Source organism: Microvirga arabica (assembly GCF_016811235.1).
GTDB lineage: Bacteria > Pseudomonadota > Alphaproteobacteria > Rhizobiales > Beijerinckiaceae > Microvirga > Microvirga arabica.
Genome location: NZ_JAFBID010000045.1, coordinates 1 through 48,331, shown reverse-complemented (window position 1 = coordinate 48,331; position 48,331 = coordinate 1). Strand labels below are relative to the sequence as shown.

Here is a 48,331-nt window from a genome sequence, read left to right as displayed (position 1 = left end):
GATCCGCTGGCGGAGCTCATCCTCTCCGGTGAGATCAAGGACGGCGAGACCGTGCCGGTGCATGCGGGCCCCATGGGCCTGATGATCGGCGACGTGACGGTGAGCGGCACGGAGCGCCCGCCGCAGGGCGTGCGGTTGAATTAAGACACGAGCGCAATAGCGATAAAGGCCGGGAGTTCGCCCGGCCTTTTTGTTTCAGCACACAGTGTCATTCCCGGCCAGAGCGCAGCGGAGGGGAAGGGAATCCATAGTTCCGCGCTTGATCGTGGATCCCCTTCCCTCGCTCCGCTCGCCGGGGATGACACCTGCACCGTCATGGCCGCACTTGTTGCGGCCATCCACGTCTTCAACGGCGGTAAAAGACGTGGATCCCCGGGCCAAGCCTGGGGATGACATCGAGCATGATGTTGTCTCAGATTACTCCGCAGCGACGCGGAAATCGTCTTCGTCGCTTATCGGCAGGCCGGCATCGTCGATGTCGCGGTCCGGAGCGGGGGATCGGGCGCCTTCGCGCAGGAGCCTATCCTTGTCGGTGCGCTCGCCCTTGTCCTCGCGCAGTTCGCGCTTCATGCGGCGGAGCTGCTTGGCGGTCTTCTGCAGGGCGGCCCGGAAGGCGGTGTAGAGATCCTTGTCCTTGGCCTCGCCGCTCATCATCTTGAGGGCGCCCATCTGCATGTTGACCGTGCAGCGATAGGTGATGCCCTCGCGGGTGACGTGCACGGACGCCGTGCTCAACCGCCCGAAATATTTTCCGGCGACCTGACGGATGTTCGTTTTGGCATATTCGGGGAAGTTTTCGCCCAGATCGACAGTCGAGCTTTGCACCAGGATGTTGTTGTCGGCGCCTTCGAGATCCATTCGCTCCTCCTTGGGTGAAGGTTCGATGGCTAACGGCGCGGCTGCAAGAAGGTTTCGCCTTCCATGAAACAAAACCTGTCCTGCCAAGGTTGTACGTCGTTCAGGGTCTGCGCGACCGTGGCCCCTGCTGCTCCACATCGATGACAGTGACCTCGATGGTCTCGGACCGGTTGTTGCGCACGATCTGAAGCCTGACCGTGTTGCCCACGCCGACCCGTTCGAGCCTGTCCGTCAGGTCCGACAGCCGGCGCACCGGCTCATCCTCGATGCCCACGATCACATCGCCGACGACGCCGGCGCGCGGATCCACGCCGCGAAGCCCAGCCCGGTCGGCCGGCGAGCCCGGCACCACGTCCGCCACGACCACGCCGGTCACGCCAAGCTGAGCGGCAAGCGTCTCGTCGCCGGCGAGGATGCCGATCCCCGGCGTCGGCACGCGGCCGGTGCGGATGAGTTCCGGCACCACACGGTTCACCACGTCGACGGGAATGGCGAAGCCGATGCCCGCGCTGGTGCCGGAGGGCGAATAGATGGCCGTGTTCACGCCGATCAGCCGCCCGGCGGAATCGAGCAGTGGGCCGCCGGAATTGCCCGGGTTGATCGCCGCATCCGTCTGGATCACGTCGGCGACTTCGCGCCCGCCGCTGGTGGGCAGGCGGCGCTTGAGCGCGCTGACGACGCCTGTGGTGAGCGACTGGTCGAGGCCGAACGGATTGCCGATGGCATAAGCCGTCTGCCCCACCTTCAGGTCGGCGGAGCTTCCCACGTTGAGGGGCGCCGGCAGGGCGCCCTGACGCTGGAGACGCAGGACCGCGAGGTCATAGTTCGGCGCGCGGCCGACCACCTCGGCCGGCCGCACCTCGCCGGAAGCCAGACGCACGGCGAAGGACGATCCGCTCTCCACCACGTGGTCGTTCGTCACGATATGACCGGCTGCATCCCAAACGAAGCCGGTTCCCGAGCCTGACTGCTCAGCCTCGGTCGTGCGTCCCTGCCCTGCCCGGCGCCCGGACAGGCTCACCACCTGCACCACGGAGGGCGCTACGGTCTCGAACACCCGGATCGTCGTGCGTTCGAACTCCGCCAGATCGCCTCGTGCCGCGACGGGTCGCGGCTCCCGGGCGGACGTGAAGTAGGTGTTCACGTAAGGTTGCAGCACCAGGATCGCGAGCAGCACCGCCACGACCAGCATGATGATTCGCGTCGTCCGGTCCTGCATTGTGCCTCCTGTGCCTGTTCAATCCCTCTCACAACGGACACGCTTGAACGAAGTTCATCTCACATCGCTGCGACCCGTCGGAGGAACCCCGCGAGCGCGATCCGCTTGTCCCTGCTGAGGTTGAGCTTGTCTGATGATAAGGCAAGCACTCAACCCATCTGCTTGGACCGGGAGGAATGCTGCCTTGCATGATCCGTCACCGTCAGGGAGCCGCCCGGCTGTTCATGCTGGCATCTTCCCCACCTTCTTCCTGTCGGGGTTCGAGTGCTCCACCTTCATCTGGAAGGATCAAGGCCGCCGGGACCTCGTGGCCGAGACCCAGCATCGCGAGCATGTGGACGAGGATTACGCTTTCCTGCGTTCGCTCGGCATCGCGGTGGCGCGCCAGGGCATTCCGTGGCCCTTCGTCGATAAAGGCGGCACTTACGACTTCTCGGAGCTCGATCCGTTCATCGCAGCCATGAACCGCCACCAGATCCTGCCGATCTGGGACCTGTGCCATTACGGCTATCCCGACGATGCCGATCCTTTTGCGTCTGACTTCACCGAGCGTTTCGCAGCTTATGCCAAGGCAGCGGCGGAATACGTGACGCCGCGCATCCGCGGCCCGCATTTCTTCACACCGATCAACGAGATCACCTTCTTCGCCTTTATGGGTGGGGAATGGGGCTGGACCGCGCCGTTCCGCAAGTCCGACGAGGACCGCCAGCGCCTGCGCCTCGCCCTGTGCCGGGCTGATATCGCGGCCGTGAAGGCGATCCGCGAAGTCGACCCCGAGGCGCGCATGGTCCACATCGATCCGCTCATTCTCGTGGTCGCGCCGCGCGACCGGCCCGACCTCAAGGACGAGGCGGAGCACGAAACCTTTACGGACACGTTTTACGCCTGGGACGTGATCGCCGGACGGCGCCACCCGGAGCTTGGCGGCTCGCCGGAGGTGCTCGATATCGTCGGAGTGAACGCCTACTCGTTTGGCCAGATGGAATACCGCGAGAACGGCCCGCACGCTTCGCTGGAGCCGCATGACGAGCGCATCCGCCCACTTGGCGATCTGCTCACCTTCGCGTGGGAGCGCTACCGCCGCCCGATGATTGTGGGCGAGACCAGCGGCCTGCGCGAAGGCCGGCCCGACTGGCTGCGCGACATCGTCGAGGAATCGCTGGCTGCCGTGCGCAAGGGCATCGACCTGCACGGGGTGTGCCTGTTTCCCGCCGTCGACATGCCCGACTGGCACACCGGGGAGTGGCTGCACAACGGCCTCTGCGATCTGGTGGAGGAGAACGGGCGCCTCAAGCGCGTGCCGTACGGGCCCTATATCGACGAGTTGCGGCGCTGGCAGAAGCGGCTGAACCGGGTGACGGAGCTCGACGACGATCCGTTCAGCGACCCCGTCAATCTGGACGACATCAAGCACGCGGCCGACGCAATGCAGATGAGTTCGGACAAGGACTGGCACTGACGCCACTCCCTACAGACCTGAACCAAACTTTCACGCAAACGTTCGCTTCCACAGTCCCTTTGCAGGAGAGTTCTTGATGTCACGCCGTCTCGTGATCGCCGGCCTCATGGCCGCCATTGCCATTCCCGCCTTCGCCCAGCAGCAGAACCAGGCCATTCCCCAGGCGACCACGCCCCAGCCTGCGGAGACGCAGACCAATCCGGCCCTCGGGCAGAATGCGCAGCAGCGCCAGCAGCGCACACAACAGGGCGGCGCGCCGCAGGATACGCAGACCCCTGCCCGCCAGGGTCAGGCCAACAGCGCGCCGGCCGCTATGGGCCAGGAGCAGTCGCAGGCCGACCGGCAGTACATTCAGCAGGCGCTGGCGCTGAGCACCGTATCGCTGCAGCAATCGAACTTCGCCCTCACCAAGGCGCAGAATCCGCGCGTGAAGCAGTTCGCGGAATTCGAGGTGGGCGAGCAGAACCTGCTCACCGAGATCATGCATTCCTTCGCCGATCCGAACGCCACCGCGTCCACCACCCGCGGCGCCCAGGCTGCGGCCTCGACCGCGCCCGAGCTGCCCCCGAAGGACGCGCAGGCGATGGAGCGCCTGTCGAAAGCCGCGGGAGGTGCTGCCTTCGACAAGGATTATGTGGCCCTGCAGATCCAGGGGCACCAGGAATTGCTGAAGCTGCAGGATGACTACCTCAAGCAGGGCTCCGGCAACCGCGAGACCACGAACGTGGCCAAGCTCGCCCGCGGCCAGATTCAGGAGCATCTGACCATGCTGCAGGACATCCAGAAGGAGCTTGGACAATAGCGGCGCCAGCATTGTCCGGCCCTGCCGTTTCACTGTCGCAGGGCCGGAACAGCCGTCATGAACAGGACGTTGGCTCTGCGAGACTTCTAGCCTGCTGAAACCCAAGAAGAGGAATAATCCATGGCGCAAGACAAACGAGGCCGCCCTCCCGAGCCGCCCGTCGATGAGGTGCTCAACGAGGTCACGCAGGAAGAGGCCGGCGACGACTTCGTCGCAGGCCCGACCCAGCGCAACGACGTCGGCAACACCAAGCGCGCGGCCGCCAAGGCCACCGGCGTGATGGGCGCCTCGAAGAAGCTCGACCCCGACCTCGACATCGGCCACGTGGACGACAACCGCGTGAAGAGCGGCTCCAAGGCTGGCCTCCATTCCTTCAAGGAGGTGCCGGAGGAAGAAGACGACGAGGCCGGCTTCCAGATGTCGAACGAGGAGATCGCCGAGGGCGTCAACACCACCGCGACCAAGAGCCCGGCGCCCCGCGCCGCTCAGACCGAAGGCCCAATGGGCCCCACGGGCATGAGCGGCGGCGCGGCCTCCCGGGCTCGCGTGCCGGCGCCCGGCAACGCGGTGGACGTGCCCAAGGGTACCCTGGTGCGCGGCCATCCCACGGCCAGCCAGTCCGGCGGCAAGTCGACCTCCTCCACCGGCGACGAGAAGCCCCCGAAGCGCTCCGGCCGCGCCGCCGAAGGTCAGGTGGACCGCCCGCTCTCTAAGGGCGGCAGCGAGGAGCGGTAAGCCCAAACCTGCCTATGGCTCATCCCGGGCGGCGAAAGCCGATCCGGGATCGCCTGAACTTAGCCTAGCACTGTCATCCCGGGGCCGCTTAGCGGAGCCCGGGATCTATAAACGCTGACGGTGCAGAATTCCTGCAGTGGGATCGGCTGCGCCTTTTCCTCCGACTGTCGTGGTTATGGATCCCCACCTTCGCGGGGATGACAGGGTTGAAGGTCCGGCGCCCCAATGACCCCACTGCATAGCTGTCTCTACGGAAGATGGAGTGACAGCCCCGTGCCTCCCGCTTTATGGATTGTTCAGCCGAACCGGCAGTGACGACATAAAACGGTTGAGGAAACGCTCATGGACAGAAGAAAAGTTCTCAAAGGCGCAGGCCTGGCAGCCGCCGCAGGCGCGGTTGCGTCCCCGGCCATCGCGCAGGCGCAGCCGGAGGTCCGCTGGCGCATGGCGTCCGCCTATCCGAAGAGCCTCGACACCCTGTTCGGCGCCGGCGAGATGATCTCCAAGCGCGTGGCCGCCGCCACGGACAACAAGTTCCAGATCCAGCCCTTCGCCGCGGGCGAGATCGTCGGCGCGCTCCAGACCCTCGACGCTACCCAGAACGGCACGGTGGAATGCTCCTATACCCTGTCGAGCTTCTTCATCGGCAAGGACCCGACCTTCATGTTCGAGACGTCTGTGCCATGGGGCATGAACGTGCGCCAGCACAATGCCTGGATGCATTACGGCGGCGGCCTCGACCTCGTGCGCGAGTTCATGAAGGACTACAACGTCTATCCGATTCCGGCCGGTCAGACCGGCGCTCAGATGGGCGGCTGGTTCCGCAAGGAGATCAAGTCCATCCAGGATCTCCAAGGTCTGAAGATGCGCATCGCCGGCATGGGCGGCCAGATCATGCAGAAGCTCGGCGTGGTGCCCCAGGTGCTTGCCGCCGGCGACATCTATCCGGCGCTGGAGCGCGGCACCCTCGACGCGGTGGAGTTCTCCGGCCCGCATGACGACGAGAAGCTCGGCTTCGTGAAGGTGGCCCAGTACTACTACTACCCGGGCTTCTGGGAAGGCGGCGCGCAGCCCTCGCTCTACGTGAACATGAACAAGTGGAACGAGCTGCCCGCCAACTACAAGGCGATCCTTGAAGCGGCCTGTGCCGAAGCCAACGCCATGTGCGTGGCCAAATATGACGCGCAGAACGCCGACGCGATCCGCCGCCTCGTCGGCCAGGGCGTGCAGCTGCGTCCCTTCCCGCGCGACGTGATGGAGCAGAGCTACAAGGAAGCCTACAAGCTCTATGGCGAGATCGCCGCTTCCAACGCCAAGTTCAAGAAGGTGTTCGATTCCTGGAGCGCCTTCCGCGAGAAGGAGCTCACCTGGTTCCGCATCGCAGAGCTGCCCTTCGACTACTTCGTCAACCAGCAGCAGGGCCAGCCGCGCTGAGCCTCCTGCACTTCAGAAACGGCGCCGAAAGGCGCCGTTTTCAATTGACGGTCAAAGCGGATCGAAGCTTGGCGCCTTGCGTTGTCCCCCTGACAAGACGAGCAATCCCGCAAAGGAGGCAGGCCATGACGGACAAGAACCGCCCTGACGAGACATCTCAGGACAAGAACAACGCTCAGGACGACAAGCAGTCCGAGAACACCAAGAAGCATCAGGAGGAGCTTCTCGACGAGGGCGTGGAAGAGACCTTTCCCGCCAGCGATCCGGTTTCCGTGAAGATCACGAAGTAATCCGATTTCACGGACCGTTTTTCCAACCTCTCACCTGATCCTGAGGAGCAGACGCAGTCTGCGTCTCGAAGGAGCTTCCAGAGAGCACTGGACCATCCTTCGAGACGGTCGCTCACGCGACCTCCTCAGGATGAGGTTTTCTTCGTGAGTTCCGGCGCTTTCGTCCGTTTCAGTTCCGGCTTGCCACCGCGACGCCCAACGCCGCGAGGGCCATGCCGGCGAGCTGGATCAGGCTCAGGGTCTCGCCGAAGAGCGCGAAGGCCATGAGGGCCGCAACCGGCGGCACGAGATAAAGCAGCGTCGCGACGCCCACCACGGCGCCCTGACGAATCAGGAACAGCAGCAGGCCGATGGCCCCGATGGAGAGGCCGAACACCGCCCAGGCGAGCGCGCCGAGGAGTGGAAGCGTGAGTTCCATGTGCCCCTCTTCCAGCAGCAGCATCAGCGGCAGGGTGACGATGGCGGCCCCGATATACTGGATAGTGGCGTTGACCCGCAGGTCGAGATTGCTGCTGGTGCGTTTCTGCCAGATCGTCCCGAAGGTGATGGAGAGCATGCCGAGCACACAGATGAAGAGCGCCAGCGGCGGCACGCCGCCGTCGCCGAGCTTCGGCGCCACCACGAGGGCGGCGCCCATGAAGCCGATGCCGATCCCGGCCCAGCGGCGCGGCGACACCCGCTCGCCCAGGAGCGGCCCGGCGAGAAGGCCCGTGGCCAGCGGCTGGAGACCGGCCACAAGGGCGGAGATGCCAGCGGGGAGCCCGTGCTTGACCGACCAGAACACGCCGCCGAGATAGAGCCCGTGCAGGAGCACCCCGGCGATCATGCTGTTGCGCCAGTCGCTCCACCGGCGCGGCCATGAGACCCGCGCCACCACGACGATCCCGGCCAGCACCAGGGTGGCGAGCACGTAGCGCACGAACAGGAACGTCAGCGGCTCGGCATAGGGCGCCACGAGGCGCGCCACGACGAAGCCGGTCGCCCAGATGAGCACGAACAGCGGCGGCGCGAGGCGGGCGAAGAGGGTTGGGCTCATGACAGGACGGGAACGGAAATCACAAGAGGAATGGCCTTGTAGGCCCGAGTGTCAGTGTTTGTCGATGCGCGGAGCGTCATCCCGATGTCGATCTCTGAGCCGGTTTCATAAGCTGCTGATCGTTGATGAGGAATGACGCCCGTATCCCCTCCCTCCTTGTGGGGAGGGTGGCCGCGGCAGCGGCCGGAAGGGGGCTGGCGTCATCGGAGCATCTGATCGACCCGTGGCGACCCCCCTCTCCAACTCTCCCCCACAAGGGGGAGAGGGCTGGTTGCGAGTCACCCCTTTTCCACTGCCCGCAGCAAAACTCGACTCTTCCCCCAATCGTTGTTTCCTTGCCCTCACCCCCCTGCCGCACCATCTCCAGCCTCCTGGAGACCCCGCTGTTGAACCGCCTTCGCCTCTGGCTTGAACTCGTCGCCATCGCGTCCACGCGCTTCGTCCTGCACGACGCCTGGGCGATTGCGAGCCATATCGCCCTGTCGGTGCTGACCTCGATGTTCCCGTTCCTCATCCTGGTCACGGCGCTGGCGAGCCTGTTCGGCACCGGGACCCTGGCCGACGAGGTGGCGGACATCATCCTGGAGGCCTGGCCGCGGGAGATCGCCGGCCCCATTGCCGGCGAGGTGCACACCATCCTCTCGGTCAAGCGCAGCGACGTGGTGACCCTAGGCCTCGTGCTCGCCCTCTATTTCGCCTCGAGCGGCGTGGAGAGCCTGCGGGTCGGGCTCAACCGCGCCTATGGGGTGCGCGAGACCCGCGCCTGGTGGCTGACGCGGCTCGAATCCATCGCCTTCGTGATCGCCGGTGCCCTCATGCTGCTGGCGCTGGCCCTGCTCGTGGTGCTCGGTCCGTTCCTCTGGCGGTTCGTGCTCGCCTGGGTGCCGGCGCTGCAGCCCTTCGACGGGCTCATCGCGTTCCTGCGGATCGGCGTGGCGACGGTGGTCATCGTGGCGGGCCTGCTGCTGGCCTACAAGCTCGTCCCATCGGGACGGCGCAGCTTCCGCGCGGTGCTGCCGGGCGTGGGCGTGACGCTGGCGCTGTGGCTTCTCGGCGGCTTCGCCTTCAGCTGGTATCTGGAGTTCTATCCGGGGGCCTATGCCTCCACCTATGGGGGGCTGGCCACCGCCATGGTGGCGCTGATCTTCCTCTATACGCTCTCAGCCATCTTCCTGTTCGGCGGGGAACTCAACGGCACCATCATCCTGGCCAAGCGCCGACGCCTCGGCAAGGAGCCGAAGCCGCAGCACATGAACGACCTGATCGCGCTGCCGTGACCGGGCAACCCGGTGAAGCCTTCAGGGTGTCAGGATCGCCATCAGGACGAGCCCGAACAGGCCGATGGCGGCAATGCCGATGAGGCTGAGCCAGGGATATCGGCTGTCGCGGTCCGGATCCAAGAGCAGGGTTCCCTTCAGCTACCGAGGGTGCCTATCCAGAGGCAGAGTCCGAGACCGACCACCACGGCGAGCCAGTTCAGAGAGCGGTCGAACACCAGGTTCCAGGAGGCCGGAACGGTCTGGGCAAGCTTCTTCTGCGGTGGGAGATCGACGGGCATGGCTCATGCTCCAAAGCCTGGACAGCTTCGGGACGCATCATGCGCCCAAAAAGGGCAGCGACCGACTAAGGAATCGCTGATGAGCGGACCGTACAGGGCCAATGCGTCATTTGTAAGTGTGGTCCAAACCCATGATCTTTGCGACGGCATCAAGGTCAGATGATCGTCGAGCCGTCCGTTCTCACGCTCTCATCCCAGATCTGGCGCACGAGCTTGTCGGCCGCTTCGGCGCTGACATGGATGCGCACCAGGGTCCACTCCTTCTCCGATTTCCACATGCGGAACGAGAGCATGAAGCCGTCGCCGTCCTTCTGCGCATCGGCATGGGTGGCATCGGGCAGATCATAGGGCCCGAGTCCATCGAAGGTGATCTGTCCCACGGGGCTCTCCGGTCATGAGGATCGAGAACCCAACGGTTGAAAGCGTGACAGGTTCAGGGCCTCTCGCGGTCGTGAGCCGTCGCGCGTTCCCGTCAGAGATTGGGCGTGATCCTCAGCTCCAGCCGCGCCGAAGCCACGGGCTGCGTGCGCGGGGCAAGGCCGTAGCCGAGCGACACGTTGAGCACGGATTTGTAGCGATCCGAGGGAGCGCTGAGCAGCGCCTGGCTCGTCACCTCCGACAACAGGCCGGTGCTGAAATCCCCGTTTGCCGCATCGACGCTGATGCTTGGCGCAAACCGCAGCTGCGAGTTCCAGGACTGGAGCGGCAAATCGAGAGGGATTCCCATGGTGCCGCTGACGGATTGCGCATAGCCGTGGCTCGTCACGTCCACGAGGCCGGCCGTCGACAATCCGAAGGTGACGCCGCCCAGGCTCTCCCAGTCGCGCGTCACGAAGGCCTCCCATGTGGCTTTCGAGTGCAGCGGCCCCCGATACCCGCCGCCGCGGATCAGCTCGGTTCCGACGAGGAAGTTGTAGTCGTGCAGAGGCTGCAGCTTGGCCCCGAGCGAGTGGCCGGTCGCGCCGGGCCGGAAGCTTTGCGCAGGGCTCCTGGTCATGCCGTTCGCCCACACCTGGGTACGGTTCAGATCATAGGAGGCTTGCGATTGTCGGCCGAGGCGTGCCGCGGCGACATTGCCGTCCAGCCATGCCGGCGTCAGATCCCTGTTCCAGATTTCGTCATCTTCGGCCCACGTCGCAGCAGAGCCCAGCATAAGAAAGGCCAGAACGGCCCCAAGCCGGCAAAGAAGAACCATTGAAATAAACCAGAATAAAATCTTGATGGAGGATGCAATCTCGCCTCCATTCGAAGAGCTCCTGGTTAATTCTTGGTTAACGATCTGCAAAGCCGAGCGGGCAGCTATGGCTGTAGCCAGGACGAGCAGCTGGAATGCCTGTCATTTCACTCAGCAAATCAGAGACATGACGCGGCATGGCACCGATCTTCTCGCGGATGACTGAAATGACGCACGGTCTTGATTCAGGGTTCTCCTCGCCTGGGCATCTCAACGAAAACGGCCGGGCATGAGCCCGGCCGCATCTTCTCGCCATGCCGTGAGGGTCAGCTCACGATCTTGTACTTCACGAAGCCTTCCGGCGCGTCGCCCATCTTCTCGACCTTGATGCCGGCCGGCTGGTAGTTGGCGGCGTTCGGGCCGGTGATGAAGGTCATGGTGACGCCGGCAGGAACCGCGAGCGACCAGGAGCCGTCCGCCTTCGGAGCCACTTCCTTCTTCTCGATGATGAAGCGCATGATGGCGTCGCGGGTGAGGTCCGGAGCCTCGAACACGATGGTGCTGCCGTCGGCGCCCGGGAAGTTGCCGCCGCCGCCCGCGCGGTAGTTATTCGTCACCACGAGGAACTGCTGGTCGTCCGCGACGGGCTTGCCGTTATGGGTCAGGTCCTTGATGCGGCGGGCATTGGCGTTCGCGACCTTGCCGTTGTCGTCGTAGCGCGAGGGCTGCGTCGGGTCGATCTTGTACTGCACGCCGGCGATGACGTCGAAGTTGTAGGCCGGGAACTTCGGGTTGACGAGTTCCTGCTCGCCGCCCTTGGCCGGATCAATCTGGTTGTAGATGCCGGCCGAGCGCTCGAGCCACTCGCGCACCTGCGCGCCGGTGATCTTCACCACACGGATCGTGTTCGGGTAGATGTAGATATCCGCCATGTCCTTGATGGCGAGCGGGCCGGGTTTGATCTCGGTGAAGTAGTTCGGGCCGCCGCGTCCGCCGGCCTTGAAGGGGGCGCCTGCGGAGAGGATCGGCAGGTCCTTGAAGGCAGACGCTTTCAGCTGATCGGCCACGTACCAGGCCTGCGCCTCGGTCACGAGCTTCACGGAGGCGTCGTCCGACACCAGCGAGAAGTAGGAGTGAATCGGCACCGCCGTGGTGCCGACGGGCTCGCGCACGTATTTCAGCGTTGCCTCATGGCCTTCCTTGGCGGCTGCCATCACGGCCGCATCGGATTCCACCTTTGCCACCACTTTACGGTCGACGCGGTCGTAGATCGGGCGCGCCTCGGTGCGGAAGTTCGCGACCTTCCAGGCATTGCCTTCCTTGGTCAGCTCGAGATCGACGAGGCCGAGATGGCTGCCCCAGAAGCCGGCCATGACAGCGGGCTTGCCGTGCAGCGTGCCCTTCTGCGCATCGACGCCGGGGATGTTGTTGAACTCCTTGCCGCCCGGGAACGTGAAGTGCTGGTGGCCGGTGAGGATCACGTCGATGCCGTCGACCTTGGCGAGGTGCAGGGCCGCATTCTCCTCGCCCCCTTTCCGCTCGCCGCCGGCGATGCCGGAATGGCAGAGCGCCACGACGATGTCGGCGCCGGCCTTCTTGAGATCCGGCACATGCTTGTTGGCCGCGTCCACGATGTCGATCGTCGTGGCCTTGCCGTCGAGGTGCGACTTGTCCCATTGCACGATCTGCGGCGGCACGAAGCCGATCACGCCGACCTTGATCTTTTGCTTGGCACCGGCCTCATCGGTGAACTCGCGGTCCAGCACGATCCAGGGCTTCTGCAGGGTCTCGCCGTTGGCCTTCAGCACGTTGGCGCAGACAAGCGGGAATTTGGCCGTGCCCACGGCGTTCTGCAGGAACTCGAGGCCGTAGTTGAACTCGTGGTTGCCCAGCGTGCCGGCATCGTAGTTCAGCTCGTTCATGGCGGCGACCATGGGATGCACGTCGCCCTTCTTCATGCCGCGGCGATAGGCGATGAAGTCGCCGAGCGGCGAGCCCTGGATCAGGTCGCCGTTGTCGAACAGCATGGTGTTCTTGGCTTCCGCGCGGGCACCCTTCACCAGGGTGGCGGTGCGGGCGAGACCCACCGTGTCGTCGGCGGCGTCGCGGTAGTAATCGTAAGGGAAGACGTTCACGTGAAGGTCGGTGGTCTCCAGGATGCGGAGCTTCACGACCGGGCCGGCAGCCCAGCTGACCGGGGACATCCCGGTGAGAGCGGCAGCGGCCACGCCGGTCTGCAGGACGCGGCGGCGGGTGATGGATTGGGTCATGGTCTTCCCTTGGTCTTGTTGTGGAGTGAAACTAAATTCGCCTCTACACGACAGAAGCACAGGTTTTGTGACAGAATCAATATAGCTGGCAAAGGAGAGGCCAAAATTCACTGGCCGTTACCGAGCCGTCATGGCCGGGCTCGTCCCGGCCATCCACGTTTTTAGCGCTGTAAAGACGTGGATACCCGCAACAAGTGCGGGCATGACGACCAATGTTACCCCCGCAAAGCCTCATCGAGATCGCGGTAGAGATCCTCGACATCCTCAATGCCGGTCGACAGGCGCAGGAGGTCCGGCGGGCATGGGGTGCCCGGCCCTTCGATGGAAGCGCGGTGCTCGATCAGGCTCTCGACGCCGCCCAGCGACGTGGCTCGCTTCCACAGACCGACCCGGGCGGCCGTGCGGATTGCCGCGGCCTCGCCTTCGCTCACCTGGATCGACAGCATGTAGCCGAAGCCGTTCTCCATCTGCCGGGCGGCGATGTCGTGGCCGGGATGCTGCGGCAGGCCGGGATAGAGCACGCGGGCCACCTTCGGATGATTAGAGAAGCGCTGCGCGAGGTCGAGGGCGCTTTTCGCCTGCGCAGCTGTCCGCACATGGAGCGTGCGCATGCCCCGCATGAGGAGATAGGCCTCGAACGGCCCGAGGATTGCGCCCTGCATCTTGCGGATATTGACGACACGCGCCCAGAACGCATCCGCCTTGGCGCCGGCGAGCGCACCCGCCACCACGTCGGAATGGCCATTCAACACTTTGGTTGCCGCATGCATGACGATATCGGCGCCGAGGTTGAGCGGACGGGTGTGGATCGGCGAGGCGGTGGTGGAATCGACCGCAAGGCGCGCACCGGCCGCGTGCGCAATCTCGGCGGCGCCGGTGATGTCCGTGATCGTCCAGAGCGGGTTCGAGGGCGTCTCGATCCAGACCAGCTTGGTTGCGCCAGGCTTCACCGCCTCGCGCAGGGCATCGAGGTTGTCGGTCTCGACGAAATCGACCTTGAGGCCCCAGCGGACGGCTTCCGTCATCAGCCAGTTGCGCAGGGCCCAGTACATGACCTTGGAGGCAACGATGTGATCGCCCGGATCGAGGGCCTGGAACACGGCCGTGGCGGCGGCCATGCCGGAGGAGAACAGCAGCGCGCCGGCCTCGGCCTCCTCCAGCATCGCCAGCACTTCTTCCGCCTCGCGGATGGTGGCATTGTCCGGCCGGCCATAGACGAAGCCGGAGGAATAGGCATTGTCCTCATCGCGGATATAGGTGGTCGCCACATGGATCGGCGGCACGACCGCTTTGGTGATCGGATCCACATGGCCCATGGCCTGAGCAGTCAGGCTGCGCTTCGACCATGGGGAACGCGATGACGACATGGGGAACCTCCGGAGAGCGTGACAGGTTGCGTCACTGGAAACAGACACGCTGTCTTTAAAGGGATTTGGGGAATGCATACAGACCAAACTGTGCCGGGCAGCCATGCAATGCCGCCGCTTTTGCGCTTTCTCGTGGCCGTGTTGCCGGTGGTCGCGGTGGCGGTGTCGGCAAGCCTCGTCACGCAGCCGAACATCCCGACCTGGTATGCGGGCCTCCAGAAGCCGGCGTTCACCCTGCCGAACTGGGCCTTCCCGGTCGCCTGGACGATTCTTTACGCGATGATGGCTTATGCGCTCTGGCGCATTCTCTCCTTGCCCGAGAACCGGCCCGGCCGCAGGGCTGCGATCATCACGTTCTTCGTGCAGCTCACCTTGAACGGAGCGTGGTCCTTCGCCTTCTTCGGCGGCCGGAGCCCGCTCGCCGGCCTCGTGGTCATCGCGGCCCTGATCGTGGCGATCCTCGCCACGATCCGCAGCTTCTGGAGGCTCGACCGTACGGCGGCCGGGCTGCTCGTGCCGTATCTCGCCTGGGTGGTCTATGCGACCCTGCTCAACGGCACGATCTGGCGGCTCAACGGCTAGCCTTACAAACCGGCCATAAGCCTCATCCTGAGGAGCGTGTGTTAGAAAGCGCGTTATTCCGGCTTGTCGAACAGATCCGGGTCCTTGTCGTGATGATCGAGTACGCCGACGAAAGGCAACTGCCGGTAGGAATGAGCCACGTCCATGCCGTAGCCGATCACGAACACGTCCGGGCAGGTGAAGCCAACGTAATCCGGGTGGATCTGCACGGCGCGCTTGCCGGGCTTTTCCAAAAGCACGGCGGTCTTCACGCTCTTGGCGCCGCGGGCCATGATCAGGTCCTTGGCGAAGGTGACGGTGCGGCCGGACTCGAGGATATCGTCCACGAGCAGAACGTCGCGCCCGCGCACATCGCTCTCGATGTCGCGCAGGATGGTGACGTTGCCGGTGGAGACGGTGCCGTCCAGGTAGCTCGACAGGTGCACGAATTCGACCTGTGGGGTAAGCCCGGTCCGATGCAGGGCGCGGATCAGGTCGGCGGCGAACATGAAGCTGCCCTTGAGCACCGCCACCACGAGCAGGTTTTCGGGCTTTGCAGCCGCGATCTCCTGGGCCAGCGCCTCGTTGCGCTTGGCGATGGTGTCCTCGTCGAAAAGAACCCGGATGCGGTGGGTAGTGCTCATCATGATCGTCCAGAAAAGAAATATGAGGCTCTCGAAGCCGCCCCTTCACGACCATGCTTGGTCCGGGATGTCAAACGGAGTTGGTGGTTTTTAAGCAATTCCATGACCCCATTGTCATTCCCGCCCGAAGCGCAGCGGAGGGGAAGGGAAGGCATACCGCTCGGCGTGCGACTGTAGCCCCTTCCCGGTCCTGCGGACCGCCGGGGATGACACCGGGGCATTTTCGCCGTTCACTCCTGCGGCACTATCCCGCGAGGGCTTCGCTTCCCGTTACACTCCTGCAAGTTTATGGCTTGCTAACCATGACGGGGCGATAAGGAAGCGAATCGCCCAATTTTTTCCCTCAAGGATGGCTCGACTACGTGTGAAAGCGCTCGATCACGACGATTATCACTACGATGAGAACGCGGCCCCGGTCGTGCATTTCGAGAATGTGGGCGTGCGCTACGGCATGGGGCCCGAGGTTCTGCGCGACCTGACCTTCTCCATCGAGCCCAATTCCTTCCAGTTCCTCACCGGCCCCTCGGGTGCCGGCAAGACGACGCTGCTGCGCCTCATCCTGCTCTCGGTGAAGCCGACCCGCGGCCTGATCTCCATGTTCGGGGAGGACGTCTCCCGGATCTCCAAGGACGAGCTGACCGCCTTGCGCCGCCGCATGGGCGTGGTGTTCCAGGATTTCCGCCTGCTCGACCACCTGACGACTTACGAGAACGTGGCCCTGCCCCTGCGCGTGCAGGGCAAGGAGGAGGCGAGCTACCGGGCGGAAGTGGTCGAGCTGCTGCGCTGGGTGGGCCTCGGCGACCGCATGCACATGCTGCCGCCGGTGCTCTCGGGCGGCGAGAAGCAGCGCGCGGCAATCGCCCGCGCGCTGATCGTGCGCCCCGACCTGCTGCTCGCCGACGAGCCCACCGGCAACGTGGACCCGTCCCTCGCCCGCCGCCTCCTGCGCCTCTTCATCGAACTCAACCGGCTCGGAACCTCGGTGGTGATCGCCACCCACGATTTCAGCCTCATGGATCAGCTCGACGTGCGCCGCCTCGTGCTCGGCGACGGGCGGCTGCATATCGACGAGTGAGCTAAGATGAACGCTCCCTCGCAACCGCGCCTGAAGAAGGCCGCCGCGGCCCCGGACGGGCAGAAGCGCTCCCTGCCTGCCTCGTTGAGCCGGAACGCCCCCCTCGTGCCCGTGGACTCGGCCGGCGGCCAGGCGCTCGCCGCCGTCATCGCGATCCTCACCTTCCTGGCGGCCCTGTGCGCCGGCGGCGCGGAACTGGTGGCGGCCTCCTCCGCCCAGTGGCGCTCCGAGATCTCGCGGGAAGTCACCATCCAGATCCGCCCCAATGCCCAGCGCTCCATCGACCAGGATGTGGAGCGCGCGGTGGCGCTGGCCCGGCAGGCGCCGGGGGTCGAGGTGGCCCAGGCCTTCACACGCGAGGAATCCGAGCGCCTGCTCGAGCCCTGGCTCGGCACCGGCCTCGACTTCAACGACCTGCCGGTGCCGCGCCTGATCGTGATCAAGATCCGCGAGGGTGCGAAGCCGGATTTCAGCGCCTTGCGGCAAGCCCTGCAGCGGGATGTTCCGGGGGCGACGCTGGACGACCACGCCCTCTGGGTCTCGCGCCTCTCCACCATGGCCAACACCATCATCGGCGTCGGGGTGTTCCTGGTGAGCCTGGTGCTGGTCGCGGCGGCGCTCGCCGTCATCTTCGCCACCCGGGGTGCCATGGCGAGCAACCGGGAGGTGGTGGACGTGCTCCACTTCGTGGGCGCCAACGACGACTTCATCGCCAAGGAATTCCAGCGCCGCTTCTTCCGGCTGGGGCTGCGCGGGGCAGCCATAGGGGCCGGCGCCGCCATGGTCCTGACCCTGATCCTGGGCCTCGTGACCCGCTCCTGGCGGGCGAGCCCCACGGGCGACCAGATCGAGGCCCTGTTCGGCGCCTTCACCATCGGCTGGCGGGGCTACGCGATCGTGATACTGATCGCGCTCTTCGTGGCCGTCATCACGGGCATCGTGTCGCGCCTGACCGTGAGACGCTTCCTTAACGAAAATGGTTGATGGTGGGGATTAACAGGAAAAGTCGGGCCGCCTCTCCATTGCCGCAATCTCCCTTATCCTCGTCCAGGATGACCTCGCGAACGCAAAGTTGGAGTGTGCCGGGCGCTATGGACACCACGGAAGCCGTCGGATGGGGCTGGACGATGCAGGAATCGCCTAAGGCTCCCGCACGGCGGTCGTGGGCGCGACGCATCCTGGGCTTGGGCTTCTGGGCCGCCACATGCGCCGCCATTGCCGGCTTCCTGGGTTTTCTCACCTTCGTCTACAGCCTCGACCGTTTCGAGCAGCGCCCCGAGACCCGGGCCGACGGCATCGTGGCCCTCACCGGCGGCGCCCAGCGCATCGGCGATGCCATCGACCTTCTGGACAAGGGCTACGCCAAGAGGCTCCTGATCTCAGGCGTCAACGAGAACACCAGCCGCGACCAGATCGCCCGGCTCAATCCCGGCCAGCGGCGCCTGTTCGATTGCTGCGTGGATCTCGACTACCGGGCCCGCAACACCATCGGCAACGCTATCGAAACCCGGCGCTGGGCCGAGACCAACAGCTTCAACACCATCATCGTGGTGACCTCGAACTACCATATGCCGCGCACCCTGGCGGAGCTCGACCACGCCCTGCCGAACCTGCAGAAGATCCCCTACCCGGTGGCCGCCACCATCGACCCGCACGACTGGTGGCACAATCCGGCGGTGGCCCGGGTGATCTTCACCGAGTACCTGAAGTTCCTGGCGGTCTGGGTGCGCACCCACCTCGAGGACGACCCGGAGCGCTCGTCGGTGGCCCACCTCATCAGCGGCGGCTCCCCGGTGAAGAAGCAGCAGATCGCCAAGCCCCTCTGGCGCTAGACCCTTGGCGAAAACCATCTATGGTGGGCGTCGCGGAGCAAGAGCCCCGCTTTTTCTTTTCAAGACGCCATGCTGATCCTCCGCTCCCTGCTGTTCAACGTCGCCTTCTACGCCAACCTGATCCTGTGGCTGTTCCTGCTCCTGCCGGGGCTCCTGGTGTCGCGCCGGACCTTCATGCAGATGGTCAAGCTCTGGGGCCGCACGTCGATCTGGCTGCTGCGGGTCATCGCCGGAATCAGGGTCGAGTTCACCGGCCGGGAGAAGATCCCGCCGGGCGGAGCGCTCGTGGCGGCCAAGCACCAGTCGTTCCTTGAAACCTTCGCCATCGTGACGATCCTGGACGATCCCACCTACATCCTGAAGCGGGAGCTGATGTGGATTCCCGTCTTCGGCTGGTATCTGGCCAAGGCCGGGTGCGTGCCGGTGAACCGCAAGGCCGGCACGGTCGCTCTGGTGCAGATGACCCAGCGGGCGAAGGAGGAGGCCGAGCACGGCCGCCAGATCATCATCTTCCCCGAAGGGACCCGCCGGGCCCCGGGCGCACCGCCAGCCTACAAGTACGGGGTGGCGCATCTCTACCAGAATCTTGGCTTTCCCTGCATTCCCATTGCCCTGAACGCTGGGCTGTTCTGGCCACGCCGCCAGTTCATCCGCCGCCCCGGCACCGTGCGGATCGAGGTGCTCGACCCCATCCCAGCGGGCCTGCCGCGCGACGAATTCTTCCAGCGGGTTCAGGCGGAGATCGAGACGGCTTCGAACCGGCTCTACGAGGAGGGCCGGCGGGAGCTCGGCCTCGGTCCTGCCGCGGCCTCGGAGGCGTCGCTGTCGAAGGCGTGAAACCAACATCCTTGGTGTCATTCCCGGCTGGAGCGCAGCGGAGGGGAAGGGAATCCATCGGGCCGCGCCTGAACGTGTATCCCCTTCCCTTGCCTGCGGCTCGCCGGGGATGACACGACTGTCTGCAAAAACCTGCAAACCCAAGCCCTGCCAAGCTTTCAGCAATCTTGACGACTCACCTGGCTGTTCTTACATATAAGAACATATGGCGAACAAACGAACCATATCCTGGAACGCGGCCATGCGGGATCTCCGCAACGACCGAATGCGGAGGGCTGGTGTGCGCGAGGAAAGGCTACGGGCGACCGCAGGGCTTCGCTCCTCTTCCACCTTAAGTTCCTGGCGCGGCCGTTCGGGCCGCCGCTACATCGTGGGCGTCCATCCTCTGAACGAAGAGGAACTGCTCGACGTCACCGACGCCGTGATCCTGGCCGTCAGGCGTGACCGGGACGGCACCGGCACGGTGATTGACGCTGCCATGGCCGCCTCCGAGCCGGCCGAGCACACCCGGATGCGCTGGCTCGCCAAGGTCCAGGAACTGGGCGCCACCGAGCTGCACATCCACAGGCTTGCCGCGACGGACGAGGATCGCCGCGCGATCTTCGAGGATCTGCGCGAGGACGAAACTCAGGCTTCCTGATCCAGCGCTTCCAAAATCTTGTGCAGTAGCGGATCGGTGACGCTCATGCCGATGAGATGCTCGTAGGTATTGCGCACGTAATCCGGGTTGCGCCCGGAAATGCCCTGCCCCTGCCGCACGTGCTTCAGCACATCCTCGAAGGACAGGCGCCCCGCATATTGCCCGTGATAGCGGTCGACCACGTAGGCCAGGGCGCGGACCCGGCGGCCATCGGCGAGCCGCACCGGCAGGCGGCGCTCCAGATAAACGGCGGTGACCTGCTCGCGCTCGCGCAGGTACTGGATCGTGGCCTGTGCCTCCTCCGGGGCGACCCGGAACGCCACGCCATGGCAGCGCCCGCCGCGATCGAGGCCGAGCACTAGGCCGGGATGCTCAGGGGTTCCGCGATGGACATGGGAGAACACGCAGAGCGAACGGTGATAGCCGTAGAGATGGGCATGCACGCGCTCGAGATAGGGAAAGCCCGGCCGCCACATGAGCGAGCCATAGCCGAACACCCATAAATCCTCCGTGAGGTCGTTCATGTCACCCCGCCCGAACCTTGCCAGGTTCGCGCGCTACCAGTTACCAAGCGCCAACACAACAGGAGATCGCGCATGGATCAGGCCGCCCCGACGGGGAATGTTCGCCGCAGTCGCTTCTGGCTCTACACGCCCTTCGTCCTGCTGCTTCTGCTGGCCATTGCCTGGAGCGTCGCCTGGTTCGTGATCCGCAACCGCACGGCGGAGGCTCTCGACGGCTGGATCGCCGCGGAGGCGAGAGCCGGGCGGGAATGGTCCTGCGCCGACCGCAGCATCGCCGGCTATCCGTTCCGTATCGAGGTGATCTGCAATGCGCTCGACTTCAAGCGCGGTGCGGTCACCGCCTCCTTCGGGCGCACCGAGGCCGTGGCGCAAGTGTACCAGCCCCGCCGCATCATCACCGAGGTGGCCGGCCCCTTGCGCGTGACGGACGGAACCGTAACGGTGCAGGGCAGCTGGGATCTGCTGCAGGCCAGCATCAATGCCTCGCAAACGGGATTGCAGCGCGTCTCGGTCGCGGCCAATGCACCGAAGGTCACCGTCACCGGTCTGCCGGCCGGCGAGCTGTCGGGCGAAGGCAAGCGCCTGGAGCTGCATGTCCGGCCCAACCCGTCACGTGGAGCCGATCAGGCGCGCGATGTGGCGGCCTCCGTCACGGAAGCCCGCATTCCGCTGCTCGATGCGCTCATCGGCGGCGCGGAGGCGACGAACCTGAACGCGGACGTCACCATTACACAAGCGGACGGCTTCAAGGGCGGCACCATTGCGGAGGAGATGGAGCTCTGGCGCAAGGCCGGCGGCAAGCTCGACATCCTGATGCTGTCGGCCGCCAAGGGCGCGCGCCAGATCGAGACCAAGGGCGAGCTGCGCCTCGACGAGCAGCACCGACCCGCAGGCCAGCTCAACGTGGCGGCCGCCGGCCTCGACGGTCTCCTCGGAAATCTCACCGGCGGACGCCTCGGCGGCAATCTGTTGGGCATGCTGCTGGGCCAGGGGCCGCGCTCGAATGCGGCTCAGCCGAACGCCAAGCCGCAGCTCGCCTCCCTGCCGCCGTTGCGCCTGGAGAACGGCTTCCTGGCCATGGGGCCATTCGTGATCCCCAACGTGAGGCTGCAGCCGTTGTATTGATGTTAGAGTGATCGCATCCGCTGTCATTCCGGGGCCGCGCAGCGGCCCCGGAATGACAGCGGAGATGTCGCCCGCCAACGAATGTCGCTTACGCCTTGTCCTCGCGTCTTCGGCCGAAATCCGGCTCGGGTGTTTCCTGGCCGGACGAGATGATGCCGCGGCGGATGGCGCGGGTGCGGGTGAAGAGGTCGAAGAGCTTGTCGCCCTCGCCCCAGCGGATGGCGCGGGCGAGCAGCGCGATGTCTTCGTTGAGGCGGCCGAGCATTTCCAGCACGGCCTCCCGGTTGTGCAGGAACACGTCGCGCCACATGGTCGGGTCGGACGCCGCGATGCGGGTGAAATCGCGAAAGCCGCCGGCCGAGAACTTGATCACCTCGCCCTGCGTGACCGTCTCCAGATCCGCCGCCGTGCCGACGATGTTGTAGGCGATGAGATGCGGCACGTGGCTGGTGATGGCGAGCACCAGATCGTGGTGCTGCGCGCTCATGACCTCCACGTTGGAGCCCATGGCCTCCCAGAAGGCGCGCACGCGCGCGACCGCCGCCTCGTCCGTGCCCTCGGGCGGCGTGAGGATGCACCAGCGATTATGGAAGAGCGTCGAAAAGCCGGCGTCGGGCCCCGAATGCTCCGTGCCCGCCACCGGATGGGCCGGCACGAAATGCACGCCCTCCGGCAGATGCGGCTGCACCTGCGCAACCACGGACGCTTTCACCGAGCCCACATCCGACACGATGCAACCCGGCTTCAATCCTGAGCGCATCGCCTCCGCAACCTTGCCGCAGACGCCGACCGGCACGCAGAGGATCACGAGATCCGCATCCCGCACGCCGGTCAAGACGTCGGTGGTGGCCTCGTCGGCGATGCCGAGCTCGCGCACCCGCGCCACCACTGCTTCGCTCGCATCAATCGCCACGATACTGCGTGCGAGATTGAGATGTCGCGACGCGCGGGCAATCGATGAGCCGATCAGCCCGAGGCCGATGAGCGCGACGCGCTCGACGAGCGGCGTGTCACGCGGAGGACCGAGACGCTCAGGCATGTTTTTCACCGAGAAAATCGCGCAACGCCGCCACGACGAGGCCGTTCGCCTCCTCGTCGCCCACGGTCAGGCGCAGGGCATCAGGCAGCCCATAGGCCGCGACCTGGCGCAGGATGAGACCGCGCGATGAGAGGAAGCTGTCTGCTTCCTTCGCCGTGCGGCCCGTTTCTTTCGGGAAATGGACGAGCAGGAAATTGCCGACGCTCGGCGTTACCGTCAGACCCAGCGCCTCGATCTCGCGGGTGAGCCAGGCGAGCCAGCGCTCGTTGTGCTCGATGGCTTTTGCGATATGCGCCTCGTCCTGAATCGCCGCGATGCCGGCGGCGATGGCTGGGCCGCTCACGTTGAACGGGCCACGAATGCGGTTGATCGCGTCAGTGATGTGGGCCGGCGCCACCATCCAGCCGAGGCGAAGATTGGCCAGTCCATAGATCTTCGAGAATGTGCGGGTCATCACCACGTTCTCGGACGTGGCGACGAGTTCCAGGCCCGCCTCGTAATCGTTGCGGCGCACGTATTCCGCATAGGCCGCGTCCAGCACCAGCAGCACATGGGGCGGCAGGCCCGCGTGCAGGCGCTTGACCTCGTCGAACGGAATGTAGGTGCCGGTCGGGTTGTTGGGGTTGGCGAGAAACACGATCTTGGTCCGGTCGGTCACCTTAGCCAGGATCGCGTCCACGTCGGTGCGCAGATCCTTCTCCGGCGCCACCACGGGCGTGCCGCCGGCGGCCTGGATCGCGATGCGGTAGACCAGGAATCCGTGTTCCGTGAAGATGCCCTCGTCGCCCGGGCCCACATAGGCGTTCGTGATGAGCGACAGCAATTCGTCGGAGCCCGTGCCGCAGACGATCCGGTTCGGATCGAGCCCATAGCGGGCTGCAATCGCCTCGCGCAGCTTCGTGGCGGCGCCGTCCGGGTAAAGCTCGAGATGGTCGAAGGTCCGGATCGCCTCCATGGCTTTGGGCGAGGGGCCGAGCGGCGTCTCGTTGGAGGAAAGCTTATGGATCTTCGCAACCCCTGCGGCCTTGCTCTTGCCGGGCACATAGGCGTCGATCTGCATCACGCCGGGACGGGGTTGGGGGCGAACGGACATTTTTACTTCCTAAAGATCGATCAAGCGGAACAGGCTCTAGCGCAGGTCGGGGTTCATTTCACGTGGAAACGTTCGGCATGGCTGCCGACCTCAGCAAGCTGGGCGAGGCTCGCGCCCGCCTTCGTCAGAGTCTCCTGAAGCTGCGCGGGCTCGACGGTGCCGGGCACGGCGATGAGCTCCGACAGGCCGTGGGCGTCGGCAGCGCTCGCCACCACCTCGCCGCCGAGGCGGATCAGGGCTTCGTTCGCCCCCCGGTGCCAGCGCTCGAACTGGGCGGCATAGAGCACCACGTCGCGCACGGCCGCATCCACCAGGGGCTTGGAGATCACGAAGACCGGGGTGCCGGCGGGATGGTCGGGCCGCTCGATGAAGGGCAGGCGCGCAATGACCTTCGGGCGCTCCCGGTCGGCCAGCGTGCGCCACCAGGCCCCGCTCGTCGCCCCCTGGTCGAGGCGGAAGATGCCGAGATCGCCCCCCGAGGAGGCCACCGCCTCGATCACCGCTGCGGCGCTCGGATGCGTGACGTACGGCACCGTGAAGCCGAAATGGAACCGGGCCGAGTCGCGCATGGGCGCATCGCCCCCGGAGATGTCGGCATGGACGGAATAGTTCGACTGCACATAGGTGAAGGTGCCGATGATCACCCGCCAGATGCTCTCCACCGTGTCGAGCGGCAGCAGGCCCTCGTGGCGCTCGGCCAGCGCCTTCATCATCGAGGCCTCGCGGCCGGGGCGGAAGGCTGACGCGATGCCTGTCTTCGAGGCCTTCTTGGAGGCGATCAGCCGGTCGATGATGGTGCCGCGCTCCATGAGCAGCCGGTGCATCGCCTCGTCGATGCGGTCGATCTCCTGACGGAGTTCGGTGAGGGACGGAGCAGGCTTCTCGGCGGACATGGGCTTAAGATCCTCAAGGAGAGGCCCTTCTTTGACGGTTTTGGCCCTTCTTGTCATCTCCGATTGCGCGAAGGGTTTGAGCCAGCACCTGTGGGCCCGCAGCGGGTGCTGCGAGCCTGAAGGTGTCGAGGGAGGCGTTTAGGGCAGCCCGGCTCGATGTGTGGTGTGGAAGGTGAGAGCCAAGCTGCTCGTCATGCGCGGTTTGTTTCAGCGGACCTGGAACAAGCCAGGATCGGCCACCCGCGATCACAGGCGTGCGAAGCCTGCGGCGGGACCGCTCCCTGCCCCGCATCTGCGACGCCTCGCGACGCGCCCCTCGTCGGGCGAGGATGAGCACACATATAGCTGAGCTTAGGCCAGCAGTCAAGAACAAAGTGAGAACATAGGCCGTTTCACTCCCGGCCGCAGCGCAGCGAAGGGGAAGGGAATCCATGGCGCTGAAGGTGTGACTGGGTCCCCTCCCCGGCCTCACGGCCGCCCAGGATGACACCCGGTCATCGTATCGACACGTCATGCGCGTTGACGCAGCAGGCGTCGGGCAGTACCGGTTGTTCGGAAGAACGAACGTTTCCATATAAAAGCATGTCCTTTGCCCCCCTTGTCTCCGAACCGCGAAGCCAGGTCGACGATCCGTCGAGCCTCGTGATGCGCTTCGGCACGGACGAGCCCCTGATGATGGATGCCGGGATCGCGCTCGCGCCCTGGCAGATCGCCTACCAAACCTACGGCACGCTCAATGCCGAAAAATCCAACGCGGTGCTGATCTGCCACGCGCTCACCGGCGACCAGCACGTGGCGAACGACAATCCCGTCACGGGCAAGCCAGGCTGGTGGCTCACCATGGTCGGTCCCGGCCGGCCGGTGGACACCGACCGGTTTTTCGTGATCTGCGCCAACGTGATCGGCGGCTGCATGGGCACCACGGGCCCAGCCTCGATCAACCCGGCAACAGGCCAGCCCTACGCGCTCGATTTCCCGGTCGTTACGATCCCCGACATGGTGCGCGCGCAGGCGGCGCTGATCGACCGGCTCGGCATCGAGAAGCTGTTCTGCGTGGTCGGCGGCTCCATGGGCGGTATGCAGGTGCTGCAATGGGCGGCGGCCTACCCGGACCGGGTGTTTGCCGCGTTGCCCATCGCGACTGCCGCCCGCCACTCGGCCCAGAACATCGCCTTCCACGAGGTCGGCCGCCAGGCCGTGATGGCCGATCCCGAATGGCGCGGCGGACGCTACCTGAACGAGGGCACGCGGCCCTCCAAGGGCCTCGCGGTCGCCCGCATGGGCGCGCACATCACCTACCTGTCCGAAGTCGCCCTGCACCGGAAGTTCGGGCGCAACTTCCAGGACCGGGCCGCCCCCACCTTCTCCTTCGACGCCGATTTCCAGATCGAGAGCTACCTGCGCTACCAGGGCATTGCCTTCGTGGAGCGGTTCGACGCCAATTCGTATCTCTACGTGACGCGGGCGATGGATTATTTCGACATCGCGGCCGAGCATGGCGGCTCGCTGGCCAAGGCCTTCAAGGGCACGCCGACGCGCTTCTGCGTGATTTCGTTCACCTCCGACTGGCTGTTTCCAACTTCAGACTCGCGCGCCATCGTGCACGCGCTTAACGCGGCGGCCGCGTCCGTGGCCTTCGTGGAGGTGGAGAGCGACAAGGGGCACGACGCCTTCTTGCTCGAGGAGCCGGAGATGTTCGCAGCCGCCCGCGGCTTCATCGACGCGGCCGCGCGGGTTCAGGGGATTGCATGAGCCTGCCGACGACCCTGCCCCTCACCGACACGGCAAGCGGCCACCGCCTCGACTTCCTGCTGGTCGCCGACATGGTGGAGCCCGGCTCCCGCGTGCTCGATGTGGGCTGCGGCGACGGAGCACTTCTCTCCCTGCTGCGCGACCGCAGGCAAGTCGACGGACGCGGCATCGAGATTTCCCGCGAGGGCGTGAACGCCTGCCTCGCCAAGGGCCTGCCGGTGATCCAGGGCGATGCCGACACGGACCTCGCCGATTACCCGGACGATGCCTTCGATTACGTGATCCTGTCGCAGACGATCCAGGCTACGCGCCAGCCCAAGGTGGTGCTGGAGCATCTCTTGCGCATCGGCCGCCGGGCCATCGTGTCCTTCCCCAATTTCGGCCATTGGCGCGTGCGCGTCGATCTCGGATTGCGGGGCAGGATGCCCATGACCGAGAACCTGCCCTATTCCTGGTACGACACCCCCAACATCCACTTCTGCACCATCCGCGACTTCGTAGAGCTGTGCCGGGAGGTCGGGGCGCAGATGGAAAAAGCCGTGGCGCTGAACGCCGGCGGCCAGCCCATGCGCGTCACCCTGCCCTGGTGGGTGTGGAACCTGCTCGGCGAGCAGGGCGTGTTTTTGTTGAAGCGGCGGTAAAAACCCAACGCTCGTCATGGCCGGGCTCGTCCCGGCCATCCACGTCTTAAGAACCGCAGCGTTGCAAAGACGTGCATCCCCGGAACAAGTCCGGGGATGACGTTGAGGGTTTAACTCCCGCCCTCCGCCAGCGGGTGCAGATCCCGCACCATGCTCTTCAGGCGCTCATCCAGCACGTGGGTGTAGATCTGCGTGGTCGAGATGTCGGAATGGCCCAGAAGCTCCTGCACCACGCGCAGGTCCGCTCCGTTCTGGAGCAGGTGGCTGGCAAAGGCGTGGCGGAGCACGTGGGGGCTGACCTTGTCGGCGCGAAGCCCTGCCGCGCCGGCCACCGCCTTCAGGTCGCGGGCAAAGGCCTGGCGAGTCAGGTGGCCGCTTTCGCTGTCGGCCGGGAACAGCCAAGGGCCGGTGGCCTTTTTCTGCTCCTCCAGGAGGGCGAGATAGGTGTTGGCTGCGTCCTTCGCCGCATCGGTGAGCGGCACCAGCCGCTCCTTGGCGCCCTTGCCGCGCACCACGAGAAAGCGGTCGCGGGTCTTGGCGGCGCTTTTGGGCAGGGCGATCAGCTCGGACACGCGCAGGCCCGTGGCGTAGAGAAGCTCCAGCAGGCAGGTCATGCGGGCGGCCCGCAGGCGCTCGGGCGGGGTGGCCTGAGGATAGGCAATCCCCTCGGAGGCCACCTGCAGCAGGCGGTCGACCTCGGCGACGGAGAGAACCTTCGGCAGAGCCCTGCCCCGTTTGGGCGCCGACACGGCGGCCGTCGGGTCGGCCGGGGCATAGCCCTCCACGTAGAGGAATTTGTGGAACTGGCGCACGGCCGAGAGCCGGCGGGCGGCAGAGGACGCCTTCAGGCCCCGCTCCTCCAGGCTCGCCATGAAGCCCCGGATGGTGGCGGAGGTCGCGCTGTCGGGTTGGGCGCCCGCCTCGGCGAGGAAGCTCAGGTAATCGTCAAGATCGCGCCGATAGGCATCGAGCGTGTTCTTGGAGGCGCCGCGCTCGGCGGCAAGCATGTCGAGGAAGAGGCTGGCGTGGCGGGCGCCGCTCATGAAGAGGAAGGCGGGCGGCTGGTCTGGACCGGAACGCTGATCTCCCGCGGGTCGGGATCGACAAGGGTCGCCAGGGCGAACATGGCGGCAAAGCCAAGGCCTGCGAGAATGGCGACGACGAGGAGAAACCGAAACAGCGTGGGCACCTGAGCCTCTTGAAGTGTTAACCCGCTAGAACCATGCCAGGGCCCGGAAGGCAAGTCCCTCACATCGGTTAAGTTTCGCAGGACCAGAAGGTAACGCCCTTGTGACAGGCCGCCGCGCCCGTGCTAGGACATGGAGCCATGAACAAAATCAGCCGCTTCAACTCGCTCGATGAAGCTGGCGGGCAAGACCAGGCAAGCCAGCGCGGCCATCCCATCAGCCGCCTGCTCGGCACGCGATCGCTCGTGCTCGTCGGCCTCATGGGCGCCGGGAAGAGCACCGTGGGCCGCAGGCTCGCGCAGTCGCTCAAGCTGCCCTTCCGTGACGCCGATCACGAGATCGAGGCCGCGGCCGGCATGACGATCCCCGAAATCTTCGCCGTTCACGGCGAGGAGCACTTTCGCGATGGCGAGCGCCGCGTGATCGCCCGGCTCCTGCAGGAGGGCCCCATCGTGCTGGCCACGGGCGGCGGCGCCTTCATGAACGCGGAGACCCGCGGGCGGATCGCCGAGCGCGGCATCTCGATCTGGCTCAAGGCCGATCTCGACGTTCTCATGCGCCGGGTGCGAAAGCGCGCGACCCGCCCCCTGCTGCAGAACCCGGATCCCGAGGGCACCATGCGCCGCCTCATGGAGTTGCGCCACCCGGTCTATGCCACGGCCGACATCACGGTCGATTCCCACGAAGCCCCGCACGACAAGGTGGTGACCGAACTCATCAAGGCCCTGCGGTCCTGGCTCGAGCACGGCAGGCAGGAGAGCGCCCGCACATGACCTCCGCCTCCGTCCGGATGGACAACCCGTCCCTGATCACCGTGCCGGTTCCTCTCGGCGATAGAGCTTATGAGATCCTGGTCGGGCGCGGCCTGATCGAGTCCGCAGGCGCGCGCATTGCGGCTCTGGGCGCCCGCGCCGCTGCCATCGTGACCGACGAGCATGTGGAACCGCTCTATGCCGCGACTCTGGCGGCTTCGCTTGAAGCGCAAGGGTTGCGCGTCTCCGTGACCACCCTGCCTCCCGGCGAGGCCACCAAATCCTATGCCAGCCTGGAGCGGGTCTGCGATGCGGTGCTGGCGGCGAAGATCGAGCGCGGCGACCTTGTGGTGGCGCTCGGCGGCGGCGTGATCGGGGATCTTGCGGGTTTTGCCGCCGCGGTGGTGCGCCGGGGCGTGCGCTTCGTCCAGGTGCCCACCACTCTGCTGTCCCAGGTCGATTCCTCGGTGGGCGGCAAGACCGGCATCAATTCGCGCCACGGCAAGAACCTTGTCGGCGCGTTTCACCAGCCGAGCCTCGTCATCGCCGACACGGCACTGCTCGACTCGCTGCCGATCCGCGAGATGCGCGCGGGCTATGCCGAGGTGGTGAAGTATGGCCTCATCGACGATGAACGGTTCTTTTCCTGGTGCGAGGCGAACTGGCAGGGTGTTTTCGCCGGCAGCCCTGAGCGCGACGAAGCCGTGGCGCAGAGCTGCCGCGCCAAGGCCGCCGTGGTGGTGCGCGACGAGCACGAGAACGGCGACCGGGCGCTGCTCAATCTGGGCCATACCTTCGGCCACGCGCTGGAAAAAATCACGGCCTACGATTCCACGCGTCTCGTCCATGGCGAGGGCGTCGCCATCGGGCTTTGCCAAGCCTTCCGCTTCTCCGCCTCCCTCGACCTGTGCCCGCCGGCGGACGCGGAGCGCGTCGAGGCGCATCTGAAAGCCGCCGGGCTTCCCACGCGCCTGTCCCAGGTTCCGGGCGGCTGCGGCACGGTCGACGCGCTGCTCGACGCCATGGCGCAGGACAAGAAGGTCAAGGGCGGCGCCCTGACCTTCATCCTGGCCCGGGGCATCGGCCGGAGCTTCATCGCGCCGGGCATCGCGGCCGACGAGATTCGCACGTTCCTTGCAGGCGAGATCAGCGCATAAAGTCATGGTCGAAGAATCATCCGGCAATCTTTGGCTTGCAGCGGCGGTCGTCGTTTTCTGCCTTCTGCTCTCGGCCTTCTTCTCGGCGAGCGAGACGGCCTTCACGGCCGCCTCCCGCTCCCGCATGCTTGTGCTGGAGAAGGGTGGCGACCGGCGCGCCAAGCTGGTGAACCGCCTGCTCGAAATGCGCGAGCGCTTCATCGGCACGGTGCTGATCGGCAACAACATCGTCAATATCGGCGTCTCCGCCTTCGCCACGAGCGTGCTGGTAGCGCTCTTCGGCGACGAGGGCGCGATCTACGCCACGGTGATCATGTCGATCCTGGTGATCGTGTTCGCCGAGGTGCTGCCGAAGACCATCGCCATTTCCTTCTCGGACCAGGCGTCCCTGTTTCTCTCGCGGCCCATGTCCTGGGTCGTGGCGATCCTAGGGCCCCTTGCCATCGCCATCGAGCGCATGGTGCGCCTCATGCTGCGGCCCTTCGGCATCCGGATCGGCGAGAACACGCCGATCCTTTCAGCCAGTGAGGAGATCCGCGGCCAGGTGGCCCTGCTGCACAAGGAGGGCGGCGTCGCCAAGTCCGACCGCGACATGCTGGGCGGCCTGCTCGACCTCAAGGACCTGAGCGTCTCCGAGGTCATGGTCCACCGCACCAAGATGCGCACGATCAATGCGGATCTCTCATCCGAGGAGATCGTGCGCGAGGTGCTGTCCTCGCCCTATACGCGCATGCCGCTGTGGCGCGAGAGCCAGGAGAACATCGTCGGCGTGTTGCACGCCAAGGACCTGCTGCGGGCGCTTGATGCGGTGGGCGGCGATGCGAGCAAGCTGAAGGTCGAGGCGATTGCGCTGGAGACTTGGTTCGTGCCCGACACCACGTCGCTGCGCGATCAGCTCAAGGCCTTTCTCGCGAAGAAGACGCACTTCGCCCTGGTGGTCGACGAATACGGCGAGGTGATGGGGCTGATTACCCTCGAAGACATCCTCGAGGAGATCGTCGGCGACATCAAGGACGAGCACGATCTCTCCGTGCAGGGCGTGCGGCCGCAGCCCAACGGCTCGGTGAATGTGGACGGAGGCGTGCCGATCCGCGACCTCAACCGCGCCATGGACTGGAACCTGCCGGACGAGGAGGCCACCACCATCGCAGGCCTCGTGATCCACGAGGCGCAGGCCATTCCCGACACGGGCCAGATCTTCACCTTCCACGGCTTCCGCTTCCAGGTGCTGCGCAAGTCGCGCAACCGGATCATGGCGCTCAGGATCACGCCGCTGTCGCTGGTGCGGCCAAGGGCGGAGTGATTCTGACATCTCTAAGCCTCATCCCTGAGCCCTCATCCTGAGGAGCGTAGCGTCTCGAAGGACGAGGGCGTTTCCAGTGCTCTCTGGAGCCTCCTTCGAGACGCAGCTGCGCTGCTCCTCAGGATGAGGCCAGAGGTTGATCTGCTAAGCCTTCAGAAACTCCACCAGCGCCGCGTTGACCGCCTCGGGCTCTTCATGCTGAACCCAATGGCTTGCGCTCTCGATCCAGCGGATTCTGCCTTTCTCGCATAACGAAAGGCTCGCCTCCGCCAGCCCTTTCTCCAGAAATTGATCCTTGCTGCCCCAGATCACGAGAGTCGGTGCGCGAACCGCAGCGTCCCTCATGCTGGGCTTGAACGGCAGGGCGCGATACCAGTTCAGCATGGCCGTGAGGGCGCCGGGCTGCGACCATGCTTTCTCGTAAGCGGCGATATCCGCATCCGAGAACGTGCCAGGACGGCTCGTGCGCCGGAGCGCATCCTTGAGACTGCGGTGGCCGTTGGCCGAGAGCATCGTCTCGGGCAGGAACGGGATCTGGAAGAAGCCCACATAGAGGCTTCGCACCATCTGGCTCGGATGCGAACGCATGTAGGCGCCGGCCACGTTCGGATGCGGCGCGTTGAGGATGGCGAGCTTCTCCACGCGATCCGGATGGCGCGAAGCCGCCCACCAGGCCGCGAGCCCGCCCCAGTCATGACCGACGAGTGAAAAATTCTGCCGGCCAAGAGCATCGGCAAGGCCCACGATGTCACCAGCCAGGATGTCGAGATCGTAAGCCCGCCGGCCATCCGGCTTGTCGCTGAGGTTGTAGCCGCGCTGGTCTGGCACGAGCACGCGAAAGCCCGCGTCAGCGAGCGGCCCGATCTGATAGCGCCAGCCCCACCAGAACTCAGGGAAACCATGCAGCAGAATGACGAGGGGGCCATCCTCCGGCCCTGCCTCGACGGCATGAAGCGTGATGCCGTTGGTGGGGTGGCGATTGCCGGGCGTGCTGGGATCGAAGTCCTGGCTCATGCGTGCGCCGATACCTTCACGCGCTTCGGCGGCTCCTCGGGAGCCATGAACTGCGCCCTGGCAAGGTCCGCGAACCGTCCGCCCTTGGCCACAAGCTCGTCGAAGGTGCCGCTTTCGATGACGCGGCCCTGATCGAACACGAGAATGCGGTTGGCGTTGCGGATCGTGGCGAGCCGGTGGGCGATGACGAAGGTGGTGCGCCCCTTCATCACCTCGTCGAGCGCCATCTGCAGCTTGCGCTCGGTGGCGGCATCGAGAGCGCTCGTCGCCTCGTCGAGAATCAGGATCGGCGGGTTCTTGAGCAACGCACGGGCGATCGACAGGCGCTGGCGCTCGCCGCCGGACAGGGAGCGGCCGCGCTCGCCAATCACCGTGTCGAGGCCATCGGCCTGCCGGGAGATGAACTCGATGGCCTGCGCCCGTTCCAGGGCCTCGATCATCTCCGCATCGGTCGCGTCGGGCCGGCCCACCTGCAGGTTCTCGCGGATGGTGCGGGCAAACAGCATGGGCTCCTGGAACACCACGCCGATGTTGCGGCGAAGGGACGACAGGGTGACGTCGCGAATGTCGAGCCCATCGATGCGGATGCAGCCCGATTGCGGATCGAAGGCGCGGTGCAGGAGGCCGAGCGTGGTCGACTTGCCGGAGCCGGTGGCGCCCACCAGCGCGACGTTCTCGCCCTCATGCACCGTGAAGGACACATCCTGCACGGCCGAGCGCTTACCGTCATAGGAGAAGCTCACATTGTCGAAGACCACGTCGCCCGTGTAGCGCTCCACATCCTTGGCATTGGGCCGGTCGTGCACCACCGGTGCCGTGTCGAGGATCTCGAAGAACTCCTGCAGCTTCGGCGCCTGCATGAAGAGCTGGTTGATGAAGCTCACGGCCTGCTCGAGCCGCCCGATCAGCATTGTGGCCATGCTCATGAACATGACGATCTCGCCGATGGTGGCGAGCCCGTTCAGGTGCAGCCACGTGCCGAGCAGGAAGATCGCAGTCACCGTAATGGTGGCGGACGCCCGCGACGCCACTGCCGCCAGCGCCCACCAGGACAGAACCGGATTCTGCGCCTGGAGCAGTTGCTGGATGATGGTTCTGAGCGAACGGGTCTCGGCCTCGACGCGGGTGAAGGACTGGATCACCGGCACGTTGCCGAGCGCATCCGAGGCATGCTCGGCAAGGCTCGAATGGTAGCGCTCGACGGAGCCCTGCAGGGTTTCGGTCTTGCGCAGGACGATGGCGGTCAGCACAGCGAACACGCTGACGAGCGCAACGAGCAGGAGCCCGAGGCGCCAGTTCAGGAACACGGTGAGGGGCAGCAGCACCACAAGGGCGATCAGCGCCGACATGTGCTCGCGGAAGAAGCCGAGCCAGAGCCAGGACATGCTGCCCGAGCCTTCCAGCATCACCTTCAGGACGCGGCCCGAATGGGTCGAGGTGTGAAAGGCAAGCGGCAGTTCGAGCACATGCTCGAAGTAATTCGCCACCACGGCGAGGCGGCGACGATGGGCGAGCCGGTCCGCGTGCAGGGCCACGAGGGCGCCTGCCCCGATGGAGAACATGCCGAAGGCTACCCAGGCGAGGATAAGCGGCGTCAGGACGCCAAAGGTCACAGGCGGCGTGTTCGGCAGCTGCCCGCGGGTGAGCACGTCGATGATGCGGCCGAACAGGATCGGCTCGGCGAAGGCGGAAATCGCCAGAGCCACATTGGCCAATGCAAGCAAAGCGCCGACTCGGAGATCGGACCCGAGCTGGCCGAGAACGCGGATGTAGAGCCTGATCAACCGCATGAAGATTACTCTACGAAGGAAACGGATCTTAGGACGGAAACTCCGCTCACGATAGAGAGTTGCGCGTCTCCGGAGCCTGCCATCGCATCGTGTCATCCCTCCTGCACTTGGGACGGCCGCAGCTTGCGTCGGAAGCGGCCGATCCATTTCGGTCCCAGCTTCGGCTTCGCCGCACGTGCCGGCCTTGTCAGAAGAATGGCGCCCTCGCTGGTCTTGCGGATGTGCAGCGTGCGGGTGTGGAACTCCTCCAATCCCGGCCGGTGTCCGATGGAGAGCACGCTTGCGCCCTTCAGCTCGTTTTCGAACAGCGCCAGCATGGAGGCCTGGTTGTCCTCATCCAAGGCGGAGGTCGCTTCGTCCATGAACACCCAGCACGGCTTGTGCAGGATCACCCGGGCGAAGGCCACCCGCTGCTGCTGGCCAAGCGATAGGGTGCGGTCCCAGCGCTCGTGCCGGTCGAGCATGTCCAGGAACTCGCCGAGGCCGCAGCGCTCCAGCGCCGCCCGTACGTCGCTGTCGTCGAAGGTGTCGGGCGAGGTCGGATAGCTGATCGCGGCCCGCAAGGTTCCCAGCGGCAGATAGGGGCGCTGCGGCAGGAACATCATCTCTTCAGGTTTCGGAACGCGGACCTTGCCGGAACCCCAGGGCCAGAGGCCGGAGATGGCGCGGAAGAGCGTGCTCTTGCCGGCGCCCGATTCCCCCATGATCAGCACGCGCTCGCCGGGTTTGATCTCTGCGGTCGCGTCCTCGATCAGGATGCTGCCGTCGTTGAGGGCAATCGACACGCCCTCGAAGCTGAGCCAGCCTTTGGGGTGCGGGGCGATGTCGATGCGGCGGTTCTCGGCCGCGACTTCATCAAGGTCGAGGGCCGCCTGCCGGAACGTGGCCACACGCAGCACCGCCGAGCGCCAGTCGGCGATCTTCGGGAAGTTGTCGACGAAGTAGCGCAGGGCCGACTGCACCTGATTGAAGGCGCCCACCACCATCATCATCTCGCCGAAGGAGAGGCGCCCGGCGAAATAGTCGGGCGCAGCCGCCAGGATCGGCACCACGATGGCGAGCCAGCCGTAGCCCGATGTGATCCAGGTGAGCCGGGCCAAGCCGCCGGAGAGCCGCCGCGAGGCCTTCAGCACGGCCTCGACGAAATCGTCCAGGCTGCGGCGCTCGTCCGGCTCGCCGTTGTAGAGCGCAACGCTCTCGGCGCTCTCGTTGACGCGCACGAGCGCGAAGCGCAGATCGGCCTCGCGGGCATAGCGCTCCGTGTTGAGCCGGATCAGCGGCCGGCCGACGAGCCAGGTGAGGCCCGACCCGATGCCCGCATAGCCCACGGCCACCCACACCATGTAGCCGGGAATCGTGATGGCGTTGCCGGCAATCGTGAAGGTGACGGGGCTCGACAGGCCCCAGAGCACACCGATGAAGCTGACCAGCAGCAGCAGCGCCTGGAGCATGCCGACCCCGAGCTCCGTCGAGAGTTCGGAGAACAGGCGGCAATCCTCCTGCATGCGCTGATCGGGCTGCGAGCCGCTCTTGCCCATGAAGCCCAGCTGATAGGCGTGGTTCGGCCGGAGCCAGAGGTCGAGCAGCACCTGCGTGAGGCGCTGCCGCAGGCGGATCTTGAGGCGCTCCTGCAGCCAGGTCTGCGCCACCACCAGGGCCAGCAGAACGGCGACAATGACCAGGAAGACGAGGAGCTGATCGAAGAACGCGCCGGTGGCGCGCTTCTCCACCGCGTCGAAGAAGGCGCCGTTCCACTGATTGAGCCGCACCTGGCCGAACATGTTGCCGATGAGGACCACGAGGATGGCCACGGACAGCCGCAGCATGGGCCAGCCCTTGCGGCCCCGGAGCATGTCGCGGAAGAGCGCGTAGAGTTCCCGGCCGATGCTGGGTTTCGCCTCCGAGATGGCATCGTCAGGGTGCTGGGGATCGGGCTCGTGCGCGGCCGCTTTCTTCGCTTCCTTGGCCAGCGTGTTGTCCTGGCCGGGACCGACTTCCTGCTCGCGTCCTGTCGCCGGCGGCGGGGGCACTTGCCTGCCCAATTTCGGGTCGAAGTCCGGCATGTTACAAAACGCGCACTCGTACAGCTTGAGAGTTCCTCAAGCTAAAGCCCGCTCACATATGTTAAGTTCCGGACCTGTCCGATCGGGGTAGCCGCATGCAGTCAGCGTCTGTCGGACGCGACAGCCAGAGCCCAATAAACCTTGTACTTGGAGTTCGGCGCGTAAGCCGTGGCGATGCCGATGCGGGTGGCCCTCGAGTCGAGAAGCACCCGGTTGTGCTGCGGGCTCTCGCGCCAGCCGGAGAAGGCTTCCGCCAGGGTGTGGTAGCCGGCGGAGAGGTTTGCGGCCGGCTGGGCGAAGCCCGTGGAGGCAAGCCGCGCCTTGAAGCTCTCTGCGGAGCTCGGTTTGTCGGCCCGCGCCATGGCGTCGGCCTCCGCCTGTGCGGCCGCCTGGAGATCGGGATCGAGCGTCAGCGGGCGCAGGCCGTTGTTGCCGCGATAGGCGCTGATCATGTCGCGCGCCATCACGGCATCCACCTCGGCTCCGGCCTTGGCCATGGAGACGTAGAAGCTCGGGGTCTGACTGCGGGTGACGGGCTTCTCGCTCTGGCAGGCGGCCAGGGCGAGACCGGACAGGCTGATGAGGATGAGACGCTTCATGCGGGCGTCTTATCCTTGAGAAGGGTTAAGGCTTCATCCTCTTTTTCCTCAGCCTTGGGAGCTTTGTCACCCCGTTCCTCCTCAGGCTCGGGAGCCGGCGCGGGCGCCGGAGACCCGATGCCGGCTTTGCGCAGGCCGCGGAAGATCTCGAAATAGAGTTCGCTCGACACGCGGCCCGCCGCATCGATGTCGTCGACGAAGCAGACGAGGTCGAAATCGATGGTGTTCTCCGTCACCTTCTTGAACAGCACGCGCGGATTGGGTTCGCTCATCACCTCGCGGTGGGCGAGAGCCGCCTTGCGCATGATCTCCGCCACCTGATCTGGATCGGACGCGCGGGGCACCGGAACCGACACGAGCACGCGGCCGACGCGGTCGTTGCGCACCCGGTTGCGCACGATGCCGGAAATCAGGTTTGAGTTCGGCACGATAATTGTCGAGCGGTCGAAGGCCTGGATCTCCGTGGAACGCACGTTGATCCGGCGCACATAACCCTCGCCATCGCCCACGACCACGAGGTCGCCGACGCGGATCGGGCGCTCCCAGAGCAGGATGAGCCCTGAGATGAAGTTGTTGACGATGGATTGCAGGCCGAAACCGATACCGACCGAGAGCGCACCGGCCACGATGGTTACCCGCTCGAGGCTCAGGCCCAGATAGGTGAAGGCCATTACGCCCGCGACGATGATGCCCACATACCCCGCCGCCGTGCTGATCGAGTTGCGCAGGCCCGCATCGAGTTCGGTCGCCGGCAGGAACGTGTTGTTGAGCCAGCGCTGGATAATCCGCGTGACCGCGAAGCCCCCTGCGAACAGCGCCGCCGCAATGAGGATCGACGACAGGGAGATGGTGACGTCGCCGACGTTGAAGCCGAAGAAGAGCGCCCGCAGCGAGCCCGTCACGTCGGTCGATTCGATGCCCCAGGGCAGCAGCACGAGCAGGGCCGCGACGATGATGAGCGCGAGGCGGGCAACGCCGCTCACCAGAATGCCGATCTGCTCCAGCGAGCGGCGGCGCAGGCCCGTATTGGCCTGCAGGGTCGTGGCGATCCGGCTCTGGCCGCGCAGGGAGCCGCCGATGAACTCGTCCGCGAAGGCGATGCCCAGCACCAGCAGGGCGATGATGATGGAAATGCCCACCGCCTGATCGACCAGGAAGGACGCCAGCGCGATATAGCCGCCCACCACGCTGCCGATGATCAGCGCGACGATGAACCAGCCGAGGCTGCGCAGGGGGCCGCCGATATCGACCTCCTGCGGCACGTAAGGCCCGAGGCAGGCTTCGTCCTGAGACTCGCGGGCCGCGAACCGCCGCAGCAGCTCGGCGAAGATGAGAGCGGCCGCCAGCGCGAAGACCGCGCGTGTGATCACCGTGATCGGCAGCGCCGCCGCGATGGCCTTGTTGAAGGCCTCGATCACCTTGCCCGCGACCATGACGGTTGCAAGGGTGACGGAGAAGCTCATGATCCGATCGGCGGAAGCGTCCCGCACCGGGATCAGCCGCCACGACGTGTGGTCCGGCGCCAGGATGGCGTCGATCAGGGCGCGCACGAAGGCGATGAAGGCAAGCCCGCTGAGCATCGCCTTGCCCACCTGCTCCAGCCGGGACGGCACGATATCGACGGAATCGAAGGCAACCCAGACGACCCAGCTGCCGGCAATGGCCGGGCCCGCCCCGAGAACCAGGACGCCGAGCGCCGCCAGGAGGCGGCTGCGGCGCGACGGATCGCTGATGGCCCGGTCGCGCCGCACGAGACGCGGGGCGATGGAGCGCCGGCCGACATAGAGCGCAATCGCCACGCCGATGGCCAGCCCGAGAAGGAGCAGGACCCCGAGGGACGTGTTGCGCCGCAACTGCTCAAGGGCATCCCCGCTAACGATGCCGAGCGCCCGGAGCTCCCGCGGCACGGCCTGCACCACGCTCATCCAGAGGCTCGGGCTGAGCAGGCCGTCGCTCTGCTCGAACAGGGCGCGGGTGAAGCCCGTCCGGCGCAGATCCCCGATTTGCGTGCTCAGCTGCTCGGCCTGCACCAGCAGGGCGCGTCCGAGGCGCTGGGTTTCGTCGAGCTCCGCCACGGCGGCCTCGCGCTCCGCGCGGTCGCGGGCCACGTCAGGGCTTTCCTCGGGCTGACCCTTCTCGGGCTTGGGCCCAAGCTGGCTGAGGCGCTGCCGGCTGGCGTCGAGCCGGGGCGTCTGCTCCTCCACCACGGTGCGGATATCCGCGATGATCGGCTCGATCTGCTGGCGGATGGCCTGCAGGTCCGTATCGGACATGGTCCGGGCTTGGACGGCCGCCTCCTTCTGCTCGATATCGGCCTTGTAGCCGTCGAGCTTGGCGCGGGCGGCTCTGGTTTCCGCCGAAATGCTGGCGGGAGCGGGTGCTGCAGCGGTCTGGGGCTGAGGCTGAGGCTGCGGTTGAGCCGGTGCCGGTGTCTGCGAGTTGGGAGCCGGCTGCGCCTGCTGTGCGTCAGCGGTGCCGCCGGCTGCTGCCGCCAGCACGATCATGGCGGCCCCGAAAAGCCGCTTGAGGCCAATACTCGTCATTCGGTCCAACCCTATCGCATGCCCTGAGCCTGGGTCTGCCCCATGCTCCCATTCTGCCGGTTCCGTTTTCGCACGAAGCGTGAGCGGACCGGTTCTTCGCGAATCATTACGGCGAAAACTCGCCGCAGGGCAGACCGGGCGCAACAAAAAAGCCGGGGAGGCGCATGGCCTCCCCGGCTGCCTTTAGGGCAGATGCGTTACTGCTGCGGCGCCGGATTGGCCGAGGGCTGCGCGTTCGGCGCCGGATAGGCCGGGTTCTCGGGCGCGATCCGGTTGGTCGGATTGGCATCGGACGAGCCGGTCGTGGAGCCCGTGGTCTGCGACCGGGCGGCATCCGTGCCGGGATCGTCGGGCGAGGTCGATCCAACCCAGATCATGTAACCGCCAACGGCAACCGCAAGCAGCAGGAGCGAACCGATCAGGACGCCCAGAACCGGGCGGCCGGAGCCTCCCTGCCGGGTGCGATCGTCGGGGATCAATTGAGCCATCTCCAGCCTCTTTCAATGATGATGTCTGTCGGGCGAGCTGTAAGGCTCGGCGTTATCAGGGCAACGCCAGATGGGAGTGGCGGTTCCTGCCGGATTCGATCTTAGCCGTTCGGGGCTTCATGCACCTTCGCACGCTGGATCCAATGAAGCTTTTTCCCGTTGTCCGACACGGGCCGCCAATCACGGTCAGAGACGAGGGGCCGGTGGGTCGAGCAAGCGGGCGTGCGCGAGGTGTCGCAGGGTGGGCCACAGCCCTCGCCGGGCTGCTCTCAGCCATGTTTTCGCCGTTTTCGAGACCCTTGGGTAATCTCTGATTCAAGGAGAGATCATGCTGGACAATCGCATCAGTCTGGACGGGACTTGGGAATTTTTGCATGTGGCCGACGACCGTCTCGCTGGCCCGGCGGAGGTTCGCCAGATCACGGTGCCCAGTCCTTGGCAGGCCCAGTTCGCGGACCTGCGCATGCGGGCCGGCATCGGCATCTATCGCCGAACCATCGACGTGCAGGAGGAGTGGCTCCACGACAGCGTGTGGATCCGCTTCGGCGCGGTCTTCCACAACACCAAGGTTTTCGTGAACGGCGAGGCCGTGGGGCACAACGAGGGCGGTTTCCTGCCGTTCTCCTTCGACGTGACGCCCTACCTCAAGCCCGGTGCGAACGAGATCAAGGTCCGGGTCGACAGCCCCACCGACAACCCGGCCGAGTTTCCGGACTCGCCTTTCGCCGAGATCCCGTTCGGCAAGCAGAGCTGGTACGGCCCCCTCTCGGGCATCTGGCAGTCGGTCTTTCTCGAGCGCCGCATCCCGGACCACATGAGCCGCGTGCGCCTCGTGCCCAACCTGACCACCGGCCGCGTGACCTCGGGCGTGTTCTTCGCCCGTCCGCTCACCGACGCGACGCAGATCCGCATTCGGGTGACGGATCCGTCGGGCGATGTGGTGCTCGACGAGATGCATGAGACGCAGGTGGGCGTCACCTCGATGCCGTTCGAGTTCACCCTCGACGACGTGCGCGCCTGGTCGCCCGATCATCCGAACCTGTATCGGATCACCCTGGAACTCATCCGCGACGGCGAGGTGAAGGACGAGATCGCGGACAATTTCGGCTTCCGCTCCATCGAGACCCGCAACGGCAAGTTCTATCTCAACGGCGAGCCGCTCTACATTCGCTCCGCGCTCGATCAGGATTACTACCCGGACACGATCTGCACCGTGCCGTCGGTGGAGTTCCTGGAGGACCAGTTCCGCAAGGCGAAGGAGATGGGCCTCAACTGCCTGCGCTGCCACATCAAGGCGGCCGATCCGCGCTACTACGAGGTGGCGGACCGGATGGGCCTGCTCATCTGGACGGAGCTGCCCAACGGCGGCATGGCCACCGACCGCTCGCGCGGCCGCAAGGAAAAGCTCCTGAAGGGCATCGTCGACCGCGACGGCAACCACCCCTCCATCATCATCTGGACGATCATCAACGAGAACTGGGGCGTCGACCTCGTCAACGATGCGGATCACCGCGACTGGCTCAAGCGCACTTTCGCGTGGCTGAAGGCCTACGATCCCACGCGCCTCGTGGTCGACAACTCGCCGCTCGCGCCGAGCTTCCATGTGGAATCCGACATCGCGGATTATCACTTCTACGCCGCCTATCCCGATCACCGGGACCAGTGGGACCAGTTCGTCGACGAGTTGTCGGGCCGTGCCTCCTGGCTCTACTCGCCCCATGGCGATGCGGTGATCACCGGCCGCGAGCCGCTCATGTGCTCCGAGTTCGGCAACTGGGGCCTGCCCTATCCGAAGGACCTGCGCGACGAGAAGGGCGAGGAGCCCTGGTGGTTCGAGACCGGGCACGATTGGGGCGAGGGCGTGATGTACGCCCATGGCGTCGAGAACCGCTTCTCGGACTGGAGCCTGGACCGGGTCTTCGGCGACCTGCGCCGGTTCGTGATCGCAGCCCAATGGCAGCAGTTCCGCGCGCTGAAGTATGAAATCGAAGCGATGCGGCGCAAGCCCAGCCTCGCCGGCTACGTGATCACCGAGCTGCACGACTGCCATTGGGAATCGAACGGGCTGCTCGACATGCGCCGCAACACGCGCGTGTTCCACGAACTCTTTCCCATCGTCAATTCGGACACGGTCATCGTGCCCAAATGGGAGCGTGCCTCCTACTGGTCCGGCGAAACGGTCGCCCTGGAACTGGCGGTGGCGCACGGGGCGGGCCCCGTTCTGGAAGATTGCCGGCTGGAGGTCACGGTCGCCGGCGAGAGCCAGACACTGCCACTGCCCCGCATCGAGGCGCCGGATGTGCTCGACCTGGGTCGCATCGAGATCGAGCTGCCTCAGATGGACGAGCCCTCCCTGCGGCGGATCAATTTCGATCTTCGCAGCGCCGATGGTCGCGTGATCGCGCATAACCACCACGACATCGCGATCCATCCCAAGCGCGGCCGGCCGGTCCACGCGCGGGAGCTCGTGTGGTCGCCGGACGAGGACATCCGCGAGCATTTTCGGGCTCTCGGCTACACCCTAGCCCGCGCCTTTGAGGAATCGACCCTCATCGTCGCCCGCACGCACAACAAGGCGATTGCCGATCATGTGCGCGCCGGCGCCAAGCTCCTGCTGCTGCCGGAAAGCGACATGAGCCTCTACCCGTTCTTCCCGCACTGGCAGGCGGTGAAGGTGCAGGCCCGTCACGGCACGCTGTGGTCGGGCGACTGGGCGTCGTCGTTCGGCTGGCTGCGGCGTTCGGGCCACTTCGCCCGCTTCCCCTCCGGGCCGCTGCTCGACGAGACCATGGACCGGGTGCTGCCGGATTATGTGATCTCGGGCTGCAACCTGCTCGACTTCCAGGCGCGCGTCTTCGCCGGCCTCGTGGTCGGCTGGATCCACAAGCCGGTGGCGCTCGGCGTCGAGCGCTCCTACGGACGCGGCCGTTTGGTCGCTTCGACCCTGCGCATTCTCCGGGATGCACCGATGGCCGATCCGACCGCCACGATGCTTACGGATGCCTTGGTGGAACTTGCGGTCGAGTCGCGGGCGGCCCGCCTCGAGGAGGCGGTGCGGGCCGCGGAAGCGGCGGCGTAACGCGCTTTACATCATGCAAGAAGGGCGGTGCAGAGATGTCTGCGCCGCCCTTTTCTTTGCGCCCCATATGGAAAAGGCCGGCACGAGGCCGGCCTTTTGAGCATCATCAGAATGGGGATGGTTACTCGGCCGCCACCTTCATCATGTTCTCCGACCACTCGACCTCGTTGTCGATGAAATAGCGGTCGAGAGCGCTCTCGAGGTGCGGCATGAGAACGCCGCGCTCGGTCGACAGGGCCGTGTTGAGCGCCGGCCCATCGCCCGCATCGGTGACGAGGGCGGGATCGAAGCCCGCGCGCTCGGCCGCCATGGCGGCAAGATCCCGCCAGGAGGTCTCGCTGATATTGGCCATGTGCCAGATGCCCGTGCCGCCATCGATCAGCAGATCGAGGGAGGTGTTCACCAGATCGGGCACGTAAGTTGGCGACACCACATCGAGGCTCGCCTCCAGGCCTTCTCCCTTGCTTAAGGTGTTGAGGATGGACCAGACGAAGTTGTAGCGGTCCCACGGGCCGAAGAAGGCGCTCGTGCGCAGGATGAGCGCGTTGTCGTGAGCCTCCGCCACCCGGCGCTCCGCCTCGGCTTTGCTCTCGCCATAAACCGTGGTCGGGTTGACCGCGTCGCTCTCCACATACGGTCTCTCGAGAGTGCCGTCGAAGACAAGATCGGACGAGAAGGTCACGAGCTTGATGCCGAGATCGGCACAGACCTGCGCGAGGATTTCGGCGCCCTTGGTGTTCTCGCGGAAGCAGGCCGTCCGGTCGTTCTCGGCGTCCGCGACGCGCACATAGCCGGCCGTGTTGATCACCGCCCAAGGTCGGTGGCATTTCAGGGCCTCGGCAACGCTCTTGGCATCGGCAATATCCATGTCCTGGCGCGAGAGAAGAGCGTGATTGAGGCCGCGGAAATCGCACAGGCGCGAATAGGCGCGACCTAAGGTTCCCGTGGCACCCGTGATCAGAAGCTGGCGCGGCTCGTCGGCCAGCCAGCAGGATTTCGATTGCCGTGCCGGCGGCTTGTAGAAGCGGATGTCGCGCTTCCACCAGCCGGCACGATCGAGCACCGGGTGATCGAAGGTGCCGGTCTTGGCCAGCGCCTCGGCGGCATGCGCCAGGGCCGTGCGCCGGGGCACGGGAGCGCGAACGTCGAACGGACCCGGCTCGTAGAAGCCGTTGCGGCGGGTGAGAAGGCTGTTCCAGTCCACTGCTCCGTAAAGGGACCAGACGGTGACGGCGCGAATGTCGGCGCCCTCGTCACGGAGCGTGTTGACGTCGTTCCACACCTCCATGAGCCAGCGGAGCTGGTCGTCGCGGGTGCTGCCGTGATGAGCCTCCGTGACGGCGATGGGCCGCCGGTAGCGTTCCCACACCTCCCGCAAGCGGGCGGCGGGGCCGAGATCCGCAGCCGGCAACGGCATGCGAACCGCTTCGGCATCGGCATATTGGTGTCTACCGTTGCCGCCCCAATGGTGCTCGGGATAACGGCGCATGCGCTCGTCGAGGTAGCGCTCGCTGGTGAGATAGTGGTTGATGCCGATGATGTCGGGCGCAGCATCCGCCTCAAGGAAGAGTTCGAGATCGGCCTGCGCAACGCCGCTCGCGATGAACTTGTCCCACCAGGGATGATCCCGGTCGACCATGCCGCACAAAAGATCGAAGCTCAGGAAACGGCGCTGGTTCTCGTGCTCGGCCTGATAGGCGAGGGTCGGCGTCGAGAAGGTCTTGCCCATGTCGTCCGTCTGCACGAGCTGCGCGTCGGAGCGCACCCTGCGGATGGCGCGCATGGACAGGACGGTGGCCTTGCATTCGTTCACGAGGATCTTGAGAAACGTCTCCAGGCTCGTGCCGTGCGGATACCAGTGGCCGTAGAGTCCCGAGAACCGCGCCGTAGTGAGGGGCTCGTTGACCGGGGTGTAGAGATCGAGATGGGGATAGCGCTCAGCCACATGGGCGGCGTGGCGCGCCAGAAGCTCGGGCCATGCGGGATCGAGCATGTGGGTGTAGCGAGGGCCGCTGCCGTGATGGCACAGCCCCGCGATGGCGCGGATGTTCAGCTCTTGCAGGCGCTTCAGGCGCGTATCGTGCCAGGAGAAGTCCGTCCGGTCCGGGCTCTCGGGAGAGATCTTCTCCCAGAGCACCGGATGACGGAGCGTGCGGATTCCGAGCTCAGCGATGCGATCGAGATCCTCGATTCGATCGTGATAACCGGTCTCCAGGCTTTGGTCGCGGTAGTCGTCGCCTACTCTTGCGACAGTACATTCCAAACCGCCCCAAAGCTCTAGTGATCGCTTCATCATACAACTCCGAGCTATTTTACTAAGCGTTCACCAACAATTCTTAGCGCGGATTGTTCGATGTTTTTTCAGTTGATTACGAAACCAGTCCTGCGGGCGACGACATGACCTTGACGGCGGACGTGTCAGCTCCGACCGGCAGGGACTCGTTGATGCGTCGGAAGGTGGCGAGTGCCTGGCCGACGATCTGGTCCATGTTGTAGTAGCGGTAGGTCGCCAGACGACCCACGAACCACACGTCGGGGGTGGCGAGCGCCAGACGCTCGTATTTCTTGAAGAGCTCCTGGTTCTCGGCCTTCGGGATCGGATAGTAGGGGTCGCCTTCGGCCGACGGATACTCGTAGGTGAGCGCCGTCTTGGCGTGTTCCTGACCCGTCAGGTGCTTGTATTCCGTGACGCGGGTGTAATCGTTCGTCTGCGGGAAGTTCACCACGCCAACGGGCTGGTGCCAGGCCTTGTCGAGCGTCACATGCTCGAAGCGCAGGGAACGGTAGGGCAGCTTGCCGAACTGGAAATTGAAGTACTCGTCGATCGGCCCGCAATAGATCACACGGCGATGCGGAATGACATTCTTGACGTCGTCGTATTCGGTCTGCGTCATGATGTCGATGTTCGGATGGCCGACCATCTTCTCGAACATCCGCGTGTAGCCGTGCTTCGGCATGAACTGGAACTCGTCCGTGAAGTAGCGGTCGTCCCGGTTGGTGCGGGTCGGCACGCGCGACGTTACGGACTTGTCGAGCTCGGACGGATCGAGGCCCCATTGCTTGCGGGTATAGCCCCGGAAGAACTTTTCGTAGAGCTCGCGACCGACCACCGAGACCACCACGTCTTCCGACGTCTTGATCTCGCCAATCGTCTCAGCGCGCTCGGCGAACCAGTCCTGCAATTGCTCGGAGGTGAGGTTCAGGCCGTAGAGCTTGTTGACCGTATCGAGATTGATCGGGATCGGCACGAGCATGCCGTCCACTTCCGCGAGCACCCGGTGCTCGTAGAAGCGCCATTCGGTGAAGCGGGAGAGATAGTCGAAGATCTGCTTGGAATTGGTGTGGAAGATATGCGGCCCATACTGGTGGATCAGCAGCCCGTCATCGTCGTACCGGTCATAGGCGTTGCCGCCGATATGAGGACGGCGATCGATGAGAAGGACGCGCTCGTTGCGCTCGCCCGCAAGACGTTCAGCCAGAACACTCCCCGCAAAGCCGGCGCCGACAATCAGCCAATCATACATTCCAAATCACTCCGCAGGCGTGGTGGCATAGACGGGAAGGGACGAGGCGGGACGATCCGTGGCGGCATCGCCCATGGAGTCCAGCATCAGCTTGTGCATGGCGCCCCAAGTCTTGTCCCAGGAGCCGGCAGCGAGGTGCCGGTCCACCCTGGCAAGCCAGGAATCCTTCGGCCGTGCCAGAATGGTCTCGACCTTGGTGACCACCTCCTTGGCGTTCCTGGCGATCTCGACGAGGCCCTTTTCACCATAGGGGCGCACCACATCCGTGATCGCCGTCGAGACAACGGGAACGCCGGCGGCCAGGAATTCGGGCGTCTTGGTGGGGCTGATGAACTTCGTCGCCTCGTTGAGGGCGAAGTTCATGAAGCCCACATCCCAGCCGGCAAGATAATGCGGCAGCTCATTGTAGGACTTGCCGCCGAGCCAATGGATGTTCGGCGCTTGCGGCAGGCTGGCGGGATCAATCTTCACCACCGGGCCGATCATGACGAAATTCCAGTCGGGCCTCAGATCGGCGACCTCGGCCAGGAGGTCGATATCCATGCGCTCGTCGACGACACCGAAGAAGCCGAGACGGAGATGGGGGATCTTGGCCTGATCCTCGGGATCCTGATGGATCGAGCGGGCCTGCGAGAAATGATTGAAGTCGATGGAGGACGGAAAACCGTGAACGCTCCGGTGACGGCTCTTCTTGGCCTCATAGAGGCTCATGCCGCCGGTGAAGACCAGATCGCAACGTGCGAACAGGGCGTTTTCCAGATCGAGAAGCTCCTGCGATGCGCCGCGGAAGAGCGAGAGCTCGTCCATGTTGTCGTAGATGCACAGATCGCACTCAAGATCGCTGGTAAAGGCCATGGCCATCGGCGTGTAGTACCAGAACACACGCGGGCTCGTCGCCTCGCGGCCGATCAGCTCTTCGATGAGGTCGTGCTGCTCGGAGATGACATCCTGGTGAGACAAGCCTTCGGGCAGCATGGGAACCGCGATGGTGACGCCCTGCGGACGCTCGCTCACATCCATATGCGGCGTCACGCCGGCCTTGAACATCGGCTCTTCGATGATCAGCACGTTGTAATGCTTGGCGGCGCGGCTGAGAAGGTGTTGAGGACGCTGCCAGACGAAATCCCAGCGGAGGTGCGAGAAACAGACGAGGAGGGGCTTTTCCGAACCGGCTTTGATAGGCGAACGAAGGGCATAGGACTGCGTCGTCAAACGCTCATGCATAGCGCGAACCTCAGATAAAGGTGTGTTGTCACGATCGGACAGAAGAACCCGGTCCGGGCGAATAAAGCGATGTCTTTAGTGAAGCGCACCGGCGAAGGGTCGCGGTCGCAATCGTTTTTACAACGCAGATGATGCCGTTTAGTTCCATCTGCGTTCATCTTCGTGAACGACTATTCATGGGAATAGTGGGCGTCACTTCTTTTCAAGCAAGAGCGTTCCTTGCTTTTGGATAAAGGTCTTTGCCTTCTCGGCAACCATCGCAAGTATCCAAGGCAACTGAACTTCGACGCGCACCTGATCCTGCATGACTTCGAGATGGCCGCTGACGTTCTGGCCCATGGCGCCGACGCGAAAGTCCATCCTGTTTCCGCTCCAGGTTTCGTGGATGGACGCGACCTTGTCCCCGAATTGCGATTTCACGCCCGCCATGCCGCCCTGCAGGCGCCGCATGGCTTCGGCTTGGCCAAGATTATGTGGAATGGAAACGACGAGGGGCTTCGACATAAGGGTGCTCCGCTTTTTGTTGGAACAAGCGAAGCCGTGCCATGTCGGTTCCGTCGCTAGAGCATCGAACCCAAAAGTGGAAGGCACTTTTGGGACCAATTCGATGCTCCAGTTCCTAAAATAGCGCATCGTTGGGCGGAAAACCGGATCCACTTTTCCGCACGATGCGCTAAGGCTTGTGGGGATTCATCGTGAATTGATGACGGCGGCGGCGAGATAGATCATTGCGGAGAAGCTTTGGTCGGT

General features: G+C 65.2%; 44 protein-coding genes. 19 read left to right on the top strand and 25 right to left on the bottom strand.

Annotation, left to right across the window (positions count from 1 at the left end; translation table 11 throughout):
* Window positions 1-417 precede the first annotated feature (417 nt).
* Window positions 418-858, bottom strand: a complete 441-nt coding sequence (gene hpf / locus JQC81_RS20075; protein ID WP_203273554.1) for a ribosome hibernation-promoting factor, HPF/YfiA family — start codon at window positions 856-858, stop codon at window positions 418-420.
* A gap of 100 nt (window positions 859-958) precedes the next feature.
* Window positions 959-2,077 carry a S1C family serine protease gene (locus tag JQC81_RS20070; protein WP_203273553.1) on the bottom strand — a complete coding sequence of 373 codons (1,119 nt, stop codon included), beginning with the start codon at window positions 2,075-2,077 and terminating at the stop codon, window positions 959-961.
* A gap of 184 nt (window positions 2,078-2,261) precedes the next feature.
* Between JQC81_RS20070 and JQC81_RS20065 the strand changes: the two genes are divergently transcribed.
* The 5 genes from JQC81_RS20065 to JQC81_RS20045 all read left to right on the top strand — a co-directional run bounded on the left by JQC81_RS20065 (window position 2,262) and on the right by JQC81_RS20045 (window position 6,797).
* Complete coding sequence (locus tag JQC81_RS20065) at window positions 2,262-3,536, top strand: glycoside hydrolase family 1 protein (RefSeq protein ID WP_203273552.1); 1,275 nt, start codon at window positions 2,262-2,264, stop codon at window positions 3,534-3,536.
* 76 nt (window positions 3,537-3,612) lie between these two features.
* A complete protein-coding gene (locus tag JQC81_RS20060; protein ID WP_203273551.1) occupies window positions 3,613-4,338 on the top strand; it encodes a DUF4142 domain-containing protein in 726 nt (241 codons plus the stop codon).
* 120 nt (window positions 4,339-4,458) lie between these two features.
* Entirely contained in the window at window positions 4,459-5,073 is a 615-nt protein-coding gene (locus tag JQC81_RS20055; RefSeq protein ID WP_203273550.1) for a hypothetical protein, read from the top strand.
* Between the two features lie 342 nt (window positions 5,074-5,415).
* Entirely contained in the window at window positions 5,416-6,507 is a 1,092-nt protein-coding gene (locus tag JQC81_RS20050) for a TRAP transporter substrate-binding protein (protein WP_203273549.1), read from the top strand.
* Between the two features lie 125 nt (window positions 6,508-6,632).
* Window positions 6,633-6,797 (top strand): hypothetical protein, encoded by a 165-nt coding sequence (locus JQC81_RS20045; RefSeq protein WP_203273548.1) that lies wholly within the window; start codon window positions 6,633-6,635, stop codon window positions 6,795-6,797.
* A 169-nt stretch (window positions 6,798-6,966) separates the two neighbouring features.
* Here JQC81_RS20045 and JQC81_RS20040 read toward each other — a convergent pair whose 3' ends face one another.
* Entirely contained in the window at window positions 6,967-7,833 is an 867-nt protein-coding gene (locus tag JQC81_RS20040) for a DMT family transporter (RefSeq protein WP_203273547.1), read from the bottom strand.
* A 386-nt stretch (window positions 7,834-8,219) separates the two neighbouring features.
* On the opposite strand from JQC81_RS20040, the gene JQC81_RS20035 reads away from it, so the two are divergent.
* A complete protein-coding gene (locus tag JQC81_RS20035; RefSeq protein ID WP_203273546.1) occupies window positions 8,220-9,110 on the top strand; it encodes a YihY/virulence factor BrkB family protein in 891 nt (296 codons plus the stop codon).
* A 137-nt stretch (window positions 9,111-9,247) separates the two neighbouring features.
* On the opposite strand, the gene JQC81_RS20030 is transcribed toward JQC81_RS20035, so the two are convergent.
* The 5 genes from JQC81_RS20030 to JQC81_RS20010 form a co-directional block, all read right to left on the bottom strand.
* Window positions 9,248-9,391 (bottom strand): hypothetical protein, encoded by a 144-nt coding sequence (locus JQC81_RS20030; RefSeq protein WP_203273545.1) that lies wholly within the window; start codon window positions 9,389-9,391, stop codon window positions 9,248-9,250.
* Between the two features lie 155 nt (window positions 9,392-9,546).
* Window positions 9,547-9,771, bottom strand: a complete 225-nt coding sequence (locus tag JQC81_RS20025) for a hypothetical protein (protein ID WP_203273544.1) — start codon at window positions 9,769-9,771, stop codon at window positions 9,547-9,549.
* A gap of 92 nt (window positions 9,772-9,863) precedes the next feature.
* Window positions 9,864-10,586, bottom strand: a complete 723-nt coding sequence (locus tag JQC81_RS20020; protein WP_203273543.1) for a hypothetical protein — start codon at window positions 10,584-10,586, stop codon at window positions 9,864-9,866.
* A 305-nt stretch (window positions 10,587-10,891) separates the two neighbouring features.
* Window positions 10,892-12,835 carry a bifunctional 2',3'-cyclic-nucleotide 2'-phosphodiesterase/3'-nucleotidase gene (locus JQC81_RS20015; protein WP_203273542.1) on the bottom strand — a complete coding sequence of 648 codons (1,944 nt, stop codon included), beginning with the start codon at window positions 12,833-12,835 and terminating at the stop codon, window positions 10,892-10,894.
* A gap of 215 nt (window positions 12,836-13,050) precedes the next feature.
* Complete coding sequence (locus JQC81_RS20010; protein ID WP_203273541.1) at window positions 13,051-14,202, bottom strand: trans-sulfuration enzyme family protein; 1,152 nt, start codon at window positions 14,200-14,202, stop codon at window positions 13,051-13,053.
* Window positions 14,203-14,274: 72 nt separating this feature from the next.
* On the opposite strand from JQC81_RS20010, the gene JQC81_RS20005 reads away from it, so the two are divergent.
* Window positions 14,275-14,784, top strand: a complete 510-nt coding sequence (locus tag JQC81_RS20005; protein ID WP_203273540.1) for a TspO/MBR family protein — start codon at window positions 14,275-14,277, stop codon at window positions 14,782-14,784.
* Window positions 14,785-14,837: 53 nt separating this feature from the next.
* Here the strand turns inward: JQC81_RS20005 and hpt are convergent, their stop codons facing one another.
* Window positions 14,838-15,410 (bottom strand): hypoxanthine phosphoribosyltransferase, encoded by a 573-nt coding sequence (gene hpt / locus JQC81_RS20000; RefSeq protein ID WP_203273539.1) that lies wholly within the window; start codon window positions 15,408-15,410, stop codon window positions 14,838-14,840.
* Between the two features lie 361 nt (window positions 15,411-15,771).
* On the opposite strand from hpt, the gene ftsE reads away from it, so the two are divergent.
* The 5 genes from ftsE to JQC81_RS19975 all read left to right on the top strand — a co-directional run bounded on the left by ftsE (window position 15,772) and on the right by JQC81_RS19975 (window position 19,791).
* Complete coding sequence (gene ftsE / locus JQC81_RS19995) at window positions 15,772-16,482, top strand: cell division ATP-binding protein FtsE (protein WP_203273538.1); 711 nt, start codon at window positions 15,772-15,774, stop codon at window positions 16,480-16,482.
* Between the two features lie 6 nt (window positions 16,483-16,488).
* The gene (locus JQC81_RS19990; protein WP_203273537.1) at window positions 16,489-17,466 is read left to right on the top strand and encodes a cell division protein FtsX; all 978 of its coding nucleotides are present in this window, start codon (window positions 16,489-16,491) and stop codon (window positions 17,464-17,466) included.
* Between the two features lie 107 nt (window positions 17,467-17,573).
* Window positions 17,574-18,314 (top strand): YdcF family protein, encoded by a 741-nt coding sequence (locus tag JQC81_RS19985; RefSeq protein ID WP_246520546.1) that lies wholly within the window; start codon window positions 17,574-17,576, stop codon window positions 18,312-18,314.
* A 69-nt stretch (window positions 18,315-18,383) separates the two neighbouring features.
* Window positions 18,384-19,151, top strand: coding sequence for a lysophospholipid acyltransferase family protein (locus JQC81_RS19980; RefSeq protein ID WP_203273535.1), 768 nt, complete (start codon window positions 18,384-18,386; stop codon window positions 19,149-19,151).
* 241 nt (window positions 19,152-19,392) lie between these two features.
* Window positions 19,393-19,791: a hypothetical protein gene (locus tag JQC81_RS19975; protein ID WP_246520545.1), complete on the top strand. Its 399-nt coding sequence runs from the start codon at window positions 19,393-19,395 to the stop codon at window positions 19,789-19,791.
* Here the strand turns inward: JQC81_RS19975 and JQC81_RS19970 are convergent.
* On the bottom strand, window positions 19,779-20,315 hold the full coding sequence (locus tag JQC81_RS19970) for a gamma-glutamylcyclotransferase (protein ID WP_203273534.1): 537 nt from the start codon (window positions 20,313-20,315) through the stop codon (window positions 19,779-19,781). The genes JQC81_RS19975 and JQC81_RS19970 overlap by 13 nt on opposite strands.
* A gap of 72 nt (window positions 20,316-20,387) precedes the next feature.
* Here JQC81_RS19970 and JQC81_RS19965 point away from each other — a divergent pair, with 72 nt between their 5' ends.
* Complete coding sequence (locus JQC81_RS19965; protein ID WP_203273533.1) at window positions 20,388-21,440, top strand: DUF2125 domain-containing protein; 1,053 nt, start codon at window positions 20,388-20,390, stop codon at window positions 21,438-21,440.
* An 88-nt stretch (window positions 21,441-21,528) separates the two neighbouring features.
* Here JQC81_RS19965 and JQC81_RS19960 read toward each other — a convergent pair whose 3' ends face one another.
* Genes JQC81_RS19960 through JQC81_RS19950 form a run of 3 tightly spaced genes read right to left on the bottom strand, consistent with a single transcriptional unit; the run spans window position 21,529 to window position 24,465 of the window.
* A complete protein-coding gene (locus JQC81_RS19960; protein WP_203273532.1) occupies window positions 21,529-22,479 on the bottom strand; it encodes a prephenate/arogenate dehydrogenase family protein in 951 nt (316 codons plus the stop codon).
* Window positions 22,472-23,572 carry a histidinol-phosphate transaminase gene (gene hisC / locus JQC81_RS19955; RefSeq protein WP_203273531.1) on the bottom strand — a complete coding sequence of 367 codons (1,101 nt, stop codon included), beginning with the start codon at window positions 23,570-23,572 and terminating at the stop codon, window positions 22,472-22,474. Before hisC ends, JQC81_RS19960 begins: the two co-directional genes overlap by 8 nt.
* Before the next feature lie 53 nt (window positions 23,573-23,625).
* Window positions 23,626-24,465, bottom strand: coding sequence for a chorismate mutase (locus JQC81_RS19950; protein WP_203273530.1), 840 nt, complete (start codon window positions 24,463-24,465; stop codon window positions 23,626-23,628).
* 582 nt (window positions 24,466-25,047) lie between these two features.
* Between JQC81_RS19950 and metX the strand changes: the two genes are divergently transcribed.
* Window positions 25,048-26,217 (top strand): homoserine O-acetyltransferase MetX, encoded by a 1,170-nt coding sequence (gene metX / locus JQC81_RS19945; protein ID WP_203273529.1) that lies wholly within the window; start codon window positions 25,048-25,050, stop codon window positions 26,215-26,217.
* A complete protein-coding gene (metW, locus tag JQC81_RS19940; protein WP_203273528.1) occupies window positions 26,214-26,858 on the top strand; it encodes a methionine biosynthesis protein MetW in 645 nt (214 codons plus the stop codon). The genes metX and metW overlap by 4 nt, the downstream gene beginning before the upstream one ends.
* Window positions 26,859-26,968: 110 nt before the next feature.
* Here metW and xerD read toward each other — a convergent pair whose 3' ends face one another.
* The gene (gene xerD, locus JQC81_RS19935; RefSeq protein ID WP_203273527.1) at window positions 26,969-27,901 is read right to left on the bottom strand and encodes a site-specific tyrosine recombinase XerD; all 933 of its coding nucleotides are present in this window, start codon (window positions 27,899-27,901) and stop codon (window positions 26,969-26,971) included.
* A complete protein-coding gene (locus tag JQC81_RS19930; RefSeq protein ID WP_036358377.1) occupies window positions 27,898-28,047 on the bottom strand; it encodes a hypothetical protein in 150 nt (49 codons plus the stop codon). Before JQC81_RS19930 ends, xerD begins: the two co-directional genes overlap by 4 nt.
* A gap of 138 nt (window positions 28,048-28,185) precedes the next feature.
* On the opposite strand from JQC81_RS19930, the gene JQC81_RS19925 reads away from it, so the two are divergent.
* The 3 genes from JQC81_RS19925 to JQC81_RS19915 are packed head-to-tail and all read left to right on the top strand — an operon-like array spanning window position 28,186 to window position 31,257.
* Window positions 28,186-28,818: a shikimate kinase gene (locus JQC81_RS19925; RefSeq protein ID WP_203273526.1), complete on the top strand. Its 633-nt coding sequence runs from the start codon at window positions 28,186-28,188 to the stop codon at window positions 28,816-28,818.
* Entirely contained in the window at window positions 28,815-29,954 is a 1,140-nt protein-coding gene (gene aroB / locus JQC81_RS19920) for a 3-dehydroquinate synthase (RefSeq protein WP_246520544.1), read from the top strand. Before JQC81_RS19925 ends, aroB begins: the two co-directional genes overlap by 4 nt.
* A 4-nt stretch (window positions 29,955-29,958) precedes the next feature.
* A complete protein-coding gene (locus JQC81_RS19915) occupies window positions 29,959-31,257 on the top strand; it encodes an HlyC/CorC family transporter (protein WP_203273525.1) in 1,299 nt (432 codons plus the stop codon).
* A gap of 144 nt (window positions 31,258-31,401) precedes the next feature.
* Here JQC81_RS19915 and JQC81_RS19910 read toward each other — a convergent pair whose 3' ends face one another.
* From JQC81_RS19910 to JQC81_RS19885, 6 genes are all read right to left on the bottom strand, one after another.
* Window positions 31,402-32,271: an alpha/beta fold hydrolase gene (locus JQC81_RS19910; protein ID WP_203273524.1), complete on the bottom strand. Its 870-nt coding sequence runs from the start codon at window positions 32,269-32,271 to the stop codon at window positions 31,402-31,404.
* Window positions 32,268-34,061 (bottom strand): glucan ABC transporter ATP-binding protein/ permease, encoded by a 1,794-nt coding sequence (locus JQC81_RS19905; protein WP_203273523.1) that lies wholly within the window; start codon window positions 34,059-34,061, stop codon window positions 32,268-32,270. The genes JQC81_RS19910 and JQC81_RS19905 overlap by 4 nt, the downstream gene beginning before the upstream one ends.
* A 92-nt stretch (window positions 34,062-34,153) precedes the next feature.
* Window positions 34,154-36,091: an ABC transporter ATP-binding protein/permease gene (locus tag JQC81_RS19900; RefSeq protein ID WP_203273522.1), complete on the bottom strand. Its 1,938-nt coding sequence runs from the start codon at window positions 36,089-36,091 to the stop codon at window positions 34,154-34,156.
* A gap of 134 nt (window positions 36,092-36,225) precedes the next feature.
* A complete protein-coding gene (locus tag JQC81_RS19895) occupies window positions 36,226-36,723 on the bottom strand; it encodes a CAP domain-containing protein (protein ID WP_203273521.1) in 498 nt (165 codons plus the stop codon).
* The gene (locus JQC81_RS19890) at window positions 36,720-39,266 is read right to left on the bottom strand and encodes a DUF3772 domain-containing protein (RefSeq protein WP_203273520.1); all 2,547 of its coding nucleotides are present in this window, start codon (window positions 39,264-39,266) and stop codon (window positions 36,720-36,722) included. Before JQC81_RS19890 ends, JQC81_RS19895 begins: the two co-directional genes overlap by 4 nt.
* Window positions 39,267-39,463: 197 nt before the next feature.
* Complete coding sequence (locus tag JQC81_RS19885; RefSeq protein ID WP_203273519.1) at window positions 39,464-39,754, bottom strand: hypothetical protein; 291 nt, start codon at window positions 39,752-39,754, stop codon at window positions 39,464-39,466.
* A 328-nt stretch (window positions 39,755-40,082) separates the two neighbouring features.
* On the opposite strand from JQC81_RS19885, the gene JQC81_RS19880 reads away from it, so the two are divergent.
* On the top strand, window positions 40,083-42,833 hold the full coding sequence (locus JQC81_RS19880) for a glycoside hydrolase family 2 protein (RefSeq protein ID WP_203273518.1): 2,751 nt from the start codon (window positions 40,083-40,085) through the stop codon (window positions 42,831-42,833).
* A gap of 121 nt (window positions 42,834-42,954) precedes the next feature.
* On the opposite strand, the gene JQC81_RS19875 is transcribed toward JQC81_RS19880, so the two are convergent.
* From JQC81_RS19875 to JQC81_RS19860, 4 genes are all read right to left on the bottom strand, one after another.
* Window positions 42,955-45,126 (bottom strand): SDR family oxidoreductase, encoded by a 2,172-nt coding sequence (locus tag JQC81_RS19875; RefSeq protein ID WP_203273517.1) that lies wholly within the window; start codon window positions 45,124-45,126, stop codon window positions 42,955-42,957.
* A 76-nt stretch (window positions 45,127-45,202) separates the two neighbouring features.
* Entirely contained in the window at window positions 45,203-46,357 is a 1,155-nt protein-coding gene (glf, locus tag JQC81_RS19870; protein ID WP_203273516.1) for a UDP-galactopyranose mutase, read from the bottom strand.
* 6 nt (window positions 46,358-46,363) lie between these two features.
* Window positions 46,364-47,581, bottom strand: coding sequence for a glycosyltransferase (locus tag JQC81_RS19865; protein ID WP_203273515.1), 1,218 nt, complete (start codon window positions 47,579-47,581; stop codon window positions 46,364-46,366).
* A gap of 192 nt (window positions 47,582-47,773) precedes the next feature.
* Window positions 47,774-48,085 carry a polyhydroxyalkanoic acid system family protein gene (locus JQC81_RS19860; protein WP_203273514.1) on the bottom strand — a complete coding sequence of 104 codons (312 nt, stop codon included), beginning with the start codon at window positions 48,083-48,085 and terminating at the stop codon, window positions 47,774-47,776.
* Window positions 48,086-48,331 lie beyond the last annotated feature (246 nt).

Bases quoted from the DNA above. Each gene is read 5' to 3' on its own strand.
- JQC81_RS19990 (WP_203273537.1), top strand. From the start codon at position 16,489: ATGAACGCTCCCTCGCAACCGCGCCTGAAGAAGGCCGCCGCGGCCCCG.
- JQC81_RS19865 (WP_203273515.1), bottom strand. From the start codon at position 47,581: ATGCATGAGCGTTTGACGACGCAGTCCTATGCCCTTCGTTCGCCTATC.
- JQC81_RS20045 (WP_203273548.1), top strand. From the start codon at position 6,633: ATGACGGACAAGAACCGCCCTGACGAGACATCTCAGGACAAGAACAAC.
- JQC81_RS19910 (WP_203273524.1), bottom strand. From the start codon at position 32,271: ATGAGCCAGGACTTCGATCCCAGCACGCCCGGCAATCGCCACCCCACC.
- JQC81_RS20005 (WP_203273540.1), top strand. From the start codon at position 14,275: ATGCATACAGACCAAACTGTGCCGGGCAGCCATGCAATGCCGCCGCTT.
- JQC81_RS19965 (WP_203273533.1), top strand. From the start codon at position 20,388: ATGGATCAGGCCGCCCCGACGGGGAATGTTCGCCGCAGTCGCTTCTGG.
- JQC81_RS20010 (WP_203273541.1), bottom strand. From the start codon at position 14,202: ATGTCGTCATCGCGTTCCCCATGGTCGAAGCGCAGCCTGACTGCTCAG.
- glf (WP_203273516.1), bottom strand. From the start codon at position 46,357: ATGTATGATTGGCTGATTGTCGGCGCCGGCTTTGCGGGGAGTGTTCTG.
- aroB (WP_246520544.1), top strand. From the start codon at position 28,815: ATGACCTCCGCCTCCGTCCGGATGGACAACCCGTCCCTGATCACCGTG.
- JQC81_RS20050 (WP_203273549.1), top strand. From the start codon at position 5,416: ATGGACAGAAGAAAAGTTCTCAAAGGCGCAGGCCTGGCAGCCGCCGCA.
- JQC81_RS19885 (WP_203273519.1), bottom strand. From the start codon at position 39,754: ATGGCTCAATTGATCCCCGACGATCGCACCCGGCAGGGAGGCTCCGGC.
- metW (WP_203273528.1), top strand. From the start codon at position 26,214: ATGAGCCTGCCGACGACCCTGCCCCTCACCGACACGGCAAGCGGCCAC.
- hpt (WP_203273539.1), bottom strand. From the start codon at position 15,410: ATGATGAGCACTACCCACCGCATCCGGGTTCTTTTCGACGAGGACACC.
- JQC81_RS20020 (WP_203273543.1), bottom strand. From the start codon at position 10,586: ATGGTTCTTCTTTGCCGGCTTGGGGCCGTTCTGGCCTTTCTTATGCTG.
- JQC81_RS20060 (WP_203273551.1), top strand. From the start codon at position 3,613: ATGTCACGCCGTCTCGTGATCGCCGGCCTCATGGCCGCCATTGCCATT.
- JQC81_RS19860 (WP_203273514.1), bottom strand. From the start codon at position 48,085: ATGTCGAAGCCCCTCGTCGTTTCCATTCCACATAATCTTGGCCAAGCC.
- JQC81_RS19875 (WP_203273517.1), bottom strand. From the start codon at position 45,126: ATGAAGCGATCACTAGAGCTTTGGGGCGGTTTGGAATGTACTGTCGCA.
- JQC81_RS19960 (WP_203273532.1), bottom strand. From the start codon at position 22,479: ATGCCTGAGCGTCTCGGTCCTCCGCGTGACACGCCGCTCGTCGAGCGC.
- JQC81_RS20040 (WP_203273547.1), bottom strand. From the start codon at position 7,833: ATGAGCCCAACCCTCTTCGCCCGCCTCGCGCCGCCGCTGTTCGTGCTC.
- JQC81_RS19970 (WP_203273534.1), bottom strand. From the start codon at position 20,315: ATGAACGACCTCACGGAGGATTTATGGGTGTTCGGCTATGGCTCGCTC.
- JQC81_RS19915 (WP_203273525.1), top strand. From the start codon at position 29,959: ATGGTCGAAGAATCATCCGGCAATCTTTGGCTTGCAGCGGCGGTCGTC.
- JQC81_RS19985 (WP_246520546.1), top strand. From the start codon at position 17,574: ATGGACACCACGGAAGCCGTCGGATGGGGCTGGACGATGCAGGAATCG.
- JQC81_RS19880 (WP_203273518.1), top strand. From the start codon at position 40,083: ATGCTGGACAATCGCATCAGTCTGGACGGGACTTGGGAATTTTTGCAT.
- hisC (WP_203273531.1), bottom strand. From the start codon at position 23,572: ATGTCCGTTCGCCCCCAACCCCGTCCCGGCGTGATGCAGATCGACGCC.
- JQC81_RS19895 (WP_203273521.1), bottom strand. From the start codon at position 36,723: ATGAAGCGTCTCATCCTCATCAGCCTGTCCGGTCTCGCCCTGGCCGCC.
- JQC81_RS20030 (WP_203273545.1), bottom strand. From the start codon at position 9,391: ATGCCCGTCGATCTCCCACCGCAGAAGAAGCTTGCCCAGACCGTTCCG.
- JQC81_RS19975 (WP_246520545.1), top strand. From the start codon at position 19,393: ATGCGGGATCTCCGCAACGACCGAATGCGGAGGGCTGGTGTGCGCGAG.
- JQC81_RS19905 (WP_203273523.1), bottom strand. From the start codon at position 34,061: ATGCGGTTGATCAGGCTCTACATCCGCGTTCTCGGCCAGCTCGGGTCC.
- JQC81_RS20055 (WP_203273550.1), top strand. From the start codon at position 4,459: ATGGCGCAAGACAAACGAGGCCGCCCTCCCGAGCCGCCCGTCGATGAG.
- JQC81_RS20015 (WP_203273542.1), bottom strand. From the start codon at position 12,835: ATGACCCAATCCATCACCCGCCGCCGCGTCCTGCAGACCGGCGTGGCC.
- metX (WP_203273529.1), top strand. From the start codon at position 25,048: ATGTCCTTTGCCCCCCTTGTCTCCGAACCGCGAAGCCAGGTCGACGAT.
- JQC81_RS19925 (WP_203273526.1), top strand. From the start codon at position 28,186: ATGAACAAAATCAGCCGCTTCAACTCGCTCGATGAAGCTGGCGGGCAA.
- JQC81_RS20070 (WP_203273553.1), bottom strand. From the start codon at position 2,077: ATGCAGGACCGGACGACGCGAATCATCATGCTGGTCGTGGCGGTGCTG.
- JQC81_RS19980 (WP_203273535.1), top strand. From the start codon at position 18,384: ATGCTGATCCTCCGCTCCCTGCTGTTCAACGTCGCCTTCTACGCCAAC.
- xerD (WP_203273527.1), bottom strand. From the start codon at position 27,901: ATGAGCGGCGCCCGCCACGCCAGCCTCTTCCTCGACATGCTTGCCGCC.
- JQC81_RS19890 (WP_203273520.1), bottom strand. From the start codon at position 39,266: ATGACGAGTATTGGCCTCAAGCGGCTTTTCGGGGCCGCCATGATCGTG.
- hpf (WP_203273554.1), bottom strand. From the start codon at position 858: ATGGATCTCGAAGGCGCCGACAACAACATCCTGGTGCAAAGCTCGACT.
- JQC81_RS19950 (WP_203273530.1), bottom strand. From the start codon at position 24,465: ATGTCCGCCGAGAAGCCTGCTCCGTCCCTCACCGAACTCCGTCAGGAG.